This window comes from Streptomyces sp. Y2F8-2, assembly GCF_014905555.1.
GTDB classification, from domain to species: Bacteria; Actinomycetota; Actinomycetes; order Streptomycetales; family Streptomycetaceae; genus Streptomyces; species Streptomyces cynarae.
In genome coordinates, this window is record NZ_BNGS01000009.1 from 341,051 (window position 1) to 393,891 (window position 52,841).

A 52,841-nucleotide genomic window follows, 5' to 3' on the forward strand; every position below is an offset into this window, starting at 1 on the left:
CGGCAGGTGTTCGCCGACGCGCCGCCCGCGGAGTACGAGGAGGCGTACGCGGAGCATCTGCGCGCCCTGGTGGAACGGCACGCGGACGAGCTGGCCGCGGTGATCGTGGAGCCGGTGGTGCAGGGAGCGGGCGGGATGCGGTTCCACTCCCCCGCGTATCTGCGGGTGCTGCGGGAGGCGTGCGACGCGCACGACGTGCTGCTGGTGTTCGACGAGATCGCCACCGGGTTCGGGCGCACGGGCGCGCTGTTCGCGGCGGAGCACGCGGCGGTGACGCCGGACGTGATGTGCGTGGGCAAGGCGCTGACCGGCGGTTACCTGACGATGGCGGCGACGCTGTGCACGCCTCGGGTGGCCGACGGGATCTCGCGGGGCGAGGTGCCGGTGCTCGCGCACGGGCCGACGTTCATGGGCAATCCGCTGGCGGCCGCTGTGGCGTGCGCCTCGGTGGACCTGCTGCTCGGCCAGGACTGGCGGTCGGAGGTCAAGCGGGTCGAGACGGGCCTCAGGGAGGGACTCGCCGAGGCGGCGGACCTGCCGGGGGTGCGGGATGTGCGGGTGCTCGGCGCCATCGGGGTCGTGCAGCTCGACCACGAGGTGGACATGGCGGCGGCGACCCGGGCCGCGGTGCGCGAGGGCGTGTGGCTGCGGCCGTTCCGGGACCTCGTCTACACGATGCCGCCGTATGTGACCGGGGACGCGGACGTGGCACGGATCGCGCGCGCGGTGTGCGCGGCGGCACGGGAAGGGTGACATGACGGTACTGGTGATCACGGGGACCGGCACGGAGATCGGCAAGACGGTCACGACGGCCGCCGTCGCCGCGGTGGCCGTCGCCGCCGGGCGGTCCGTGGCGGTGCTCAAGCCCGCGCAGACGGGGGTGCGGCCGGACGAGCGCGGGGACGCCGACGAGGTGGCCCGGCTCGCGGGGGCCGTGACGAGGCGTGAACTCGCCCGCTACCCCGAACCGTTGGCGCCCGCGACGGCCGCCCGGCGGGCCGGGATGGCGCCCGTGCGGCCGCACGAGGTGGCGGAGGCCGCCGCGAAACTGGCCGCCGAGCACGACCTGGTCCTCGTCGAGGGGGCCGGCGGGCTGCTCGTGCGGTTCGACGACGAGGGCGGCACCCTGGCGGACGCGGCAGGGCTGCTGGCGGCGCCCGTGCTGGTGGTGGCGTCGGCGGGCCTGGGCACGCTGAACGCGACGGAGCTGACGGTACGTGAACTGCGGCGCCGGCAGCTGGAGCCGGCGGGCGTGGTCATCGGCAGCTGGCCGGAGTCCCCGGACCTGGCCTCCCGCTGCAACCTGGCGGACCTTCCGACGGTGACCGAAGCCCCGCTGCTCGGCGCGCTGCCCGCGGGAGCCGGGGCCCGCGCAACCGCCGCCTTCCGGGCCGATGCCGCCGGCTGGCTGGCGCCAGAACTGGGTGGGACGTGGGACGCCGGGAGCTTCGCGTCGAGGTTCGCGCCGTAGAGGCCGGCGGGCCGGCTCGGGTCCGCGACGCGAGGAGACGCTCGCGTCGGCATCGGTCCGTCAGCGGCCGGCATGAAACGCGGGTCCGTGCGGCGCGGATGCGCGGGACGTGCGCGGGGCAGAATGCGGTTGACGCCCGTCCTGTCCGGGAGGTGCCCATGCCGCTGCGGTCCGTCCGCTCCCGCGCGGTGCCGCGGGACTCCGTGCACCATCCGATCTTCGCCCGCTCCTACGCCCGGCTCAGCGTCGCCGCCGAGACGCGCCTCGGTCTGGGGGCCGTACGGGAGCGGTTGCTCGCCGGGCTCTCCGGCCGGGTCATCGAGATCGGCGCCGGCAACGGCCTGAACTTCGCCCACTACCCGGGCACCGTCTCCGAGGTCGTCGCGATCGAACCCGAGCGGCTGCTGCGGCACAAGGCGGTCGAGGCGGCCCTGCGTGCCGACGTCCCGGTGGACGTGGTGCCGGGCGCGGCGGAGGCGCTGCCGGTCAAGAGCGAGGCCTTCGACGCGGCGGTCCTGTCGTTGGTGCTGTGCAGCGTGCGTGACGTGTCACGGGCCCTCGGCGAGGTGCGCAGGGTGTTGCGGCCCGGGGGCACCCTGCGGTTCTACGAGCACGGAGCGGGCGGCGGACCCGTGATGCGGTACGCGCAGCGGGCCCTGGACCGCACGGTGTGGCCACCGCTCAGCGGCGGCTGCCACCTCTCCCGGGACCCGGTGGCGGCCCTGCGGGCCGCCGGTTTCGAACTGGGCCCGTACCGGCGGCTGCTGATGCCGGAGAAGGGGCCGCCCCTGCCCACCTCCTACTGCGTGCTGGGCACCGCCTGGCGGCCCGGCCTTGCGGAGTAGCCGTCACAGGCTCCACTGGCGCAGCTCCTGCGCGATGTCGTGCACGGAGGCGTCCCCGCTCTTGACCAGCCGGGCGAGGTCCCGCACCTGTTCCGGTGAGGTGACGACCTTGACGCCGCTGGCGACGAGATAGGCGTAGGCGACCGCGGACGCGAACAGCGCGTTGGAGCGTTCCAGCGCCGGAACGTGCAGCAGCAGCTGGAGCAGGGCGGCCGCGCGGGCGTACGGGGTGTCGTAGACGGCGACGCCGAATATCTCCGCGTCGTGCCGGCTGACCGCGGCGACGAGCGCGCCCCAGTCCGTGACCTGGGGATCTCCGGGCGTCTTCTGTTCGGCGACCATCAGCAGCCAGGCGAGGTCGATTCTGAGGTTGCTCAACGGTCAGCGACGACCTTCGCCGGGATGCTGGGTCGAGCCCTCGCCGCCGGTGCCGAACTCCTCGGCGAAGACGGACTCGTACTGCTTCATGAAGTCGGCGGCGGCCTCGACGAACGTGTGGCCGGCCTCCCCGGTGTCCTGTCGCACCAGCTCTTCGATGTACCGGTTGACGCTCATACCGCGCTCCAGGGCACGTTCGCGGGCGGCTCGGGCGGTGTCCTCGTCCACCCTCACGTTCAGCTGGGTCTTCGCCATACCTCGACGCTAGCGCCGGGTTGCTAGCACCGGCAAGAGGGCGACCCGGGAGCCCGGCCCGGCCTGGGGGGATACCCGGTGTGCGGTGCATCACATTACGCTCGGCCGGGACGGGGAAGACCAGAACGTCGGGACGTCCACGACGAAGGAGGCCGTCTTGTCCACTGCGGCAGCGGAGCACGCCCCGGGCCACGCGGAGGCGGACGGGACCGCCGCCCGCGCCCGGGGCCTGACGAAGGCGTACGGCTCGGGCGAGACGGCGGTGCTCGCCCTGGACTCGGTCGACGTGGACATCGCGCGCGGCCGCTTCACCGCGGTGATGGGCCCCTCCGGTTCCGGGAAGTCCACGCTGATGCACTGCCTGGCGGGCCTCGACACCGTGTCGGCGGGCCAGGTGTGGCTCGGCGACACCGAGATCACGGGCCTGAAGGACCGCGAGCTGACCCGGCTGCGCCGGGACCGGATCGGTTTTATGTTCCAGTCCTTCAATCTGATCCCGACGCTGAACGCCGCCGAGAACATCACGCTGCCCATGGACATCGCGGGCAGGAAGCCCGACCCGCAGTGGCTCGACCAGGTGATCGACACGCTGGGGCTGCGGGACCGGCTCGGGCACCGGCCCTCCCAGTTGTCCGGCGGGCAGCAGCAGCGCGTCGCCTGCGCCCGGGCGCTCGCCTCCCGCCCGGAGCTGATCTTCGCGGACGAGCCGACGGGCAACCTCGACTCCCGGGCGGGGCTCGAGGTGCTGGGGTTCCTGCGCAGGGCCGTGGACGAACTGGGGCAGACCGTCGTCATGGTCACCCACGACCCGGGCGCGGCGGCGCACTCCGATCTGGTGCTGTTCCTGGCGGACGGGCGGATCGTGGACGAGATGGAGCGGCCGACGGCCGAGGCCGTGCTCGAGCGCATGAAGCGTTTCGACACGGTCCGGGCGGTCTTCGACGGTGCGTCCGGCCGCGAGAACTGAGGACGTCGGACCGGTGCGACCATGCTGAAGGCGACGCTGCGCAGCTTCCTCGCGCACAAGGGACGGCTCGCCCTCTCCGCGCTGGCCGTGCTGCTGTCGGTGGCGTTCGTCGCGGGCAGCCTGATCTTCTCGGACACGGTCTCCCGGACCTTCGACCGGCTCTTCGCCTCCACGGCGGCCGACGTGACCGTGAGCCCCCGCCAGGACCTGCCGTCCCGGATCCCGTCCGGGGCGACGCCGACCCTTCCGGCCTCGCTGGCCGCCCGGGTGGCCCGGGTGGACGGCGTCGCCGCCGCGCATGCCGACGTCGCCGTCCAGGACATCACGGTCGTCGACCGCCGGAACGATCCGGTGGGTCCGACCACCGGCGCCCCCACCATCGCCAGGAACTGGTCCGTCACCAAGCACAGCCCGGTCCGGCTCACGTCCGGGCACGCCCCGCAGGGGCCCGGCGAGGCGCTGCTGGACGCGGACACCGCCCGGCACAAGCACGTGCGGATCGGCGACACGCTGACGGTGGTCGCCCGTCCCGGCTCGTTCAAGGTGCGTGTGGCGGGCATCGCCACCTTCACCACCACCAACCCGGGCGCGGCCCTTGTCTTCCTGGACACCCCGACGGCGCAGACCAGGCTGCTGGGCCACCCGGACGTGGCCACGAGCATCTCCGTCGACGCGGCACCGGGTGTGAGCGACGCACGGCTCAGGCAGCGGATCGCCGACGCGATCGGCCCGACCTCGTACGACCTGAGGACCGCCGCCGAACAGGCCAAGTCCGACACGGACCGGCTCGGCGCCTTCCTCGACGTGATCAAGTACGTGATGGTGGGCTTCGCCGGGATCGCCGTGCTCGTGGGCGTCTTCCTCATCGTCAACACGTTCTCGATGCTGATCGCCCAGCGCACCCGCGAGCTGGGGCTGCTGCGCGCCCTGGGCGCCGAGCGGCGGCAGGTGCGCCGGTCCGTGCTGACCGAGGCGCTGCTGCTGGGCCTGGTCGGCTCGACGCTGGGGCTGGCCGCGGGGATCGGGCTCGCGGCCGGGCTGATCCGGCTGATGAGCGTGTTCGGCATGAACATCAGGTCCACCGAGATGGTGATCGGCTGGGTCACTCCGGTCGCCGCCTACGCGGTCGGGGTCGGCGTCACCTTCGTCGCCGCCTACCTGCCGGCCCGGCGCGCGGCCCGCGTCTCCCCCATGGCGGCTCTCGTGGACGCCGAGGTCGCCGGTGCGGGCCGGCCGTTGACGCTGCGCGCGGTGGTGGGGGCGGTCGTCGGCGCGCTCGGCCTGGCCGCGCTGGCGGGCTGCGCCCGGGCCACCAGGACCGCGCCGGCCACCACGCTGCTCGGCATCGGTGTCGTGCTCACGCTCGTCGCGACCGTGATCGCGGGCCCGCTGCTGGTGCGTCCGCTGGTCGGGGTGCTGGGGGCCGCGTTTCCCGCCCTGTTCGGCTCGATCGGCCGGATGAGCCAGCGCAACGCCCTGCGCAATCCGCGCCGCACCGGGGCCACCGCCTCCGCCCTCATGGTCGGGCTCGCGCTGGTGGCCGGGATGTCGGTGGCGAGCACGTCCATGTCCAGGTCGTTCGACCAGCAGATCGACAAGACGCTGGGCGCGGACTTCGTCGTGCAGAGCAGATCGGGGACCCCTGAGCCCTTCCCCCAGGAGATCACCGACCGGGTCCGTGCCACGGTGGGTGCCGGGCTCGTCGTACGGCAGCGGTACACGCCCGTGGCGGTCGTGCTGCCGGACGGCACCCGGATCGAGACCTCGGCCACGGCCTTCGACTCGCGACTCGACGAGGTGGCCCACCTCACCTACGTCCGGGGCGACTCGGCCACCGCGCTCGCGGACGGCGCCCTCGCCATGGACGCGGCGTTCGCGAAGGACCACGGCGTCCGCCTCGGCGCCACGCTCCCGGTCCGGTTCCCGGACGAGCGCCGCACCGATCTGAGGGTGGGCGCGCTCACCAACCAGGCCGGTTCGAACAACTTCAGTACGCGGGGCGGGCTGTTCTTCGGCATGGGGACGCTCCAGAGGTACGTGCCGCAGGGGCAGGACACGGCGCTCTTCGTGAACGCGGCACCCGGCACCTCCAAGGACCGGTTGCGCGCCCGGCTGGAGAAGGCCCTCGCCCCCTACCCGCAGGTCCAGGCCCGCGACCAGGCCGACTACAAGAAGCTGGTGCACAACCAGATCGCGGTGCTGCTCTACCTGGTCTACGCGCTGCTGGGCCTCGCGATCGTCATCGCGGTGCTCGGGGTCGTCAACACCCTGGCCCTGTCCGTCGTCGAGCGCACCCGGGAGATCGGCCTGCTGCGCGCGATCGGGCTGGCCCGCAGGCAGTTGCGGCGCATGATCCGGCTGGAGTCGGTGGTGATCGCGGTGTTCGGCGCCGTCCTCGGGCTGGCACTGGGGATCGTGTGGGGTCTGTGCACACAGCGGGTACTGGCGCTGCAGGGCATGAAAGCGCTGGCGATCCCGTGGGGCACCATCGTCGCCGTCATGGTGGGTTCGGCGGTCGTGGGGGTGGTGGCGGCGCTGCTGCCGGCGTTGCGTGCATCGCGCATGAATGTGCTGGCGGCGATCGCGCACGAGTGATGGAATCGCGTGGGTACTCAAGTCGCTCCGATACGAGGAGAGTTCATGCCGCGTCCGTTCCGTTTCGGCGTCAACATGCTCGAACCCGCACCGGCCGCGGAGTGGCGCGCCAAGTGCCGGCGGGCGGAGGAAATCGGCTACGACGTCATCCTCGTCCCGGACCACCTCGGCTGGCCGGCTCCGTTCCCGGCGCTGGTCGCGGCGGCGGAGGCGACCGAGCGTCCCCGGGTGGGCACGTTCGTGCTCAACGCCGGCTTCTGGAACCCGGCGCTGCTGGCCCGCGAGGTGGCGACCACGGACGCGCTGACCGGTGGCCGGCTGGAACTGGGGCTCGGCACCGGCTACGTCCGGGCGGAGCACGAGCAGGCGGGACTTCCGTACGGCTCGCCGCGTGAGCGCGTGGACCATCTGCGACGCACGGTGGAGGAGTTGGACCGGCTGCTGGGCTCCGAGGACCACCGGCCGCGGCCCGTACAGCGACCGCGGGTGCCGCTGCTGATCGGTGCCAACGGCGACCGGATGCTGAAGCTCACCGCCGAGCACGCCGACATCGCCGCCTTCACGGGGGCGCGCTCGGTGCCGGGGAGCACGACGGGACAGCTGGAGCCGATCACGGCCGAGCAGCTCGACGAGCGTGTGGGCCTGTACCGCAGGCTCGCGGCGGACCGCGGCGAGCCCGCCGAGCTGAACGTGCTCGTCCAGAGGGTCGTCGTCACCGAGGACCGCGAGGCCGCCGTGCGCCCCCTGCTGGAGCACCTGCCGAACCTGACGTCGGAACAGGCCCTGGAACTGCCCATCTTCCTGATCGGCACACTGGAGCAGATCGTCGAGCAGGTGCGTGCGCAGCGCGAACGGTACGGCTTCACGTACCTGACCGTCCTGGAGCCGTCAATGGAGGCGTTCGCACCGGTCATCGAGGCGCTGCGCGGCGCGTAGCCGTTCGGGGGGCGGCCCGCGCCCTCTGTCCCGTGTCCCCTTCCGTCCGGATGCCGGAATTCCCGGATCTGGTTGTCGGCGGCGTGATCGGATCACCGCATGAGTGATCTTCGAATGCGGGCCGCCGGGCCCGAGGACCTGGACACCGTGCTGGCCTTCTGGAAGGTGGCCGCGGAGGGCACGAGCATCAGCGACGACCGGGACGGGGTGCGGCGGCTCGTCGATCGCGACCCGGAGGCCCTGATCCTCGCGGAGGAGGACGGCCGGCTGGTCGGCACGGTGATCGCGGGCTTCGACGGCTGGCGCTGCCACCTGTACCGACTGGCGGTGCTTCCGGAGCGACGGCGGCAGGGCATCGGTTCGGCGCTGCTGTCCGCGGCGGAGGAGCGGTTCGTGCGGCTCGGGGGGCGCCGCGGGGACGCGATGGTGCTGCAGCGCAACGAGACCGCGCACCCTGCGTGGCGGGCGGCCGGGTACGCGCCCGAGGAGCACTGGCGGAGGTGGGTCAAGCCGCTCACCGACTGAGCCACAGGAGCTACTTTGCCGATCCTTTACCATAGAGGGGCCAAGCTGTCCCCCTGTCGGGGTGAACCCGTCCCACCATGAAAGGTGTGAGCGTCCGTCCATGGGCGAGCCTCCCAGTAGTACCCGAGATCGCGCGGTCGCCGCGCCCCTGGCCGATCCTGGGACGGAGGTGACCCGATGACCGAAGTGCTGCTCCTGCTGGTGGCGGTGCTGCTCTCGGTGGCCTGCGGTGTCTTCGTCGCGGCGGAGTTCTCCCTCACCACGGTCGAGCGCAGCGAGCTGGAGCATGCCGCACAGCGCGGTGAGCGCGGTGCGGCAGGCGCCCTCAAGGCCGTACGGAGCCTGACGTTCCAGCTCTCCGGCGCGCAGCTCGGGATCACGGTCACCAACCTGGTGGTCGGCATGCTCTCCGAACCGTCGATCGCCAAGCTGATCGCGGGCCCCCTCGAGGCACTGGGCGTGCCCCGCTCGGCGGCCCCGTCCGTGGCCCTGGTCATCGGCACCGCCCTGTCGACGGTGTTCCTGATGGTGGTCGGCGAGCTGGTGCCGAAGAACTGGGCGATCTCCTCGCCGCTGGCCGTGGCCAAGCGCGTGGGCGGGCCGCAGCGCTGGTTCAGCCGCGCGTTCCGCCCCTTCATCACGCATCTGAACGAAACGGCCAACCGTGTGGTGCGCCGCTTCGGCCTCGAGCCGGCCGAGGAGCTGGCCTCCGCGCGCGGGCCCCAGGAACTGGTGGCGCTCGCCCGGCACTCCGCGAGAGAGGGCGCTCTGGAGGCGGACACCGCGGAGCTGTTCGTCCGTACCCTGAACCTCGCCGACCTGACCGCGGAGAACGTGATGACCCCGCGCGTCCAGGTCGTCGCCCTGGACGCGCAGGCGACCTGCGAGGACGTGGCGAACGCGACGCGCGCGACGGGCCTGTCACGGTTCCCCGTCTACCGCGGCAGCCTGGACTCGGTCATCGGCACCGCCCACATCAAGGACGTCCTCACCGTGCCCGCCGAGGAGCGGCCGCTGCGGTCCGTCGCACAGTTGATACGCGAACCGCTGTTCGTTCCCGAATCCCTCACCGTCGACCGGCTGCTGGACCGGCTCTCCGGCAAGAACACCATCGCCGTGGTCATCGACGAGTACGGCGGCACCGCCGGGGTCGCCACGCTGGAGGACATCGTCGAGGAGGTCGTCGGCGAGGTGCGCGACGAGCACGACCCGCACGAGACGCCCGACCTGGCGTCGGCCGGGCTCGACGCCGTCGGCCGGGCCCTGTACTCGGCCGACGGCTCGGCCCGCGTCGACCAGCTCGCGCGCGTGGGGCTCCGGGTTCCGGAGGGGCCGTACGAGACGCTGGCCGGACTCATCGCCACGGAACTGGGCCGCATACCGGTCAAGGGCGACCGAATCGAGGTGGCCGGCTGGCGGCTGGACGTGGTGGACGCATCGGGCCACAGGGCCGCGCGGGTCCTCATGCACGCGCCGCGCACCCTTGAGGAGGGGGAACGGTGACCGTCGTCCAGTTGCTGATCGGTCTGTTGACGCTGGTCGCGAACGCGTTCTTCGTGGGCGCCGAGTTCGCGTTGATCTCCGTGCGGCGCAGCCAGGTGGAGCCGCGCGCCGAGGCGGGCGAACGACGGGCGCGCAGCGTGCTGTGGGGGCTGGAGCACGTGTCGGCGCTGCTCGCCGCGGCACAGCTGGGCATCACCCTGTGCACCCTGGTCCTCGGTGTGGTCGCCGAGCCGGCGATCGAGCATCTGCTGGAGCCGGTGTTCCACGCGGCGGGTGTGCCCGAGAGCGCGGGGCGTGCCGTGTCGTTCGTGATCGCGCTGGCGCTGGCCACGTATCTGCACATGCTGCTCGGCGAGATGGTGCCGAAGAACATCGCGCTGGCGGAGCCGGTGCGGCTGGCGCTGCTGCTCGGCCCCCCGCTGGTGGGCATGTCCCGGGCGCTGCGCCCGGTCATCTTCGCCGTGAACGCGTTCGCGAACGCGCTGCTGCGGCTGCTGCGGGTGCAGACGCGGGACGAGGTCGCGGCCACGTTCTCGGACGACGAACTGGTGCGGCTCGTCAAGGACTCCAGCGCGGCGGGGCTCATCGACGACCGTGCGCAGGAGAGGCTGCACGACGCGCTGGTCCTCGGCCGACGGCCCGTACGGGACGTGGTGGTGCCACTGGAGCACGTGGTGTACGCGCGCGTGGGCGTCACTCCGGAACAACTGGAGCAGTTGTCGGCCCAGTCCGGCTTCTCGCGCTTTCCGGTGGTGGACGAGGGCCGACGGATCGTCGGCTATCTCCACGTCAAGGACGCCCTGGACGCCTCACCACGGGACGTGCCGTTCCGGCTGCGGGACATGCGGCCGATCGCCCGGGTGCGCGAGACCACCCCGCTGGACGACGTCCTCACGGCCATGCGCCGCAGCCGCACCCACCTGGCCGCGGTCCTGGGCACGGACGGCCGCCTCGCGGGCCTGATGACGATGGAGGACGTGCTGCGCCAGCTGTTCGGCCAGCCGGCCTGACGCCCGGGCACCCCGTCGACCGACCGGCCTGACGCCGCGGCGTCCGTCGCGAGCGGCACGGGAACCCCCCGGGCACCGCAAGGGCTTCGCCGCCGCCCTGCGCCGAGGCGGCGGGCGAGCCTGCGACGAGCGGTCCTGCGCAGGCTGACCGACCGGTGGGTATGGAATGGGGACGGCCGGGATAGCATCTACGGCGCCATGCAGACGAACCCCACCTACTCCAGCCTGGTCGCCGTCGGCGACTCCTTCACCGAGGGCATGTCGGACCTGTTGCCCGACGGCTCCTACCGCGGCTGGGCCGATGTCCTCGCGGGCCGGATGGCCGCACGGACCCCCGGATTCCGGTATGCCAACCTCGCTGTGCGCGGCAAGCTGATCGCTCAGATCGTCGACGAGCAGGTGGACCTCGCCGCGGCGATGGGGGCCGACGTGGTCACGCTGGTCGGCGGGCTGAACGACACACTGCGGCCCAAGTGCGACATGGGGCGCGTACGGGCGCTGCTGACGGAAGCCGTGGAGCGGCTCGCCCCGTCGTGCAAACAGCTCGTCCTGATGCGCAGCCCCGGCCGGCAGGGCCCCGTCCTCGAGCGCTTCCGGCCCCGTATGGAGGAGCTGTTCGCCTGCGTCGACGACCTGGCCGCGCGGCACGGCGCGCTCGTCGTCGACCTGTACGGCGCACCGTCGCTCGCCGACCCGCGCCTGTGGGACGTGGACCGGCTGCACCTGACGGCCGAGGGGCACCGCCGGGTGGCGGAAGCCGTGTGGCAGACGCTCGGGTACGAGGCGGAGGATACGGAGTGGCGCACACCGCTGCCGCCGACCGCGCCGCCGACCTGGCTCGCCCGCCGGACCGCGGACGTCCGGTTCACCCGGCAGCATCTGCTGCCGTGGATAGGGCGGCGGCTGACCGGCCGCTCATCGGGCGACGGCCGCCCGGCCAAGCGTCCGGACCTGCTGCCGTACGAGGGCCCGGCCGTGTAGGAGTACGGACCGCACCGGAGGGAGTGGCGCGTGACCACCAAGGTGATCAACCTCAAGGGCCGCCTTCAGGAGTACGGTCCCCGGCTGGAACACGCGCCCAGGAACGTCGTCTACGTCGGCCGCCGCCTCACCCGGGGCGGCTGGGACCTCCCCCAGCACCCGCTGTACAACCCCTTCCAGATCGACACGCCCAAGAAGAAGCACGACGGGACGCGGGAGGAGGTGATGGCCAAGTACCGGGACCACCTCATGGGCCGTCCGGACCTGCTGGCCCTGGTCCCCGAACTGCGTGGCAAGACCCTCGCGTGCTGGTGCGCACCCGAGCTGTGCCACGGGGACATCCTGGCCGAGGTCGCGGACAAGAAGGTCGCGGACAAGAAGAGGTAGCCCTTCCGTGACGGCCGTCTCGTAGGTTCCGCCGAACCGGCCCGTGGATCTGGCCTGCAGGAATCGCCAGTAGAATCCGTACACGTGACTGCTGCGCCCGCAAAGCCCCGTATCCCGAACGTCCTCGCCGGACGCTACGCCTCCGTCGAGCTGGCCACGCTCTGGTCCCCCGAGCAGAAGGTGAGGCTGGAGCGGCAGCTCTGGCTCGCCGTGCTGCGGGCCCAGAAGGACCTCGGGATCGAGGTGCCGGACGAGGCGATCGCCGACTACGAGCGCGTCCTCGACCAGGTCGACCTCGCCTCGATCGCGGAGCGCGAGAAGGTCACCCGGCACGACGTGAAGGCGCGGATCGAGGAGTTCAACGCGCTGGCCGGGCACGAGCAGGTCCACAAGGGCATGACCTCCCGCGACCTGACCGAGAACGTCGAGCAGCTGCAGATCCGGCTCTCCCTGGAGCTGATGCGCGACCGCACGGTGGCCGTCCTGGCGCGCCTCGCCAAGCTGGCGGGCGAGTACGGCGAGCTGGTCATGGCCGGCCGCTCGCACAACGTGGCCGCGCAGGCCACCACCCTCGGCAAGCGTTTCGCCACGGCCGCCGACGAGCTGCTCGTCGCCTACGGCCGCGTCGAGGAGCTGCTCGGCCGCTACCCGCTGCGCGGCATCAAGGGCCCCGTCGGTACGGCGCAGGACATGCTGGACCTGCTGGGCGGCGACGCGGGCAAGCTCGCCGAGCTGGAGCACCGGATCGCCGGGCACCTCGGCTTCTCCCAGGCCTTCACCTCCGTCGGCCAGGTCTACCCGCGCTCCCTCGACTACGAGGTCGTCACCGCGCTGGTGCAGCTCGCGGCCGCGCCGTCGTCGCTGGCGAAGACGATCCGGCTGATGGCCGGGCACGAGCTGGTGACCGAGGGCTTCAAGCCGGGGCAGGTCGGCTCCTCGGCGATGCCGCACAAGATGAACACCCGCTCCTGCGAGCGCGTCAACGGCCTGATGGTGATCCTGCGCGGCTACGCCTCGATGACCGGCGAGCTGGCGGGCGACCAGTGGAACGAGGGCGACGTGTCCTGCTCGGTGGTGCGCCGGGTCGCGCTGCCGGACGCGTTCTTCGCGCTGGACGGGCTGCTGGAGACGTTCCTCACGGTGCTCGACGAGTTCGGCGCCTTCCCGGCGGTGGTCGCGCGCGAGCTGGACCGCTACCTGCCGTTCCTCGCCACCACCAAGGTGCTGATGGCCTCGGTGCGCGCAGGCGTGGGCCGCGAGGTCGCGCACGAGGCGATCAAGGAGAACGCCGTCGCCTGCGCCCTCGCGATGCGCGAGCAGGGCGCCGAGCGCAACGAGCTGCTCGACCGCCTGGCCGCCGACGAGCGCATCCCGCTGGACCGCGCCGAGCTCGACGCTCTGATGGCGGACAAGCTGTCCTTCACGGGCGCCGCCTCCGACCAGGTCACCTCGGTCGTCGGCCGCATCGAGGAGATCGTGAAGCAGCGCCCGGAGGCCGCCGGGTACACCCCGGGGGCGATCCTCTGACCCGGTTCACCCCGGCGGACCTGGAGGCCGCCCGCGACCGTCTGGTGCCGGACGTGGTCGCGGACGGCCTCGACGTCCTCTTCTGCGGTATCAACCCGGGGCTGATGACGGCGGCGACGGGCCATCACTTCGCCCGCCCCGGCAACCGCTTCTGGCCCGTGCTGCATCTGTCGGGATTCACCCCGCGACTGCTGAAGCCGTCCGAGCAGGCCGAGTTGCTGTCGTACGGGCTCGGGATCACGAACGTGGTGGCGCGGGCGACCGCGCGGGCCGACGAGCTGACCGCAGAGGAGTACCGCGAGGGCGGACGGATTCTCCGCGCCAAGGTGGAGCGGCTGCGGCCGAAGTTCCTGGCCGTGGTCGGGGTGACCGCGTACCGGGCGGCCTTCGACGACCGCACGGCCCGTGTCGGCCCGCAGGAGCGGACGCTCGGCTCCAGCCGCGTCTGGGTGCTGCCCAATCCGAGTGGGCTCAACGCGCACTGGACGGCGGCGACGATGGCGGAGGAGTTCGCACGGCTGAGGCACGCCGCGCGGGACCGGGGTCCGTCTGCAAAGATCACCTCGTGATGGATCATGGTGGGTGTGATACGCCGCCATGAACTCACCGACCGCGAGTGGGAGTTACTCGCTCCTTTGATACCGCGTGCCCGCATCGGCCGGCGAGTCGTGCGCCGCCGCGCGAAGAGCATGGACTCCGCCGTCGTCGCGGCGGCCCTCGAGAAAGCCCGGTTCGATGTGCGCCAGGAGTTCCCGGCACCAGCACTTGGCCGACGGCACGCGGGGCCGGGTGGAGCTCGGTGATCACATGCTCGCCGCGTGGCAGCCTGCGCCAGCTCACCGGAGCTGCTGTGTTGCCCGGCCCGGGCCCCGAGAGTCGGCACCGGACCGGCACCGGATTCCGACGGTGCCGGCTGAGCGTCCAGGAGCTGGTCGGCCGCGAACTCCCTCATCGGGCCCTGAGATCTTCTGATGGGGATCCGATGAGACGGGCCCGAGGAGCCAGGTCAGCGGGCGGGGTCGAGAAGGATCTTGCGAACGCCGTCGGCGCGGTCGGCGAACAGCTCATAAGCCGTGGGGCCCTCGGAGAGGGCGAAACGGTGCGAGACCACGGCCTCTGGCTTTATCCGGCCGGCCCGGGCGAGAGCGATCAGGGGAGGCAGTTCATAGTGGACCGAACAGAGACCGATGGCGAACTCCAACTCCTTGACCTGGGCCAGTCCCATGTGGAAGGGAAACGCGTTGCTCTGGCTGACCCCGATGACGCTGACCCGGCCGGCCTGGCGGACGGCCTTGAGGGCGAGCTCGATCGTCGCGTCCGAACCCACGGCCTCCACCACGGCGTCCGGTCCACGCCCGCCTGTCATCTCGCGTATGGCCATGCGTGCGTCCTCGCCCTCGACCGGCTCGACACCCCAGGTGGCCGCGAAGGCACGACGTTCCGAGACCAGGTCCGCACCGAGGACACGGGCAGCGCCCATGGCGAAGGCGGACTGGGCGGCCATGAGGCCGACCGGGCCGAGGCCCACGACCAGGACGGTCTCGCCGGGCTGGATTCGGGCGCGGCGGCAGCCGTACCAGGCCGTGGGGGCGTTGTCCGTCAGGACGACGGCGGCCTCGTCGGAGATCCCCTCGGGCAGGTGCACCAGGTTGACGTCGGCATAGGGCACTGCCAGGGCTTCGGCCTGGCTGCCCGGCAGTTGGGGGCTCACCCCGTAGCAGAGTTCGGTGCTGGACTTGGCGCGCTCGCAGCGGGCGGTGAACCCGGCCGCGCAGGACCGGCACAGGGCGCAGCCGACCGAGGCGGGCACCAGGACCCGGTCGCCGGGCTTGAATCGGGTGACCTGGCCGCCGGTCTCGACGACCACACCGACGCATTCGTGCCCAGGTGTGTAGCCCGTTTCCGGGCTGAACGGGTTGCCGTGGTAGATGTGCAGGTCGCTGCCGCAGATACCGGCGGTGGTGACCTTGACGACCGCGTCGGTGGGGCTGGTAACGGCCGGGTAGGGAACATCCTCGTAGCGGATGTCGTGGCGGCCGTGGTAGGTCAGTGCCTTCACTGCTTTCCTCCTCCCCTGTGCCCTACGCGTCCGCGACCTTGAGCACGAGCTTGCCGTTGTTCTCACCGCGGAACAGTCGCATCAGGGTCTCGGGGAACGCCGCCACTCCACCGGGCACCACGTCCTCCAGCGACTTCAGCCGACCCTCCGCCCGCCACGTGGCCAGTTGCGCGATTCCCTCGGAGTACCGGTCGGCGTAGTCGAACACCACCATGCCCGTCATGGTGGCGCGGTTGACCAGCAGCGACATGTAGTTGCCGGGGCCTTGTGGCTTGGTGCTGTTGTACTGGGAGACGGCTCCGCAGATGACAACGCGGGCACCGCGCGCCAGGCGCAGCAGCACGGCGTCCAGGACGTCGCCGCCGACGTTGTCGAAGTACACGTCGACGCCGTCCGGGGCGTGCTCGCGCAGCGCCTTGCGGATGTCCTCGGTCCGGTAGTCGATCGCGGCGTCGAACCCGAACTCGTCCACCACGAGTCGGCACTTGCGCTCGCCACCGGCGATGCCGATGACCCGGCAGCCCAGGATCTTGGCGATCTGGCCGACGACGCTGCCGACGGCCCCGGCCGCTCCGGAGACCACGACGGTCTGGCCGGGCTCGGGACGCCCGATGTCGATGAGGCCGAAGTAGGCCGTCAGCCCCGACATGCCGAGTGTGCCGAGGTACGTCGGCAGGGGGGCCGCCGCGGGGTCGACCTTGGTGACGCCGAGCCCGTCCGACAGGCAGTACTCCTGCACGCCGAATGTCCCCAACACATGGTCACCGACCGCGAAGCCGGAGTGCCGGGAGGCGATCACCTGGCCGACCGCGCCGGCGCGCATCACTTCACCGATCTCCACCGGGCGGATGTAGGACCTGCCCGCGTTCATCCAGCCACGCATCGCCGGGTCGATCGACAGATAGAGCACCCGCACCAGGAACTCCCCGTCGCCCGGCTCACCGATCGCCTCATCGGTGTGCGCCCAGTCGGTGGGCTGTGGCTCCCCCACGGGACGTGCGGCCAGGCGCACCTGGTGGTTGACTCTGCGCATCTCGGGCTGCTCCCTCGGTGGATTGGGCCGACGGCCACGTCGGCATGCTCATCGCGACGTACCCATACCCTCACGGGCATACCGACTGGCCGGTATGCCCGTGAGGGTATGGTGCCGTTCCCTCCGGGGCAAGCGGATCACCGCGCAACGTACGAGGCTCAGCCCGCCGAAGCAGCAGGCCCGCAGCCGACGGGCTCGGGCCGGCCCGGACCCGGAAGGGGCCCGTGCCAGACAGCGGGAGGTGAACCGCGCAGGTCAGCCCATCAGCTCCACGCTGCGGGCCGGTTCGCGCCGGTCCTGTCCGTTGATGCGATGACGTCCGATGGACGAGCGCCGGTACACCTCCTGCCGCAGAGCTCGGCGAACAGGTCCTCGATGATCACGTAGTCGTAGGCGGTGTTCGCGAAGAAGACCTCGTTGTTGATGAAGTTGAGGTCGAAGGTGGCGCTGTCGCGTTCGTCGTCCATGCCCAGCAGCGGGCGGATACGGCCGGAGCCGCGTAAAGCTTCGCTCCGGAGCAGCTGTGAGGGCTGCGCCTGGGGCGGGCACTGTGACCGACTCATATCGACCGTCTTCACTTTTGGTGACGGGCATGCGTTGACGCTCACCGTGGCGGTGCCCAAGCTGGTGGCAGGGGCCGGTGGAAGGGATCGTGATCGTGAGTGGTGGGCGGAGTGAACTTCCCCGGCTGCTGACGGCAGCGGAGAGGGCAGCGCCGGTGGAGGCCGTCGATGTGGTCGCGGAGGACCTGCGGCGGCGTTTCAGGGCCCGAAAGGTCTCTTTTCTCATCGTGGACCTGACGGGGAAAGCGGTGGCGCGGCTGTCCACCGCCGGTGCCGCGGAAGGGGGGCAAGCGGAGCGGATCCCGCTCTTCGGCAGCGTCTACGAAAAGGTGATCCGAACCCAGCGGCCGTACCAGGAGGCGGCCGACCGGGGACAGCGGGTGATCGTGCCGGTCACGAATCGGGGGGACGCGATCGGGCTGCTGGAACTGCTCCTGCCGGTTGACCCCGGCGAGGACGTCCTTGATGCGATCGGGGAAGCCGCTCACGTCCTGGCCTACGTCGTGATCGCCAACGGGCGCTTCACCGACCTCTACACCTGGGGGAAACACTCCAGGCCCCCCACCCTGGCGGCCGAGATCCAGTACCAGCTGCTGCCTGCGTCACTGTCGTGCGAGGCTGCACAGTTCACGCTGTGCGGGAGCCTGGAGCCCTCCGAAAACCTCAGCGGCGACACCTTCGACTACACCCTGGACCGCGACACCCTTCACCTGTCGGTGACCGATCCCATGGGCCACGACATCGACGCCGCCCTGGCCGCCACGGTTTTGGTGAGCGCTCTGCGTGGCGCCCGCCGGGCAGGAGCCGGCCTGGCCGAACAGGCTCACCTGGCCGACCAGGCTCTCGCCGGCCACAGCCACGGTCACGCCACCGGTCAGTTGCTGCGTATCAACCTCCACACCGGGCGGGCCCAGCTCGTCAACGCCGGCCACCCTTGGCCACTGCGCATGCGCGAGGGGATTGCGGAGACGATCACCTGTGAGGTGGACCATCCCTTCGGGCTGTCCGAGCACGTGCCCCACCCCTACCGCGTTCAGGACATCGATGTGCGCCCCGGTGACCGTCTGCTCATGCTGACCGACGGCATGCTCGAACGTCATGGGGAGAAGGTCGACCTGCCTGCCCTGCTGGAGCGGACCCGGGATCTGCACCCACGGGAGACGGCGCTGATGCTGACGTCCGCGGTCCTGGACGCGGCCGGCGGCCAGCTCGAAGACGACGCCACCGTGATGTGCCTGGACTGGCACGGCCCCCAGGAGACCCAGCGACATGTCAGCTCCGGCGCGGACACTCGGCAAGCCTCAGCCGCCCGTACGAAGCAGCAGCGGTGACCAACGCGCTCTCCAGGACGCTGCCAGACGGCCGACGGGTAACCTCGCGCGGTCTGCCCCTCTCGGTAGTGCGGCCGCATACTGCCCCGGGGCAGCACCGATGCCGGCGCACGCTTTGCCCCGCGCCATGCCGTCGCGGTCTCACGCCACCCCCGGACCTTGCGTGCCGCCGATCGTCGTAGCTGCCGCCAACCTGAGCCGTACGCCCGAAAGTGCCTGGTGACGAAACGGTTGGGGGCCCTCGTGCAGGAGTAGAGTCAAAGGACCGGGAGCATTTCGAGTACCAGCTTCCACGCAGGTGCCGTTCCCGGCGATCAACAACCACCGGGCTGCCGACGGGCAGCCCGGGGGCAGGTCCGCGCCATGACCACCATCCTCGACCGCACCACGCCGCGCGACGTTGCCCCAGGGCGTCCGGTGCGTTTGTCGCTCACGCTGAAGACCACACTCGCAGGCCGGCTCGACGGCGCATGGTGGCCCTACACCCGCGACCTGACCGCCGAGCTTCCGCCGCTGGCGGCCGCCCTCGACGAACCCTGGGGCCGCATCACCCGCGTCACCGTGAACCCCAGCCGCTGGCCCGTCATCCCCCACAAGGTGCCTGTGGACGGCCGCAACGTGCACGTCGGATGGTTCACCGAACAGGACGCGGACAAGCTGATCCTGCTCTCCTTCACCGTCGGCCGCTGGGACCTCTTGGTCATCCCGCCGGAGACCGAGCCCGCTGCCGCAGCCCGGCTGATGGCCGCGGCCGCGATCCCCGGCAGCGTCCTCAAGGCGGGTGTCCTGTTGGCCAACGAGGCCGTCATCGGGCGCGGCATGCGGGACAGCCGGAACCAGGAAGGCAGGGGCACCGCTCGATGACACAGACCGTCACCCGCTGGCTCCCCGCCTCCAGCCGAAAGGACCACACCCTCTTGAGAACGATCAAGACCGACACCGAGGCCCTGCCGTCGAACGGACGGGCAGAAGTCCGCATTGTCGCGGCGTCCCCCGAGACCGCCCGTGCGGTCGCCGAGGTCCTGCGCCACTGCTTCGCCAGCACCGAGCAGCGCAGCTACCCGGCCCCGGGCGGCGGCACCCGACTCCATCTCACGGTCGACACCGAAACCGCCGCCGGCCCCGCTCGTTCCTGGCTGACCAGCAGCAGGCCGCCCGTCGGCAGCCGCACCGAAACCCATGCCGACGAGATCTGACGGCCACGGCCTCACCCCTTATGAGAGGAGCGCGCCAGCTCTGACTGGGTGTGCCCCGCTCCGGTCCGGGCCGACCACACTGCAGGCCTGATCACGGGCGCGGAAGAAGCCATCGAACAACTCCGCCGTGAAGGCTGCCAAGTCCTCCCGGACCGCAGCCATCTCCGCAGGTGTCACACCACCCCAACGACGCCCACCGGCAGGCAGACTCGCCACTCACGGATGAACCTGACCAAGCCCTACTAGTGCCGCGCCACTGTCGGTCAGGGCGGGTCTATGGCCGTGACGACCGCGAGGAGTCGTATCTCGTCGGTCTCGTCGCGCTCGGCCACTCCCAGGGCGACCCACCGCCCGGTGCCGTCCGCCTGCCACAGATGCACCTCGTGCACGAGGTCGCCCAGCAGCGCCCAGGGCTGCGGTATCTCCTCGCCGCGCGCCCTGCGCACGCCGAGGGTCAGCATCCCCCAGCGCTGTCCCTGCCCCCACCGGTCGTTCAGCCGCTGGGCGATCGCTTCCCGCCAGGCGTCGAAGTCCTCCGCTGTGCGCTCCCGTGCCGCGCCGTCGCCCGTGCCGAGTCCGACGCTCACCGTTAAGTCGGCGATGTGGAACCCGGGCCCCCCGAACCCCACGTCCGACCGGCCGGGTCGCGCGGGGAACTCGCGCAGACACAGCCGGTCGATCGTGGCCAGGTGGTCGTCGACGTTCATGCGTCCAGTAGACCAGTCACCACTGACAATTGGTGCGGTGTCAGAGCCCCGGAGCACCAGGGGCCCCTGCGCCCGCGCGCCGTCCGCCCGCTGGCAGCACCACCGCCGCCCGCCCCGCCGGCACCCGCGAGCCCCCTCCACGGACCTGCACGGCCGGCGCCCGGCCCTCGCGGGTGGGCGCGGTCCCGAGTACGATCCGGCCAACACGCGCACGACCTGGGAGGACGACGGTGGGGCTGACCGGCGGGGACCCCTCTCTGCTGCGACGGATCAACTCCGCCGTGGTACTGCACGCGCTGCGCGCGACGGACTGCGCGACGCTCACCGAGATCACCCGGGTGACCGGACTGTCCCGGCCCACGGTCGAGGGCGTCGTCGAGGGGCTGATCGAGGCCGGGCTCGTGGTGGAGGCGGCGGCCGAGGAGGGCGCGGCCCGGCGGCAGGGGCGGCCCGCGCGCAGGTTCCGGTTCCGGGCGGAGGCGGGCCATCTGCTGGGGCTGGACGTCGGCGCGCACCGGGTGACCGCGCTCCTCGCCGATCTCGACGGCCGTGAGCTCGGCAGCCTCTCCAAAGAGGTCGACGAGTCCGCGTCGGCCGACGAGCGCCTGGAGCGGCTGCGGAGCACGGTCGCCGAGCTGCTGCGCCGGTCGGGCGTGTCCCGTGGTTCGCTGCGCGCGGTGGGTGTGGCCACCCCCGGGATCGTGGAGGCGGACGGCACCGTGCGCCTGGGCACGGCCCTTCCCGAATGGACCGGTCTGCGGCTGGGCGAACGGCTCAGCCGCTCCTTCAAGTGCCCGGTCCTCGTGGAGAACGACGCCAACGCGGCGGCCGTCGCGGAGCATTGGAAGGGCGCCGCCACCGAGTCCGACGACGTGGTGTTCGTGCTGGCCGGGCTGAGCCCGGGCGCCGGTGCGCTGATCGGCGGACGGCTGCACCGCGGCTACGGCGGGGCGGCCGGGGAGATCGGCGCGCTGCATCTGCTGGGCCGCGAGGCGAAGCCCGAGACGTTGTTGTCGACCACGGACGAGCCGCTGCAGCCGCTGGACGAGCAGCAGGTGGCCGATGTGTTCGCGCTGGCCCGTGAGGGAGACCAGCGGGCCCGCGCCGCCGTGGACCGTTTCCTGCAACGGCTGGTGCACGACGTCGCGGCCCTCGTCCTGGCACTCGACCCCGAACTGGTCGTGATCGGCGGCTGGGCGGTGGGCCTGGACGGCGTCCTGGACCCGCTGCGCCACGAGCTGGCCCGCTACTGCCTGCGTCCCCCGAGGGTGGCCCTGTCGCGGCTGGGCGAGGCGGCGGTGGCGACGGGCGCGCTGCGGCTCGCGCTGGACCACGTGGAGGAGCAGCTGTTCGCCGTGGAGGGGACGGTCACGGCGCGGCGCTGAATTCCCGCCCACAACCCGTAGGTGTCCGAACGGCGTCGCGCCCCGGGTGACCGGGGCGCGACGGGTGCGCACTTCGATGGTGGCTGCCGGGCGCGACGGGCGCACACTTCGACGGTGGCTGCCGGGCGCGACGGGCGCGGCTTTCGGTGCCGGTTGCCGGGTGCGGCGGCGCGGTCAGGAGGCGCGGCGCTCCGGTCCGTGGTGGATCTCGATGTCGCCGCCGAAGGTCAGGCGGCAGGTGTCGGCGCGGTAGGTCGCGACGGAGACGGCCGCGGTGCGTCCACCGGAGTGGAAGCGGGTGGTGACGACGAGGACGGGCGCACCGGGCAGCCGGTCCAGTTCCTTGGCGTCCTCGGCGCTGACCGAGCCCAGCTCGACCGCCTGGTCCCGGCCCTCCAGCACCAGGTGCTGCAGCTCGCGCAGCACGGCACGCGCGCGTGCCGCACCGGAGGGGGCGTCGATCGCCGAGAGGTCGGGCACCGAGGAGTGCGGGATGTGGAGCAGCTCGGCGGCCACGGGCCGGCCCTGCGACACGCGGGAGCGGCGTACCGTGTGCACCTGCTCGCCCTGGTCGGTCTCCAGGAGGTCGGCCACCGCGGCGGGCGGGACCACGTCCGTGCAGTCGGTGGGCTGCCAGTCGTCGCCGGCCGCCCCCGGCCAGGTGTGCCCCTCGGCGCCCACGGCCACCCCGACGCGCGGCGGAGCGACGGTGGTGCCGACCCCGCGGCGGCGCTGCAGACGGCCCTCCAGCTCGAGCTGCTCCAGCGCCTGGCGGAGCGTGGCGCGGGCGACGCCGAACCTGGCGGCGAGGTCGCGTTCGTTGGGCAGGATCTCGCCCACGGAGAACTCGGAGTCGAGTGCTTCGGTGAGCACGGTCTTGAGATGCCAGTACTTGGGCTCCGGCACCGATTCCAGCTGCGTGGTCCCCACCCTGTCCTCCGCGATCGCCGTGGCCCGGCGGCTTTAAGCGCCCTTGTTTTTTAAAGGTTGTTGCACTTCTCTGCGACCATAGGGCGGCCCCCACCCTTGGTCAAGACCAATCCTCGACCGACTGCGCGGTTCCTGTGCGATCTGTCATGAAGCGTTCACAGCGCGTTCGCGGTGGGCGACGCGTACGACATGTCGATGAAGCCTCCGTTCACGGGCGTGGTGGTACGGAGACTTCGCGGACGTGGCGCCACGAGGACTTCGCGGACGTCGTCGTACGGAGGTCCCCGATCACTCTTCCGGCAGCCGGTCCACCGGCAGGGAGCCCAACTTGTCCGGGTTGCGGATGGCGTAGACGCACTGGACGCGCCCGTCCACCACGTCCACCTGGAACACGGTGTCGGGCTTGCCGCCGGACAGGACGAGCAGGGCGGGACCGCCGTTGAGCTCCAGGAATCGCAGCGACATGTCCGCCGGAGGCTGCCCGGCCACGGCGGCGAGGAACCGGCCGACCTTGTCCGCGCTCCGCAGGACGCGCAGCGGTGCCTTGGCGCGGCCGCCGCTGTCGCCGATCAGCCGTGCGTCCGGGGCGAGCAGTTCCATCAGCCCCTTGAGGTCGCCCTCGACGGCGGCGGCGAGGAAACGCTCGGTCAGGTCGCGGCGTTCGGCGGGGTCGACGTCGTAGCGCGGCCGACGTTCGTCGACGTGCTTGCGGGCGCGTGCGGCGAGTTGGCGCACCGCGGCCTCACTGCGGTCGAGGGTGGCGGCGATCTCCCCGAACGGGAATCCGAAGGCCTCCCTGAGCACGAACACCGCGCGCTCCAGGGGCGACAGGGACTCCAGGACGACGAGGACGGCGAGCGAGACGGAGTCGGCGAGCACGGCCCGGTCCGCCGCGTCCGGCGCCGTGTCGCCGAAGTCGGTGACGTAGGGCTCGGGCAGCCAGGGCCCGACGTAGGCCTCCTTGCGGGCCTGCGCCTGACGCAGCCGGTCGACGGCCAGCCGGGTGGTGACGCGGACGAGGTAGGCGCGCGGTTCGCGCACCGCGTCGCGGTCGGCGCGGGACCAGCGCAGCCAGGCCTCCTGGACGACGTCCTCGGCGTCGGCCACCCGGCCGAGCATGCGGTAGGCCACTCCCATCAGGACGGGGCGGTGCTGTTCGAAGGCCTCGGTCGTGGTGTCGGTCGTCACCGCCCCATCCCATCCGACACGCTCCCACCATGTCCAGGAGACAAGGCGGTTGACGCAGCACAATGGCCGGCGGACCGCCTGCGGCCGAACGGCCTCGACCCAGGGGCTACCCGCGGGTAGTAATTGCTGACAAGCTGTCTACCACATCGTCCGTGCCCCCAGACGAGGAGCAGCACCATGCCGGCCACGGTCTCCTTCAGCGTCCCCTCCCCGCACGGCCCACGGACCGTGACCGTCTCCTACGCGCGCGTGGGCGCGGGCGAACCGCTCCTGCTGCTGCACGGCATCGGCCACCACCGGCAGGCCTGGGACCCGGTCGTGGACATCCTGGCGACCGAGCGGGACGTGATCGCTGTCGACCTCCCCGGCTTCGGCGCGTCCCCGGCCCTGCCGGAGGGGCTGGCCTACGACCTGTCGACCGTGGTGCCGGCGCTCGGCTCGCTGTGCGAGGCGCTGGGGATCGAGCGTCCGCACGTGGCGGGCAACTCCCTCGGCGGACTCCTTGCCCTGGAGCTGGGCCGCGAGAAGCTCGTACGGTCCGTCACCGCCCTCGCGCCCGCCGGTTTCTGGACCCCCGTCGAGCGCCGGTACGCGTTCACGGTCCTTTCCGCGATGCGACAGGCCGCGCGGAACACGCCGCTGCCGGTGGTGGAACGGCTGTCCCGCACGGCGGCCGGACGGACGGTCCTGACGAGCACCATCTACGCCCGTCCCGGGCGCCGTTCACCCGAGGCCGTCGTCGCCGAGACCCTGGCGCTGGCCCGCGCAGAGGGGTTCGCCGAGACCCTCCGGGCGGGCACGTCCGTCCAGTTCACCGAGGACGTGCCCGGGCTGCCGGTCACCGTGGCATGGGGCACCAGGGACCGGCTGCTGCTGTACCGTCAGGGCGTTCGCGCCAAGCGGATCATCCCCGGGGCCCGGCTGGTGCGGCTGCCCGGCTGCGGGCACGTCCCGATGAACGACGACCCCGCGCTGGTCGCCCGGGTCATCCTGGACGGCAGCCGCTGACCCGGCCGGGCGGTCCTTGGCGCGGGCGGCCGAAGCCGGTTCGGCGCTGCGTCCGTCGTCCGCGTACGGGACGGCGGCCGGCGACGGCGTACGACTGGCGCTGGTTGCGCGCACACGCCCCGGTACATGCCTCCATGTCCGGGAGGGCGTACGGCGATGGGGGACGCCACGCGCGCGGGACGCGTGTCCTTCACCGTGCGGCCGGAGTCCGTTGTTCACTTGCGGTTTCCGTGCGCGCCGCGGCGGACCAGTAGGTGTTGCGGTGCCCATCGGCCGGAATACGTCCCTGGAGGCGCATCCCATGTCACACCGTCCCTTCCCCGGCCGCCGCAGCGTGCTGCGCGGCTCCCTGGCCGCTTCGGCGGCCCTGACCCTGCCCACCGCGCTCGGCGCGGCGCCGGCGTTCTCACTGTCGGGACGCCCGAAGGCGGGATGGGGCGTCCAGGCCGGCGACGTGACCGCCCACTCCGGTCTGGTCTGGGTGCGCTCGGACCGCCCGGCCCGGATGATCGTCGAGACCGCCGCGACCGAGTCGTTCCGCGACCCGCGCAGATGGCAGGGGCCGCTGCTGGGCCCGGACACCGACTTCACCGGCACCACGCGGCTGCACGGGCTGCCCGCCGGCGAGCAGATCCACTACCGGGTGCTGCTGGCCGACCCGGACGACCCGCGCCGCACCGGCGAGCCGGTGACCGGCACCTTCCGTACGACGCCTCTCCAGCGGCGCCGCGGGGTGCGATTCCTGTGGTCGGGCGACCTGGCCGGGCAGGGCTGGGGCATCAACCCGGACCTCGGCGGTTACCGGATCTACGACGCGATGGCGAAGCTGGACCCGGACTTCTTCCTGTGCAGCGGTGACAACATCTACGCCGACGGTCCCATCTCGGCCACCCAGACCCTGCCCGACGGCAGCACCTGGCGGAACATCACCACCGAGGAGAAGTCCAAGGTCGCCGAGACCCTGGCCGAGTACCGCGGCAACTTCCGCTACAACCTGCTCGACGAGAACCTCAAGCGGTTCAACGCCCAGGTGCCGTCGATCATCCAGTGGGACGACCACGAGGTGCGCAACAACTGGTACCCGGGCGAGGTGATCGCCTCCTCCGACACCCGCTACACCGAGAAGAGCGTCGACGTGCTCGCCGCCCGCGCCCGGCGCGCGTTCAGCGAGTACTTCCCGATCTCCACGCTGCAGCCGGGCGACAAGAACGGCCGGGTGTACCGGGTCATGCGGCACGGTCCCCTGCTGGACGTGTTCGTGCTGGACATGCGCACCTACCGCAACGCCAACTCGCCCGACAACCAGACGGTCGACCCGCAGGGCATCCTCGGTGCCGAGCAGTTGGAGTGGCTCAAGCGCGAGTTGGCCGCATCCCGCGCGGTCTGGAAGGTGATCGCCGCCGACATGCCGCTCGGCCTGGTCGTCCCGGACCCCATGGAGAACAAGCCCGACTTCGAGGCCGTGGCGCAGGGCGACCCGGGCGCCCCGCTCGGGCGGGAGCTGCAGATCGCGGAGCTGCTGCGGTTCATCAAGCACCGGAGGATCACGGGCACGCTGTGGCTGACGGCCGATGTGCACCACACCTCGGCCCAGCACTACCACCCCTCGCGGGCGGCCTTCACCGACTTCGAGCCGTTCTGGGAGTTCGTCTCGGGCCCGCTCAACGCCGGCGCGTTCCCGGCGAGCGCGCTCGACGGCACGTTCGGCCCGGAGCGGGTGTTCGTGAAGGCGCCGACCGCCTCGAACGTCTCCCCCGCCGGCGGTTACCAGTTCTTCGGTGAGGTGGACATCGACGGCGACAGCGGTGAGTTGACGGTCCGTCTGCGGGAGCAGGACGGTACTGTTCTGTTCACCCAGGTGCTGCAGCCGGGTCGCGTGGGCCAGTAACGGGCCCGCCGCTTCGGCTACCCTCACTCACCGCGCCGCGCACCGGCGTCATCCCCCGGTGCGCGGCATCGTGGTCGCCGCCGCCTACGCATCTCGTACAAGAAGCAATAAAAGGGACAGATCTATACTTAACCGATCAGTCACAAAGCGTTCGTGATCACGCAACACCCTTCCTGCACAGTACTTGCATGACTCCAGACATGTCTGATGTGAGGCGCGCGAAGAACGGCCGCCCGGTGCACCACTGGCGACGCGACCTCGTGGAACTCGCTGCCCTGTTCACGGCGGTCGCGGTGGCGGACGTGACGGCCAACCTGGTCGGGCACGGGCCCGACGGCCCCGCCCTCCTCGTGATCTCGGCGGTGGCGCTGGTGGCGACGGCCGCGTTCCACGCATGGTGGTCACGCCGCCACGGCCATGCGCCGCCCTCGGTCGATACCGGCGCCCGGCCGTTCCCCGAGGCGGAGCAGGCCGGGCCGTCCGGGACCGACGCGGCCGACGGGGCCAGCACGCTGTGGCGGATGCGGACGACGGTGAAGGACGAGCCGGGCTCGCTGGCCGCGCTGTGCACGGCGCTGGCGAGGCTGCGCATCGACATCCTCAGCCTGCAGACACACCCGCTGGCGCACGGCACGGTCGACGAGTTCCTGCTGCGGGCGCCCGCCGTCGTGGAGGCCGGCGAGGTCACCCGGGCCGTGTCGCAGGCCGGCGGCGACGAGACCTGGATCGAGCGGGCCGACGCACACGACCTGGTGGACGTCCCGACCCGGGTACTCGGACTCGCCGCGCGCACCGCGCTGGACGCGGCCGAACTTCCCCTGGCCTTGCGGCAGTTGCTCGGCCGGTGCACCATCCGCTCCCTGCCCGCCGTCTCCCCCGGCTCCGGCCGGGCCCAGGAGGAGGCTCCCGTCGAGGGCACCCTGGAGGACACGGTGATGCGGCTGCGGGCGCCGGAAGGCGGGGTGGTCACGGTGGAGCGGCCGTATCTGCCGTTCACGCCGACGGAGTTCGCGCGGGCACGCGCGCTGGTGGATCTGGACACACGGCTCGGTCCGCGCATCCCGCGCAGCCAGGACGTGCTGACGCTGCCGGAAGGCAACGCGATCACCGTGCGGCGAGCGGACACCTCCGACCTGAAGGCGGCGAAGGAGATGCACGCCCGGTGCTCGGCGCGCACTCTGAGCATGCGCTACCACGGGCCGGTCCACGACGCGGGTCGCTATCTGGGCCACCTGCTCAGCCCGCGCTTCGGCCGCACCCTGGCCGTGCAGACCGGATCGGGCCGCATCGTCGGCCTCGGGCACCTGCTGTGGGACGGCGACGAGACGGAGGTCGCGCTGCTCGTCGAGGACGAGTGGCAGCGGCGCGGCATCGGCAGCGAACTCCTCCGCCGTCTGGTGTCGATGGCGGTCGAGGCGGGCTGCGAGAACGTCTACGCGGTCACGCAGGCGTCCAACACGGGCATGGTCGCCGCGATGCGCGGCCTCGGGCTGCCCCTCGACTACCAGATCGAGGAGGGCACCCTCGTCATCACGGCCCGCCTGGACGCGACGCCGGTTGCGTCCCGTCTGCCGTACGGCGACGCGTACGAGCGGCCCGGCTCGAGGGGCACGCGCGACTGACGGCGCGCCCGCGCACGACGGACGGGGAACGGCCCGGCGCACTCCGCCGGGCCGTTCCCCATGCCGGGACCGGGCCCGCTACCGGCCGGCCATCTCCTCGCGGCGCCGGTCGCCTCCGACGTGTTCCGCTCCCAGGGACCGCTCCAGGTCGGCCCACAGGTCCTCGACGTCCTCAAGGCCCACCGACAGCCGCAGCAACCGGTCACTGACCCCGGCGCCCCGGCGGTCCTCGGCGTCGACGATGCGGTGGCTGATGGACGCCGGATGCTGGATGAGGGTGTCGACGCTGCCGAGGCTCACCGCGGGCGTGATCAGACGCACCCCGGCGATCACCGCGTGCGGATCCCCGTGCACCTCGAAGGCGACCATCGCGCCCCCGATGCGGGGGTAGTGGACGCGCGCGATCCGCGGGTCGGCCGCGAGGCGGCGGGCCAGTTCGGCGGCGGTGGCGGACGCCGCCCGTACCCGTACCGGCAGCGTCGCGAGGCCGCGGAGCAGCAGATAGCCGGCGAGCGGATGCAGCACCCCACCGGTCGCGAAGCGCACCTGCCGCAGCCGGCGTGCCAGTTCCTCGTCGCAGGCCACCACCCCGCCCATCACGTCGCCGTGCCCGCCGAGGTACTTGGTGGCACTGTGCAGCACCAGGCGCGCCCCCTGCTCGACGGGCCGCTGCAGCACGGGCGTGGCGAAGGTGTTGTCCACCAGCAGGGGAATCGAGCCGCACGCGTGCGCGACCGCCCGCAGGTCGACCTCCGCGAGCGTCGGATTGGCCGGGGACTCGACCATGACCAGGCCGGTGTCCGGGCGCAGCGCCTCCTCGATGCCGGCCGGGTCGGTCCAGGTCACCTCGGAGCCCAGCAGCCCGGCGGTCAGGAGGTGGTCGCTGCAGCCGTACAGCGGTCGTACGGCGACGACATGCCGCAGGCCGAGCGCGCCCCGGGCGAGCAGCACGGCACTCAGGGCGGCCATGCCGCTGGCGAACGCGACCGCGCTCTCGGTGCCCTCGAGCCGGGCGAGCGCGGTCTCGAAACGGGCGACGGTCGGGTTGCCGAGCCGTGCGTAGACGGGCGGCCCCTCCAGCTCGGCGCCGTCGGCCGCGAAGGCGTCGAGGCGGGCGGCCTCGCCCCTGCTGTCCGGGGAGGGGTAGGTGGTGGACAGGTCCAGGGGCGGCGCGTGCAGCCCCAGGGCGACGAGGTCCTCGCGCCCGGCGTGCACGGCCTCGGTGGCGAGCGCCCGGCGCCCGGGCGGACCGACCGCGGGGAATCCGTTCCGCGTGTCATGAGTACGGGAATCCATGGACCGCAGACTGAACACCGGCCGGGCTCACGGCGGCGAAACCCGTGTTACGTTCGGCGCATGGCCGAATCCGTCGTACTGGACCCGGTGGACCTGCATCTGCTGCGGCTTTTGCAGAACGACGCCCGGGCCACCTACCGGGACCTCTCCGCTCAGGTCGGGGTCGCGCCCTCGACCTGCCTGGACCGGGTGACCCGGCTGCGCCGCTCGGGCGTGATCCTCGGCCATCAGCTGCGGCTGGACCCGGCGAAGCTGGGGCGCGGCCTGGAAGCGCTGCTGTCGGTGCAGGTCAGACCGCACCGGCGGGAGCTGGTCGGTCCGTTCGTGGAGCGCATCCGGGCGCTGCCCGAGTCCCGTACCGTCTTCCACCTCACCGGCCCGGACGACTACCTCGTGCATGTCGCGGTCGCGGACATGGCGGATCTTCAGCGACTGGTGCTCGACGAGTTCACGGCACGGCGGGAAGTGGCGCGGGTGGAGACCCGGTTGATCTTCCAGCAGTGGGACTGCGGTCCGCTGCTGCCCCCGGGTCAGACCCCTGCGTGAATCGTGCCGAAACCCGCGGCCAGAGGTAAGCCGAGCGCGGAATCCACGTGACGCGCGCCACGCGGCCGTATGAGGATTGTCCGCATGTCTGACACGACCACAAGCCCTCTGCCCCGGGAGGTCGCCGACGCCTACGTCGACGACCTCGTCGCCCTCGACCCGGTCACCGGCACGTACCTCGGCGTGAAGGAGAGTTCGAGCAAGCTGCCCGACACCTCTCCCGCGGGCCAGGAGGCGCTCGCCGAGCTGGCGCGGGAGACCCTCGCCCGGCTCGACGAGGCGGAGCGCCGGCCGGGCGCGGACAGTGACATCGAGCGCCGGTGCGCGCGCCTGCTGCGCGAGCGGCTCACCGCCGAGCTCGCCGTGCACGACGCGGACGAGGGCCTGAGGGCGGTGAGCAACCTCTCGTCCCCGGTGCACTCCGTGCGCAACGTCTTCACCATCACCCCCGTGGCGACGGAGGAGGACTGGGCGGCGGTCGCCGAGCGGCTGCGCGCCGTGCCGGCCGCCCTGCGGGGTTACCGCGAGTCCCTGGCCCTCGGCCTGGAGCGCAAGCTCCATGCCGGTCCGCGCCCGACCGCGACCTTCATCGAGCAGCTCACCGACTGGTCGGACACGGACGGCCAGGGCCGCGGCTGGTTCGAGGTCTTCGCCTCGCAGGGCCCCGACGCGCTGCGTGCGGAGCTGGACGAGGCCGCCCGCGCGGCGACCGCTGCCGTCACGGAGCTGCGGGACTGGATGCGCGACGTGTACGCGCCGACGATCGAGGGTGCGCCGGACACGGTCGGCCGTGAGCGTTACGCCCGTTTCGCCCGCTACTTCAACGGGACGGACCTGGACCTCGACGAGGCGTACGCGTACGGCTGGTCGGAGTACCACCGCCTCCTCGGCGAGATGAAGAAGGAGGCCGAGAAGGTCCTGCCCGGCGCCGCGACCCCATGGGTGGCGCTCGCTCATCTGGACGAGCACGGCACTCACATCGAGGGCGTCGAGGAGGTCCGGGCCTGGTTGCAGGGGCTGATGGACGAGGCGATCGACGCATTGGACGGCACGCACTTCGAACTCGCCGAGCGGGTGCGGAAGGTCGAGTCGTGCATCGCGCCGCCCGGCAGCGCCGCGGCGCCCTACTACACGGCTCCCTCCGCGGACTTCTCCCGCCCGGGCCGCACCTGGCTGCCGACGATGGGGCAGAACCGCTTCCCGGTCTACGACCTCGTCTCGACCTGGTACCACGAGGGCGTCCCCGGCCACCACCTCCAGCTCGCACAGTGGGCGCACGTGGCCGACGACCTCTCCCGCTACCAGGCGACGGTGGGCATCGTCAGCGCCAACGCGGAGGGCTGGGCGCTGTACGCCGAGCGCCTGATGGACGAACTCGGCTTCCTCACCGACCCGGAGCGGCGCCTCGGGTACCTGGACGCCCAGATGATGCGGGCGCTGCGGGTCATCGTCGACATCGGCATGCACCTGGAGCTTCGGATCCCGTCGGACTCGCCGTTCCACCCGGGCGAGCGCTGGACGCCGGAGCTGGCGCACGAGTTCTTCGGCTCCCACAGCAGCCGTCCCGCGGACTTCGTGGAGAGCGAGCTGATCCGCTACCTGTCGATGCCGGGCCAGGCGATCGGCTACAAGCTGGGCGAGCGGGCCTGGCTGCTGGGCCGCGAGAAGGCCCGGGAGCGCCACGGCGACGCGTTCGACGCGAAGGCCTGGCACATGGCGGCGCTCTCGCAGGGCTCACTGGGCCTGGACGACCTGGTGGACGAACTGTCCCGCCTCTGATCGCGCCTGGACGGCCGGATCTCCGCCGGGTCCGGCCGTCAGCGGCGGAAGCCACCCTCCGACCCGATGACCTGACCGGTGATCCAGGCCGCCTCGTCCGTGGCGAGCCAGGCGATGAGCCGGGCCGGATCGTCGGGCATGCCCCAGCGCCCGGCAGGGAACCGCACGGCGACGGCCTCGTAGGCGTCACCGGTCAGGTAATCGGTGTCGACGGGGCCGGGGTTGACCGTGTTGACGGTGACGGCGTGCTCGGCGAGGGCCGTGGACAGCGAGCGCGTGATCGAGGCGAGGGCGCCCTTCTGGAGCGCGTACGCGACCTCGCCCGGCATGCCGTCCCCGAGGTCCTGCCCCGAGGTCATCATCACCACCCGTCCGCCCGGGGTACCCGACGGCAGCCCGGAGCGCAGCCGGGCGTACGCCTGCACCAGGAGGAGCACCGAGCGGGTGTCCACGGCCCAGTGCGCGTCCAGCATGGCGGCGTCGATGGTGTCGAGGGTGCCGTCGCTGCCGCTGAGCGCGTGGTTGGCGACGAGGATGTCGATGCGTCCGCCCAGCGCCTCGGCGGCCCGCGTGATCAGCTCGGCGGGAGCCGCCGGGTCGGACAGGTCCGCGGGGCCGTCCGCCACGGGCGCGCCCGGGTCGCCGAGGGCCGCGCGTACTCCGGCGACCACCTCCTCGACCCGGTCGGCGCCCCAGGGCATGTCCGCGTCGTGCGGCACATGGTGGTGCAGATAGACGCCGGCGCCGTACGCGGCCAGCCGCCGGGCCACCGCGTACCCGATGCCGGCGCGCCGGCTCGCGCCGGTGACGAGGGCGGTGCGGCCGCGCAGGGGCAGCGGATCGCGTCGGAGCTCTTCGGGCGTGGGCTGCGGGAGTCGGGGCACGGTCGCCATGATGCGGACGGCGGGCGCCGCACGCACCCGGTTTTCCCACGCCCCGGAGTGCGGCGGGCGGTCGGTCAGCAGCCGCAGTCCGCGTCCTGGACAGGTGCCGTCAGAGGGTCGGCGGCGCGCTGCCCGGGGCCCTGCCAGGTCTCGTACGCGAAGCCCTCACGCACCCAGTACTCGAAGCCGCCCAGCATCTCCTTGACCCGGAAGCCCAGTTCGGCGAGGGCGAGGGCCGCACGCCGCAGGTTATGAACAGCTGGCATGTCTCAGCGCCTCTCCTGTCTCACCAACGTCCTGGTGAGGCACCAGCTTGATCGGCTACGGACTGAGCGGGCAAGTGTCTCAGTGGTAGCCGGGGACCGTTGCTCGTTCGTGACCTGTGTGCCCGGTCCGCTGACGCATCTCTCGGGGGCGGGATGGGTCGGACAAGGCAGAGCCCCGGACCACTGTTCTCGTCGACCGCCGCAGACGGCAGGTCCTTGGGACGCCTTCGTGATCGTCGTTGGCATGCTCAGGGGCAGCACCGGCAAGACCACCTCGGCCTGGTTCGATCTTCTACGAGGCCGTTACCGAGGCGAAACGGCTGATCGTGCCGGTCGCTCCCACCTCTGACGCGAGTACGCGGTGGCAGAGGTTCACGGGGAGGATGCCGGCTCGCATTCCGCCGGCACCGTCCCTCAGGTACTTCGCCCCCCTTGGTCCGCCCCAGCAGCACACCGAGGCGGGTGAGTGGGGTGTGCGACCCGTGACGCGGAGGGGGTCAGTCCACGTTCACCGCCTGCCACAGCTGGCTGTCGGCGTTCGTGTCCGTCGTCTGAACGAGCTGAGCGCCTGCTGCGGTCGAGGAGCCGGACACCGAGAGCAGCTTGCCGCTGTTCACATTCTTGATCTTGTAGTAGCCGTTCCCACTGGCGATCAGTGTCCAGTGCTGGCTCGCACCGTTGTTGTCGGGCTGCTGGACGATGGCCGCGCCGTCCGTGGTGGACCCGCTGGTGACGTCCAGCAGCTGACCGCTGTTCTGGTTGACGATCTCGTAGCTGCCGTCACCGACAGCGACCCACCGCCAGCGCTGGTTCTGCGCTCCGGTGTCGTTCCACTGGAGGACGTTCGCCCCGGCGGAGGCCGATCCACCCGAGACGTCGGTCGCCTTGCCGCTGTTCTTGTTGAGGATCTTGTAGTACGCGTTCTTGGCGGGGAAGGGGACGGAGGCGAACGCGTCCAGCGCGCAGACGGTGTTGGACGAGGCCGTGTTCTTCGTTCCGGCGCACACGACCTTGATTGTGTGGGGGCCCGCGGCGAGATCCGTCTTCTCGAACAGCGGCACCTGCTTCGTCACCGTCGAGGCATAGGCGTCGATGCCCGCCTGAGCCAGGGCGCCGTCGATGTAGACGTCGACCTTCCCCATGTTCGGCTGCTTCATGCCGAGATACCGAACGCCCGAGCCGGTGAACGCGTACTGGACGTAGTCGCCCGCCCTGTTCGTGAACTTCTCGGACCCGTTGAAGTCGCGGGAGTCGTTCCAGTTCGACCAGCCGGAGGAGTAGGTGAGAGTGGAGTCCTTGTCGTCGAGGTAGGCCCATCGCTGCCGTACGAGCGACTTCGACGCGGGGGATGCGTTCCCCTGGGCGTCCACGACGTAGAGGCGGTAGTCGCCGACTGTCTGCGGGACGTTGATGGTCGTCGCGGTTCCGGCTGCCTTCGTCATGGTGGGGCCGACGGCGAACGTCGTCGTACCGGAGGGAGCCAACCAGAGCGTCCTGGTCGCGTCACCGATGGTGCGGACGGGGATGGACGACACGCCCTTGCCGGTGAACGTGCTCGCGGGCAGGGCGTAGTCCTGCAGGCCCAGGTTGCTCTCGGGGACGAGGTCCTTGTAGGCGGCCTCCAGACCGGACTTCACGGCGATGTCGTAAGCCTGTGACGGCCACACGTTGTCCGCGTACGCGCGCACGTCCTGGATGGTGCTGTTCGGGACGCTCTTGCTGAAGATCTTGTTGACGGTGCCGTAGGTGTTGGTGATGCTCAGGTCGTGCTGCCGGCCCCAGGTGCCGGAGTTGATGGTGTAGGCCACGTTCGGGTCGACCTCAAGCACGTTGTCGTGGTAGTTGATGTAGGCGGAGCCTTCGTCGGGGTGCATCCCGTACTTGTGGCCGGCCGGAACGCCCTGGATGTAGTTGTTGCTGATCTCGGTTCCAGGCTGGCTGCCCAGCGTGTAGATGGGAGCTGAGTCGCCGAGCACCTGCATCGTGTCGACGAGCTCGTTGTACTTGACGGTGTTGTTCTTCGCCGTGGTGGTCGGGTTCCCGGGATTGATGGAGCCCGACGAACCGTCGAAGTTCCACCATCCCCAGCCGAGCGTGATGCCCGCCCAGGGGGACTTCTCGATCCGGTTGTGCTCCAGGTCCAGGGTGTCGGCGAAGTACGCCGACACGGGACTGGACCCCTGGAACAGGACCGCGCTGTCGTAGAGGTAGTTGTCCGTGACGGTGATGTTCTTGCAGACGCCCTCGACGTTCACGGGGTACTTCTCGTGGTTGGTCGAGGTGTAGTCCCCTATGTACACGTGCTGGGGGTGTCCCACGGTGAGGGCGGAACCGGCGATGTCATTCGTGAAATTGCCGGTCAGCTGCGAGTCCGTCACGTCGTTGGCCAGGGTGATCCCGTCGGCGCCGGTGTGCTGCACCGTGTTGCGCTGCAGGGTGATCCCGTCGGCGTTCTCGATCTGGATGATCCCCGGCGGCAGGTCGACGTTGCGGTAGCTGTAGGCGTGGAAGTTCTGCCTCGCGTACACGGTCGAGCCGGCGTTGCCCTGCTGGCCTTGCCGGAAGACGGATCCCGCGACATTGACCAGGTTCCAGTCGGAGTGCTCGACCGTGAGCCCGGAGAACGTGATGTTCCGGGCGTGGTCGGTCGTGGACGTGCCCGCGATCCTGATGAGGGTGGACACGTTGTTCGGCGCGAAGACCTTCGCCGTGGTCATGTCCTCGGAGCCGGACTTGTAGTAGTACAGCGTGTGCTTCGTCTTGTCGAAGTAGAACTCGCCCGGCTGGTCAAGGAACTCGTAGGCGTTCATGAACGTATGACTGCCGCCGGCTTTGAACGGGCCGTACGGCGGTGCCTGGGCGATGGCCGCACCCGGCTGCTGGAACAGGGCGACGCGGTTGGCGCCGTCCGAGCTGGTGGTGATCTGGCGGACGCCCACGATGGCCGTGGTCCAGGTCGTCGCCGACTCGATCTCGACGTCGTCCTGGTTGGACGCGATGGCCGGCAGGTCGGAGAGGCTGTACTTGGCCCCGTCGCACTGCGAACCCGACTCCCAGGCCCAGGGAGCCTGGCCGGCCGCGACGGTGTAGGTCCCGTAGCAGCCGGCCGAGTTGATCGTCTTCGAGGCCATCTCGGCGCGCTTACCGTTGACGTAGAGCGCGCGGAGCTTGTCGTCGCGGTTCAGCGGGGCCTTCCAGATGTTCCCGCTCTGCTGTCTCCAGCCGGTCACCTGAACGCCCCCGTCCAGGACCGGCTTCTCGCCCGGGTAGGCGGCGTACACGACACGGTGGCCGTTCGTTCCGGAGTCGGCCGACGTGAAGTCGATGGTGCTGCTCACCGGGTAGGTGCCGCCGCGGAGATAGACGTTGATGTCCCCGGTCATGTTGCTGTTGACCGTGCGCACGACGTCCCGTGCGTGCTGCAGGGTCTTGAACGGTGCGGTAATCGTCCCGGCGTTGGCGTCGTCGCCGTTGGGGGCGACGTAGTACGTCGCCTGGGTCGCGGCCGAGGCCGGGGTCGGCGTCGTGAGGGATGTCAGCAGCGCTGCGGAGCAAGCCATCGCAAGCACTGCTGACACCTGGCGGATGATGGAGGTGGCGGGTTCGTAACGGACTGCGAGTGTCATCGCGAGGTCAGGGTCCCTTCGGTGCGGACGCCGATCGTCAGCAGCAGGTTGACGTGGGTGCAGGGTGTCGCGGGTGTTCGCCGCGGGTGTGTCCGAGGGGTAGCCCGAGGTCATGACGCCTTCATAGAAGGTGCCCTGGGCCCACTTGCTGTTGTCACCTCCGATGCCGAGGATGATCGCGCCTTCCTTGTGCATCGGGTTGCAGCCGGAGACGGGGCCGCCGCTCACGTGCCCAGGGCCGTCACAGCCCCACTGGCTGCCATTCCTGGTTGGAGCCGCCGTTGGCGGGCCACTGGATGACCTTGGCGCCGTCGGCGGTGGATCCACTCTGCACGTCCGCGCACAGCCCGCTCTTGATGTTGACGAGGCGGTAGTAGCCGCTGGTGGCCGCCGGAACGAGCTTCCACCACTGGTTGGTGCCGTTGGCGTCCGACCACTGGTCCAGGGCTGTGCCGCTGCTGGTGGAGCTGCCCGGGACGTCGAGCACCTTGCCGCTGTTGACGTTGGACAGGCGGTAGGACCCGTCGTAGTCGGGGAGCAGCTTCCACTGTTGGTTGGCGCTGCCGGACCACGTGTACTGGATGACGGGCCCGCCGTCGGAGGTGGAGGAGCCGGAGACGTCCATGACCTTGCCGCTCTTGCGGTTGACCAGCTTGAAGGGGCCGGTCAGCAGGCCGATCGTGATCGTGGTGCTCGTTCCTGCGGTCAGCGACACGATGCGGGCGTGGTTGCCCAGCGACGACGTGGTGACCGTCGCGCCGGTGCTGATGGATGTGATGCCGCGCCGGCAGATGAAGGTGATGTTCTGGTCGATGTCGGAGGTGAGCGTGACGGTGGCCGTGCGGGCCGCCGTGTCCCAGGACAGCGACTGGATGGTGACGCGGTTGCGGCCGCGGACGCCGTTGATGGTGCCCTTCGTGAGCTGGTCGGGGAGGGCGGGGAGGATCTCAAGGACACCGGGGCGGGTGTAGACGAGTGCTTCGCCGAGGACGGCGGGGATGGTGTTGGCGGCGTCGCAGTTGTAGATGTCCAGGTTGGGGTTGTGGGAGGTCATCAGACTTCGCCACACCATGTTCTGGCCGTAGATCTTCAGCAGGTTGCCGTAGACGCCGGGGCCGTCCTTCAGGCGGGCGCGGGCCAGCGCCCGGTGGAGGCTGCCGTGGGCGGAATAATTCTGGTCGCCTCGCTTGTCCAGGGCCGTGCGGGCGTACTTGACCAGGTCGGGCTTGTCCTCGGGGTTGATCTCGTGCAGCGGCCAGGCGCCGTACAGGTGCTGGACGTGCCGGTGGTTGTAGCGGTCGGTCAGGCCCGGCCAGGACCACTCGGCGAGCGCCCCGTCGCTGTTGACGGTGTAGTCGGGCAGCTTGGCGAGAAGAGCGGTCCAGCGCTGCACGCCCTGGCCGCTGCCCTGCTCCAGGCCAAGGGTGTTGGCCGCGTCGATCGCCGCCTGGAGGGCGTGCCGGCCGGCCATGATGTCGCCGGTGGCGTTGATGGAGAACGCCTGGCCGGTGCTGGTCGGGGTGTTCTCCATGGAGTAGGAGGGGACGAAGACGGCCTTGCCGCTGGAGTCGGTGCGGGTGAGGAAGTCCTCGTAGAACAGGGCCAGTTCCATCAGGGCCGGGCCGAGCTTGTTCTTCAGGAAGGCACTGTCGCCGGTGACCTGGTAGTACTCCAGAAGCGGGTAGAGCAGCCAGTCGGCGCCGCCGGTCCAGGCCTCGCCGGGGAAGCTGCCGCTGTTGAAGTGCAGCATGTGCCCGTACTCGCCGTCGGTGCGGGACGGGGCGAGGAAGCCGCGAGCGCCGTAGAGGTTGGTGGCGTTGTCGCGCCAGTGCTGCAGCTGCCCGAGGATCAGGTCGAAGTAGCCCTGCATGGCGTCGGTGAGGTCGAGGATGTTGCCCCCGGCGACCTGCAGGTTGATGTTGGCGTCGGTGGTGAAGTCGTCGGCCCAGGAGCCGTTCCAGGTGCCGGTCCAGATGCCGGTCAGGCGTGGTGGCAGGACGCCACTGGAACTGATGAAGAGATAGCGGCCGGAGTCGTACATCCTCTCCAGCAGTGCGACGTCGATGGCGGACGCGTTGCTGTTCTGGCGGGCTATGAGCTCGCTGGTGGCCAGCCGGCGGTCGGCGGCGGAGACGTTCAGGTCGATGCTGGAGCGGTCGTACATGGCCTGGTGCTTCGGGGCATGGCGGCCCAGGAGGGTGGCGTAGTCGGCCGTCAGCGCGGCGAGGGCGGTCTGCAGGGGCTGGCTGTTCCAGCCGGTGGAGGTCTCGTACCGGCCGAGCTTGGTCAGCAGCAGCACCTTGGTGGCCTTGGCGACCACCAGGGTCTGCCCGCTGGCGGTGACGGAGGAGCCGCTGCCGGAGACCACGACGCGGGTGACGCCCTCGTAGCCGTAGGCACCGCCGGAGGGGTAGGTGCCGCGCAGGTTCAGGTAACCGTCGCCGCTGGTGACGGTGGCGGTGGTGGAGAAGGACACGCTGGTCGGCACGCCCGCAAGAGCGGTGTTGACGCTGATGGTGGTGTCCACGGTGCGGCCGGTGGCGGGCAGCAGCTCGTGGACGATGACCTGGTCGGCGCGGGAGACGAAGACGTGGCGCTTCCAGGTGCCGTACTGGTCGGTCCAGGTGTGGGTGACCTCTCCGGTGCGGAAGTCGGTGATGCGGGCGAAGTCGTTGACGGTGGTCATGCCCGGGGTGCTCAGCTGCAGTTCGTAGCCGGGGTGGAAGCTCTGCGTCCACCGCAGGCTCCAGCCGCCTGCGAAGGTCGTGGAGGCCCCGGCGTAGTCACCGGCCAGCGCCTTGTCCCGGGCCGCCTCCAGCTTGCCGGAGATCACCGGCGGCATGACGCTCCGGCTGCCGTTGGGCAGCACGAACCGGTGATGATTGAAGATCACCTTCTCGAGCGTCGGCTCCCCGTAGTAGACGGCCCCGTACTCGCCGTTTCCGCTCAGGAACCCGTCGGTCCAGGCGGAGGCGGTGGCGTTGTCCCAGATGCCGCGGTCGGGCAGGGTGACCTGGGGCGGTACGGCCGCGGCGGCCTGGGAGGCGAAGACGAAGCCGGGCAGGGCCGTGGCGCCGGCGGCGAGGGCGGCCGTGGTGAGGAAACGCCGACGGTTGAGGGGAAGGTCGGGCAGCGGCATGGGGCGACTCCGTTGTCGGACGGTGAGGACAACTGGGCACAGGGGTGCCACCGGTGCGGGTGCGGTGGTGGACAACAGCGCTTTGTCAGACATGCGGTGGCTGGATCAGCCGTCGACGGCAGAACCGGACGGCTGAGGCCGGCCCGCCCCGCGGGGACGGACCGGCCTCGAGTGTCTACGGGGTCAGGGTCACCCCGGGCGCCATCTCGGCGGTCCCATTGGTGAGCTTTCCGGAGCCGGTGGCGCCTTCGGAGCTGACGAAGCGCAGCTCGTGGTTGGTGCCCCCCGCGTTGCAGACGGCGAGCAGGAGCGTGGACTGGTTGGCCGCATAGGCGTTCTGGACGAAGGAGGTGATGTCGACGGTGATGTCGCGGCCGTCGATGGCGTTGCCCTGGTGGGTCCCGCCGCCCTCGGGGATGAGGGTCGAACCGAGGGTGAAGGTGGCCGACTTCGCGACGGAGGAGGTCGTGGCGGTGAAGCTCGGCCGGTTCTGCCAGGTCATCGTGTTGATCGGGCAGGACGTGCCGCCGCCGGTGCAGGTGGTGTCGCTGACGGGTTGCACGAGCAACTGGTCGGTGTCAGTCGACGGGACCGTCGAATAGCGGTGGCCGACGTAGGTGAGGTGGAGCGTCGCCTGGCTGGGTGCCCTGGTGAGGCTGCTGAGGGGGAACTGGATGTAGGAGAGCTTTCCGTCCCCGGATCCTGTGGTGTACTGCTCGCCCATCAGGCCGGTCCCGGTGTTGCGGGTGATGAGGGTCAGGTCCGTGGAGTTGTTCTTGGTCTGGTCGCCGGTCCACGCACCCACCCAGGTGTCACCGTTGGTGAGGGCGCCGGCCTTGACGTTCTGGGTCTGGCCGTTCGCGTCCGTGTAGGTGGTGGTCAGCGTGCCGATCCCGCTCGTCGTCAGCGGGAGCTGGCTGGTGTATTCGACGAGCTGGCCGGCGACGCGGATGTTGTTCAGCGTCGCGTTCGTGGTGCCGTTCAGCGTGCTGCTCGTGTTCTGCTGCGAGAACCACACGTTGTCGAGCTTGAAGGTGCCGATCGGGGCCCGGGTGTACGTGTACGCGGTGCCCGACCCGTCGGGGTTGGGGGCGAACCCGTAGGTCGCCTGCTGGTCGGCGGTGATGGTCTGGGTGGATCCGTTGCCGCCGTTGAGCCCGATCGGTCCCTTGGTGAACCGGGAGGTGTCGATCGAGCTGTTCTTCACCACGATGCTCTGGATGCGCGGGTACGGGTTGGGGCTGTTGTGCGTGAAGATGCCGCCGGCCAACGGCGACACGGAGTTGAAGTTGTCGAACGTGTAGTTGGTGAGCCGGTATCCGTACGAACTCCATCCGAGCCGGATCGCGTTGCCGGCGGCGACGGACCAGTTCAGCGTGTTGCTGACCGAGATGTTCTTCGAGTCCTCGTTGTCCCAGTGGTAGTTGTTGAACCCGAGATCGTCGGCGACGGTGTCGTGGGCGGCTACCGCGTTGACATAGCCCTGGACGTCGGCCGTGGAGGTGCCGAGCTGGAAGTTGTTCCACACGCCGGAGGCCAGCGGGGTGAATCCGTCGCTGGGGTTGTAGTGGCCGGAGGCGAACGCGTCGTCGTTGCCGAGGGTGAAGACGCCGTTGGCGGTGATGTCCTGGCCGCTCGCGAAGTCCGTCCCGTCTATCCAGGGCTGGCGGTACGGGGTGAGGGCCTTGATGTTGTTGAACGTCACGCGGTTGGCGCTGTGGGTCTCGTAGTTCCACTGCTTCGCGTTGCGCTCGTAGGTGTCGTTGAACGTGATGTCCGACGAGTGCATGACCATGACGCCGCCCTGGTGCTGGCTGCGGTAGGCGTCGTGCAGATCACCGCTGCTGGAGGCGTTGTAGTTCGCCACGCCGTTGCCGTCGAAGACGCCGCGGCCGTCGATTTCGATGTTGCTCGAGTTGATGATCCCGATCGCCGGCTCGAACGCCTCCATGTACGCCTGGATGCGGTTCTTCAGCAGGGCCCCTTCGTCGGTGTAGATCTTCAGCCTGCCGCCCTTGAGCTTGCTGCCGTCCACACCGTTGACCAGGAGACCGGACCACACGTACGTGCCGTTCGGGAAGTAGAGCGTGTTGAGCGCCGTGGGGTTGGCTTTGATGGTGTCGATGGCGGCCTGCAGGGCGTACGTGACGTCGCCTGCGGCCATCACCCGCACCTTCGGGTACCGCACATTGACGCTGCTCGCGCTCACCAGGCTCCCGGCCGAGGTTTGCTGACCGGCGGGGATGGCCGTGCCGTTGACGGTCTTGCCGGCCATGGAGCTCGTCGTCGCGGCGGGAGCCTTCTGAGCCGCGCTGTTCGGGTGCGCCGCGAGGTACTTCGCGGCGAACTCCTGGAAGTTGAGGACACCGGTCTGCAGGTTGACGCCGGAACCGTCCGAGGCGCTCGTGGTGTTCGGACGCTGCGCCGGATCCTCCAGAGGGTCGTTGACGACCGCCAGGTAGGGCTGTCCCGTGGCGTTGGTCGAGTCGCCGTTGACCATCACGATCGCCTGGTTCAACCCGGCGGCCGCTGACATCTGGAACGTCAGGGTGTGCTTGTCCGCGCTCACCGAGACGCTGCTGGAGGGGTAGTAGCGCGCCGGGTAGATGTTCACCGTGTCGATCGTGGTGCTGGGCAGCGTGACCGTGATCGTCGGTGTCCGGGAGTCCGACGCGAAGCGCGCGATGTCGAAGTTGTGGCCGTTCTCGGTGTACTGGACAGCCTGGACGGGCGTACCGGCGACCTGCACCTGGTACTTGGTGGACGCCACGTCCGGGGACGTCGTCGTACCGCCTCCCACTCCCGTCGGTGCGTACGTGTGGACGGTGGTGGCGGCGTGTGCGGGGACGACGCCGGTGAGCATGAGGCTCGCCGCCGTGATGGTGGCACCGGCAGCGGCCGCGATGAAGCGCTTCACGCGCGAACTGCGTCGCGCCGGGGCCGGGTTCGGGTCGGCGTCGCCGCCGGCCGGTCTGATCATGTCTGCCTCTCCTCAGGACGAGACCTCTCCAGGTCTGTTCAGGCGCTCGCCGCCTGCTGGAGACGGCGCGGAGCATTCGCGATGCTGCGGCCGGACCGCGGCCGGACCGCGGCCGTTGGGGGCCGTCGCGGCCGAGAGGACCACCCCGACGCACCGAGCGCGGGAGCGCGAGGTGACATCGAGTGTTGTTGCGCGCGGTGGACCAGGGGTGACACCGCCACGTTGACCCCGCCACGTTGACCGATCCATAGGATCAGCGTGGCGGGGACGTTACTGTCGCACTTCCGGAACCGTCAATGCTCCGCGCACTTAAAGTCGCTGAAACAGCCATGACTTGCTCATGACGCCCTCACCGCGCTGCGTAACGGCTGAATCACGGCCACGGTACGAAGCCTTGCCCTCCTGCGACAGTCGCCCTACGCTGACGCCACTTTCGTGGATCGATAAAAGTTTCGGGAGCCTACGTGGTGACAATGGCGGATGTGGCCGCGAGGGCGGGAGTCACGAAGCAGACCGTCTCCAACGTGGTGTCCGGCAAGAAGGTGCGGCCGGAGACCCTGGCGAAGGTGAACAAGGCGATCGCGGAACTCGGCTACAAGCCGAACCTGGTGGCGCGCTCACTCCGCACCGGCAGCACGTCGACAGTGGGGCTGTTCGTGCCATCGGTGGCCAACGCGTTCTATTCGGAGGTGGTCGAGGAGGTGGAGAACCTCCTGGTCGGCCACGGATACAACCTGCTGCTCGCAACGACGCGCGACGATCCCGACTACACCCGGGCCCACCTGGAGAACCTCACCGCGCGCTCGGTGGACGCACTGCTGGTCGCCGGGGACAACGGCGTCGAACAGCAGCTGCCGATGCTCGCCGCGGCCAACTTCCCGGTCGCGCTGTTCGCCTGGGAGGGCGACCCGCCGACCACACTCCCGGTGGTGTCCATCGACTACCAGCACGCCGGGTTCCTGGCCGGGTCTCACCTGCGGGATCTCGGCCACCGGAACGTCGCTGTGGTCGCCGACCTCCCCGCGCACACGCCGCGCGTCGTGGGGTTGCGCCGGGCGTTCGCCCCCGACGAGCTGGACGACCGCAAGGTGTTCGCCTGCACCAGCGACGACGCCGCCGGCGGCTTCGCCGCGGCCTGCGCGGCGCTGGAGGCGGATCCGGAGCTGACGGCGATCTTCGCCACCCACGACGTCCTGGCCGTCGGTGCCATAGAAGCGGTGGTCCGGTCCGGGCGGCGGATCCCCGACGACGTCAGCGTCGTCGGCTTCGACGACATCGCCCAAGTCGGGCGGATCCGACCGGCACTGACCACGGTCACCTTCCCCAAACGCGAGATGGCCCAGCAGGCCGTCGAACTGCTGCTGCGGGCCGTCGACTCGGGCCGGCCGCCGACCAATGTCGTATCGCTGCTGCGCCCGACCCTGACCGTCCGGGACAGCAGCGGTCCCGCCCGGCGCGACCGCTTGGCACCTGGCACCGCCTGACCTGCCACGGCACACCCTCATGAGCCGCCGGCGCAGTCCTTCCATGCCGTTGCCCGCTATGACGGGGCATTTTGAAAGGAAACACCTTTACTGATGAGCGGCCTCGACCCCAACGCCTACGTCGAAGACCGGTCGCCGGGCACCGGACGGCTTCGGCCGCGCGCCGCGTTCGCTTCCGACCTGCCCACGATCGCGCTCGACGGCGACTGGAGATTCCGACTGGCGTCGGGGCTGGACGACCTCATCGGGGACTTCGCCGCGCCGGACTTCGACGACACCGCCTGGGACCTGCTCGCCGTGCCGTCCTGCTGGCAGATGACCGGCCTGCCCGGCGAGCCGCGCTACGGTGCCCCGGCCTACACCAACATCCTGTACCCGTTCCCGGTCGACCCGCCGCGGGTGCCCCGGCAGAACCCGACCGGCGAGTACCGCCGCGAGTTCGACGTTCCGGACGGGTTCCCGGCATCGGCTGCGGTGCTCCGGTTCGAGGGTGTCGACTCCGCGTTCGCCGTGTGGCTCAACGGGATCCGGCTCGGCGACGGCAAGGGCAGCCGGCTGACCACCGAGTTCGACGTCTCCGCCGGTCTGCGGCCCGGCCGGAACGTACTCGCGGTCCGCGTGCACCAGTGGTCGTCCGGCAGCTACCTGGAAGACCAGGACATGTGGTGGCTGTCCGGGATCTTCCGGTCGGTGTCCGTGGCCGCCCGCGGTGTCGAGGACTTCTTCGTCCACGCCGCCTACGACCACACGACGGGGCAGGGCACCCTGACCGTCGACGTCACCGCCCCCACCCGGGTGTCCCTGTCCGTGCCCGAGCTCGGCATATCCGCCGCCGATCCGGCCGGCCCGCACGTGATCGACGGCATCGAGCCCTGGTCGGACGAGCAGCCGCGTCTGTACACGGGGGAACTGGTCTCCGAAGCCGGCGAGCGGATACCGCTGCGCATCGGCTTCCGCTCCGTGGCCGTCGTGGACGGCGTCCTGACCGTGAACGGCAGGCCGATCTCCCTGCGGGGCGTCAACCGCCACGAATGGCATCCGCTGACGGGGCGGACCCTGACCGAGGACACCATGGTGACCGACGTGCTGCTCATGAAGCAGCACAACATCAACGCGGTGCGCACCAGCCACTACCCGCCCGACCACCGTTTCCTGGACCTGTGCGACGAGCACGGCCTGTGGGTGTTCTGCGAGGGCGACCTCGAGACGCACGGCTTTGAACCCGGCGGCTGGCGGCGCAACCCCAGCGACGACCCCGCGTGGCGCGAGGCCTACCTGGACCGGGCCGAGCGGCTGGTGGAGCGCGACAAGAACCACCCCTCGGTCATCGTCTGGTCGCTGGGCAACGAGTCCGGCACCGGAGCCAACCTGGCCGCCGCAGCCGCGTGGATCCGGCAGCGCGACGACAGCCGCCTGATCCATTACGAGGGCGACTTCGCGAGCTGCGCATACGTCGACCTGTACTCCCGCATGTACATCGGTGTGGACGAGCTGGCCGCCGTGGGACGCGGCCAGGAGGCACCGACGGCTGATCCGGCCGACGACGCACACCGCCGCGCCCTGCCGGCCGTGCTGTGCGAGTACGGACACGCCATGGGCACCGGCCCCGGCGGGCTGTCCGAGTACCAGCAGGTCATCGAGGCACATCCGCGCCTGGCCGGTGGATTCATCTGGGAGTGGATCGACCACGGGATCGCCCGGCTCACCGGGCAGGAGGACCCCCACACGTTCTACGCCTACGGCGGCGACTTCGGCGAGGAGGTCCACGACGGCAATTTCGTCGCCGACGGGCTGCTCTTCCCCGACCGCACGCCGTCGCCGGGTCTGGTCGAGTACAAGAAGGTCATCGAACCGGTCCGGATCCACATCGACCCGGCGACCCGGCAGATCAGCGTGCACAACCTGCACCACGTCCGCGACAGCGGCTACCTGGACTTCCGCTGGACCGTCGAGGACGGCGGCGAGCCGGTGGGCTCCGGCGGCCTGACCGTGCCCGCGACCGCTCCGGGCGCGACGACGACCGTCGAATGGCCCGCCGAGGTCACCGCCGCGCTCGATGCGGCGCGCAAGAACGACTCCGGCCACGAGGTGTGGCTGACCGTGACCGCGGTGCTCGCCGCCGACGAGACCTGGGCCGGGGCCGGTCACGAGATCGCCTGGGCCCAGGGGCTGGTCGTGGCTCCGGCCGCCTCACCCGTCCCCTTCACTCCGGCGCCGGCGATCGCCCGTGACGGGTACATCGCACTGGGGCCCGCGCGGTTCGACGCCCGCACGGGGGTGCTGATACGGCTCGGCGACCTGGAGCTCGACGGTCCGAGGCTGGACGTCTGGCGGGCCCCGATCGACAACGACCTGCTCAGCGCCTTCGGCGAGCCGCAGATCGGCGCTTGGCTCGCCGCCGGACTGCACCGGATGCGCCACGATGTCCTGGGTGTCGAGCCCGACGCGTCGGGTCTCACGGTCACCGCCCGGCTGGCCGCCGCCGGGTCCTCCTCCGGGCTCGGTGTGGTCTACCGCTGGACGGCCTGCGACACACCGGATGCGGGCCAGGCCCGGCTCCGGCTGGAAGCCGTCGTCACCCCCGACGGCCCATGGTCGGTGCCGCTGCCCCGACTGGGGGTCGCGATGTCGCTGCCCGGCACCGACGCCGAAGTCGAGTGGTTCGGTCCCGGTCCCGGTGAGGCGTACCGCGACTCCCGCGCCGCGGCTCGCGTCGGCCGCCACCTGTCGACCGTCTCGGCGATGCAGATCCCTCAGGTCCGCCCGCAGGAGAACGGCAACCGCCACCAAGTCCGCCGAGCCAGGATCACCACCCCGGACGGCACCCTGCTCATCACCGGCGACCCGGTCATCGACCTGACAGTTCGTCCATGGAGCACCGAAGCCCTGGCCGCCGCGGCCCACCAGCACGACCTGGTCCGCGACGGCAGACTCCATCTGCACCTCGACCACGCCCACCACGGCCTCGGCAGCACGGCCTGCGGCCCGGGCCCGTCGGCACCGCACGTCCTGGCCGCGGTCACCACCGCGTTCGGCGTGGAGTTCAGCAGCAGCCGGTAGACGGGCCTTGCCCGCCCGCCCACCGGCCATCCATCAAGTCAGCCCCTGTCACAGAAGGTTCCCTCACATGGACAGCACCACCATACGCACCCGCAGACTTCTGACGATCACCACCGCGGCGCTCCTCGTGGCCGGCCTCGGCGCGTGCAGCAGCACCAAGAGCACCTCCGACAACGCGGACAAGAGCCAGGCCGGGCCGGTGAAGATGGAGTTCTGGGGCTGGGCCGGCTACGAGAAGATCGTCGACCAGTGGAACGCCTCCCACCCGAACATCAAGATCACCTTCAAGAAGATCCCGTCGGGCCCCAAGGGCGGCTACACCCAGATCAGCAACGCACTCACCGCCGGCAAGGGCCCGTGTCTGGCCCAGATCGAGTACCAGACCATCCCGTCGATGCTCGTGAAGAACTCGGTCATGGACATCACGCAGTACGCGAGCGACGGCATGGACAAGTACGTCCCGTCGGCCGTCTCCTCCTCCAGCGTCGGCGGCAAGATCTACGGGGTTCCGGTGGACGTCGGCCCGATGGTCCTCTTCTACCGCAAGGACCTGTTCGCCAAGTACGGCATCACCAAGCCGCCGGCCACCTGGGCCGAGTACAAGGCCGACGCCGAGAAGGTCACCGCCGCCGACCCCGGTGTGAAGTTCGGCCCCATGCTCGGCGACGCCGGCGGTTTGGCGGCCTTCACCCTGCAGACCGGCCAGTCCTGGTACTCGGCCAAGGGAGACAGCTGGACCGTCAGCATCGACAACCCCGGCACCCGCAAGGTCGCCTCCTACTGGCAGGACCTGAAGGACAAGGGGCTGGTGTCGAAGACCGGCAGCGCCTGGGACCCGCAGTTCAACAAGGCCTCGGAAGCCGGCAAGGTGCTGACGTTCGTCGGCCCGGCCTGGGCCGCCGGCGGTCTGAAGTCGGACCTGAAGGGCGAGGCCGGCAAGTGGAGGGTCGCCCCGATGCCGACCTGGGAGGCCGGCGACGGCAAGAGCGCCAGCGGCGGCGGCTCGGCCACCTCGGTGATGACCGGGTGCAAGACGCCCCGCGAAGCAGTGCAGTTCGCCGATTTCCTGTCCAGTGACCCGCAGGCCGTGAAGACGGGCATCGAAGGCGGGCTGTACCCGGCGTCGAAGGCCGGTCAGGAAGACCCGTCACTCACGGGGGGTGACCCGTACTTCGGCGGCCAGAAGGTCGGTGACGTGTACAAGGCCTCCGCCGCGCAGGTGCCCAGCACCTGGACCAACGGCCCGACCTTCCAGCAGGTCGAGTCGGACTTCACCGGTGCCATCGGTCAGGGCACCCTGCCGGACGCGGTCACCAAGGTCCAGGCCTCGACGGTCGCCGCGATCAAGAAGCTCGGACTGTCGGTGACCAACGGCTGAGGCAGCGGGACTTCAGCCCCCGATGGATTCCCGCGGCCGCCAGTGTCCGGCGCCGCGGGAACCCGCTCCCTGACGACGAACCGCCCAGCGAGGTTTCCATGAGCAGTCCCAGCAGCACCCGGACCGCGTCACCGCCGCGACCGGCGCCCGCGGCCACCCGCCGCGTCTCCCCCTCCGGTCGGCCGCGGCGCACCGGCCGCCGCAACGCGCTGACCGCGTCGGGTTTCCTGGCGCCGTTCGCGGTGCTCTTCCTGTCCATGATGGTCGCGCCGATCTGTTACGCGATCTACCAGAGCTTCTTCACCGTCCACCGCGCCGGGCTGTTCGGCGGTGCGCAGACCACGGAGTTCGCGGGACTGTCCAACTACGCCGACGCCTTCAGCGACCACGACTTCATCGCGTCGATCGTCCGGGTCGTGCTGCTGGGCTGCGTCCAGGTCCCGGTCATGCTCGGCCTGGCTCTCCTGCTCGCACTCCTGCTGGACTCCCGCTCGGCCCGGCTGCGGAAAACCTACCGGCTCACGTTCTTCCTGCCGTACGCGCTGCCGGGTGCGATCGCCGCGGTGATGTGGTCCTTCCTGCTGCTGAAAGACCTCTCGCCGTTCACCGGACCGCTGTCCCACATCGGGATGCACGTCGACTTCCTGTCGCCGTCGTGGGTTCCGGCCTCGATCGGGAACATGCTCACGTGGGGCTGGACCGGCTACAACATGCTGATCATCTACTCCGCGCTGCAGACGATCCCCGCCGAGGTGACGGAGGCCGCCGCGCTCGACGGCTGCACCGGCTGGCGCCTGGCGTGGGCGGTGAAGATCCCGCTGGTGCGCCCCGCGCTGGTGCTGACCACGGTCTTCTCCATCATCGGGACAGCGCAGCTGTACACCGAGCCGGCAGTGCTGGTCAGCGCGCGCATCCCGGGCGTCGACCCGAAGTTCTCCCCGATCATGAACACGACCCTGGGCATGGACGTGGGCGGCCAGAACCTGGCCGCCGCCGAGTCCGTCGTGCTCGCGCTGATCACCCTCGTGCTCTCGTTCGGATTCCTCAAGTACAACCAGCGCAAGGGAGCGATGGCATGAGCGTGATTCCGGCCGGCCGACCGACCCGACCGCCCCGGCGCGGCAGCGACATCGCGAGCAAGGTCGTCGTCAACGGCGTGCTGGGCCTGATGGCCCTGTACACGCTGATCCCGCTGTGGTGGCTGTTCGTCTCCTCGACCAAGGAATCGGGCTACCTCTACACCGGTACGCCGCTGTGGTTCTCCCACTTCGACCTGGTCACCAACATCAGGAACGTGTTCAGCTTCGAGGACGGCATCTTCCCCACCTGGCTCGCCAACAGCGCGCTGTACAGCCTCGTCGGCGCCGCCGTCGGCACCCTGCTGTCCGCGATGGCCGGCTACGCGCTGTCGAAGTTCACCTTCCGCGGCCGCGAAAGCGTGTTCAACGTCATCCTCGCCTCGGTGCTCATTCCGGCGCCGATGTTCGCCCTGCCGTTGTTCCTGCTCATGGCCAAGCTCGACATCACCAACTCCTACTGGTCGGTGCTGCTGCCCAGCTGTGTCAGCCCGTTCGGCGTCTACCTGTGCCGGATCTTCGCCGCGTCGTCCGTCCCGGACGAACTCCTTGAGGCCGCACGGCTCGACGGAGCAGGCGAACAGCGCACCTTCTTCCGGATCGCCCTGCCGCTGATGTCCCCGGCACTGGTGACCGTCTTCCTGTTCCAGTTCGTCGGCATCTGGAACAACTACCTGCTGCCCTCGCTCATGCTCAACACCCCCTCACTGCAGCCCGTCACGGTGGGCCTGGTGCAGTGGCGCTCGGAGTTCGCCAGCGGAGTGCCGCTGCTGCTGCCGATCACCGGTGCGTTCCTGTCGCTGATCCCTCTGCTCGTCGCCTTCGTCAGTCTCCAGCGGTTCTGGCGCAAGGGCCTGACCGCAGGCTCCGTCAAGTAGCGCGTTCGCTGCCCCACGCCCATCCTGACCCGCAAAGGACCACTGCATTGCCCCGCGCCCACGTCATTCTCGACAAGCAGGCCGTCATCGCTCCTGTCCGACGCCGCACCTTCGGCTCGTTCGTCGAACACCTCGGCCGCTGCGTGTACACCGGGCTCTACGAGCCGGAACACCCGAGCGCCAACGACGACGGGTTCCGTATGGACGTCGTCGAACTGGTCAGGGAGCTGGGCACCAGGACCGTCCGCTACCCGGGCGGCAACTTCGTCTCCGGCTTCCGCTGGGAGGACTCGGTCGGCCCACGCGACAAGCGCCCGGTCCGCCGCGACCTCGCCTGGCATTCGCTGGAGTCGAACCAGGTCGGCCTGGACGAGTTCGCCCGCTGGCTCAAGCTCACCGACTCCGAGATGATGCTCGCGGTCAACCTCGGCACGCGCGGCATCCTGCCCGCCCTTGACCTGCTCGAGTACGCCAACCACCCCTCCGGTACGGCGCTGTCGGACCTGCGTGTCGCCAACGGCACACCGGAGCCGCACAACATCCGCATGTGGTGCCTCGGCAACGAGATGGACGGACCCTGGCAGACCGGTTTCCTGAACGCCGACGACTACGGCAAGCTCGCCGCCCGTACCGCCGGCGCGATGAAGATGGCCGACAAGGACCTCGAACTCGTGGTCTGCGGCTCCTCCGGCTCCTGGATGCCGACCTTCGGCGACTGGGAGCGCACGGTGCTCGAGCACACCTACGACCACGTCGACTACGTCTCCTGCCACGCCTACTACCAGGAGCTCGACGGCGACCTCGGCTCCTTCCTCGCCTCGGCGACCGACATGGACTACTTCATCGACACCGTCGTCGCGACCGCCGACCACGTGGGCTACAAGAAACGCTCCAAGAAGAAGATCAACATCTCGTTCGACGAGTGGAACGTCTGGTACCAGAAGGAGTTCCATGAGTCCGACGAGGTCAACGACGAGTGGCGGCACGCCCCCCGGCAGCTGGAGGACGTCTACTCGGTGGCGGACGCCGTCGTCGTCGGCAACCTGCTGATGACGCTGCTCAAGCACAGCGACCGCGTCACCTCGGCCTCGCTCGCGCAACTGGTCAACGTGATCGCACCGATCATGACCGAGCCCGGCGGCCCTGCCTGGCGGCAGACGACCTTCTACCCGTTCTCGATCACCAGCCGGCTCGCCGCCGGTGAGGTGATCCGGCCCGTTGTCGAGGCGCCGACCTACACGACGGCACGCCATGGCGAGGCGTCCGTCGTCGACGCCGTCGCGACCGTCGACGAGGACCGGGCCGCGGTCTTCCTCGTCAACCGTGGGCTTTCGCAGGCCACTCAGGTCACCGTCGATGTGCGCAGCCTCGGCTCCTCGCGGATTCTGGAGGCGGTCACACTCGCCGACCCGGATGCGTATGCGAAGAACACACTCACCGAGCAGAACCGCGTGACCCCGCACGCGAACCCGAGCGCGATCCTGTCCGACGGGCTGCTCAGCATCGAGCTGCCGCCGGTGTCGTGGACCGCAATCGCGCTGGGCTGAGTGACTGTCACCGCCGCCGGCATGCAAGACCGCGACGGCGCTCACCGACTGCTGGCGCTGCTGCGCGAACGGTTCTCCACGATCAGTCTCGTCTGGGCCGATGGCGGCTACGCCGGACGTCTGGTGGCCTGAGCCAAGACCGTTCTGCGACTGACCGTGACAATCGTCAAACGTACCGACAAAACCGCCGGTTTCGTTGTCCTGCCCCGCAGGTGGGTCGTCGAGACGTGTCAAGCGCAGTGCACGTCGGCGAGTTTGTGCTGGTCAACGTGGGCGATGAGCCGGTGCGGCCAGCAGCTCTCGCGGCGTGTGGCGATCCAGCCGCGCGGTGCGGCCGCGCAGGGGCAGCGGATCGCGTCGGAGCTCTTCGGGCGTGGGCTGCGGGAGTCGGGGCACGGTCGCCATGATGCGGACGGCGGGCGCCGCACGCACCCGGTTTTCCCACGCCCCGAGGTACGGCGGGCGGTCGGTCAGCAGCCGCAGTCCGCGTCCTGGACAGGTGCCGTCAGAGGGTCGGCGGCGCGCTGCCCGGGGCCCTGCCAGGTCTCGTACGCGAAGCCCTCACGCACCCAGTACTCGAAGCCGCCCAGCATCTCCTTGACCCGGAAGCCC

General features: G+C 70.6%; 41 protein-coding genes and 3 pseudogenes (1 of these 44 cut by a window edge). 28 read left to right on the forward strand and 16 right to left on the reverse strand.

The genetic code is table 11. The features are described from left to right. The 3 genes from SY2F82_RS28995 to SY2F82_RS29005 form a co-directional block, all read left to right on the forward strand. On the forward strand, positions 1-753 hold the 3' portion of the coding sequence (locus SY2F82_RS28995; protein ID WP_200422105.1) for an adenosylmethionine--8-amino-7-oxononanoate transaminase. It extends 528 nt beyond the left edge of the window; 753 of the gene's 1,281 nt are visible here — the last part of the coding sequence; the start codon falls outside the window, past its left edge; its stop codon occupies positions 751-753. 1 nt (position 754) lies between these two features. Continuing rightward, positions 755-1,471 carry a dethiobiotin synthase gene (gene bioD, locus SY2F82_RS29000; RefSeq protein ID WP_200422106.1) on the forward strand — a complete coding sequence of 239 codons (717 nt, stop codon included), beginning with the start codon at positions 755-757 and terminating at the stop codon, positions 1,469-1,471. A 158-nt stretch (positions 1,472-1,629) separates the two neighbouring features. Beyond that, positions 1,630-2,316 carry a class I SAM-dependent methyltransferase gene (locus tag SY2F82_RS29005; RefSeq protein WP_200422107.1) on the forward strand — a complete coding sequence of 229 codons (687 nt, stop codon included), beginning with the start codon at positions 1,630-1,632 and terminating at the stop codon, positions 2,314-2,316. Positions 2,317-2,319: 3 nt separating this feature from the next. On the opposite strand, the gene SY2F82_RS29010 is transcribed toward SY2F82_RS29005, so the two are convergent. Then, positions 2,320-2,694 (reverse strand): fic family toxin-antitoxin system, toxin component, encoded by a 375-nt coding sequence (locus SY2F82_RS29010; protein WP_200422108.1) that lies wholly within the window; start codon positions 2,692-2,694, stop codon positions 2,320-2,322. 3 nt (positions 2,695-2,697) lie between these two features. Beyond that, positions 2,698-2,949, reverse strand: coding sequence for a toxin-antitoxin system HicB family antitoxin (locus SY2F82_RS29015; protein WP_200422109.1), 252 nt, complete (start codon positions 2,947-2,949; stop codon positions 2,698-2,700). Positions 2,950-3,106: 157 nt separating this feature from the next. Here SY2F82_RS29015 and SY2F82_RS29020 point away from each other — a divergent pair, with 157 nt between their 5' ends. The 10 genes from SY2F82_RS29020 (at position 3,107) to mug (ending at position 13,949) form a co-directional block, all read left to right on the forward strand. Next, complete coding sequence (locus SY2F82_RS29020; protein WP_200422110.1) at positions 3,107-3,916, forward strand: ABC transporter ATP-binding protein; 810 nt, start codon at positions 3,107-3,109, stop codon at positions 3,914-3,916. Positions 3,917-3,937: 21 nt separating this feature from the next. Next, positions 3,938-6,511, forward strand: a complete 2,574-nt coding sequence (locus SY2F82_RS29025) for an ABC transporter permease (protein ID WP_200422111.1) — start codon at positions 3,938-3,940, stop codon at positions 6,509-6,511. Between the two features lie 45 nt (positions 6,512-6,556). Further along, positions 6,557-7,447 carry an LLM class F420-dependent oxidoreductase gene (locus SY2F82_RS29030; protein ID WP_200422112.1) on the forward strand — a complete coding sequence of 297 codons (891 nt, stop codon included), beginning with the start codon at positions 6,557-6,559 and terminating at the stop codon, positions 7,445-7,447. Positions 7,448-7,546: 99 nt separating this feature from the next. Further along, complete coding sequence (locus SY2F82_RS29035) at positions 7,547-7,972, forward strand: GNAT family N-acetyltransferase (RefSeq protein ID WP_200422113.1); 426 nt, start codon at positions 7,547-7,549, stop codon at positions 7,970-7,972. Between the two features lie 177 nt (positions 7,973-8,149). Continuing rightward, on the forward strand, positions 8,150-9,475 hold the full coding sequence (locus SY2F82_RS29040) for a hemolysin family protein (protein WP_200422114.1): 1,326 nt from the start codon (positions 8,150-8,152) through the stop codon (positions 9,473-9,475). Next, entirely contained in the window at positions 9,472-10,485 is a 1,014-nt protein-coding gene (locus SY2F82_RS29045; protein WP_200422115.1) for a hemolysin family protein, read from the forward strand. Before SY2F82_RS29040 ends, SY2F82_RS29045 begins: the two co-directional genes overlap by 4 nt. 198 nt (positions 10,486-10,683) lie before the next feature. Continuing rightward, positions 10,684-11,466 (forward strand): SGNH/GDSL hydrolase family protein, encoded by a 783-nt coding sequence (locus SY2F82_RS29050; RefSeq protein WP_200422116.1) that lies wholly within the window; start codon positions 10,684-10,686, stop codon positions 11,464-11,466. A gap of 30 nt (positions 11,467-11,496) precedes the next feature. Beyond that, positions 11,497-11,853, forward strand: a complete 357-nt coding sequence (locus SY2F82_RS29055; protein ID WP_200422117.1) for a DUF4326 domain-containing protein — start codon at positions 11,497-11,499, stop codon at positions 11,851-11,853. Positions 11,854-11,937: 84 nt separating this feature from the next. Beyond that, positions 11,938-13,380, forward strand: coding sequence for an adenylosuccinate lyase (gene purB, locus SY2F82_RS29060; RefSeq protein ID WP_200422118.1), 1,443 nt, complete (start codon positions 11,938-11,940; stop codon positions 13,378-13,380). Continuing rightward, complete coding sequence (mug, locus tag SY2F82_RS29065; protein ID WP_200422166.1) at positions 13,377-13,949, forward strand: G/U mismatch-specific DNA glycosylase; 573 nt, start codon at positions 13,377-13,379, stop codon at positions 13,947-13,949. The genes purB and mug overlap by 4 nt, the downstream gene beginning before the upstream one ends. A gap of 437 nt (positions 13,950-14,386) precedes the next feature. Here mug and SY2F82_RS29070 read toward each other — a convergent pair whose 3' ends face one another. From SY2F82_RS29070 to SY2F82_RS39190, 3 genes are all read right to left on the reverse strand, one after another. Continuing rightward, on the reverse strand, positions 14,387-15,439 hold the full coding sequence (locus SY2F82_RS29070) for an alcohol dehydrogenase catalytic domain-containing protein (protein ID WP_200422119.1): 1,053 nt from the start codon (positions 15,437-15,439) through the stop codon (positions 14,387-14,389). A gap of 22 nt (positions 15,440-15,461) precedes the next feature. Beyond that, positions 15,462-16,472 carry an NADP-dependent oxidoreductase gene (locus SY2F82_RS29075; protein ID WP_200422120.1) on the reverse strand — a complete coding sequence of 337 codons (1,011 nt, stop codon included), beginning with the start codon at positions 16,470-16,472 and terminating at the stop codon, positions 15,462-15,464. A gap of 263 nt (positions 16,473-16,735) precedes the next feature. Next, positions 16,736-16,939, reverse strand: a complete 204-nt coding sequence (locus SY2F82_RS39190; protein ID WP_236041849.1) for a hypothetical protein — start codon at positions 16,937-16,939, stop codon at positions 16,736-16,738. Between the two features lie 191 nt (positions 16,940-17,130). Between SY2F82_RS39190 and SY2F82_RS29085 the strand changes: the two genes are divergently transcribed. From SY2F82_RS29085 to SY2F82_RS29095, 3 genes are all read left to right on the forward strand, one after another. Beyond that, a complete protein-coding gene (locus SY2F82_RS29085; RefSeq protein ID WP_236041850.1) occupies positions 17,131-18,366 on the forward strand; it encodes a PP2C family protein-serine/threonine phosphatase in 1,236 nt (411 codons plus the stop codon). Positions 18,367-18,729: 363 nt separating this feature from the next. After that, positions 18,730-19,230, forward strand: a complete 501-nt coding sequence (locus SY2F82_RS29090) for a DUF5994 family protein (RefSeq protein WP_200422121.1) — start codon at positions 18,730-18,732, stop codon at positions 19,228-19,230. Between the two features lie 62 nt (positions 19,231-19,292). Beyond that, a complete protein-coding gene (locus SY2F82_RS29095; protein ID WP_200422168.1) occupies positions 19,293-19,562 on the forward strand; it encodes a hypothetical protein in 270 nt (89 codons plus the stop codon). 263 nt (positions 19,563-19,825) lie between these two features. On the opposite strand, the gene SY2F82_RS29100 is transcribed toward SY2F82_RS29095, so the two are convergent. Beyond that, on the reverse strand, positions 19,826-20,269 hold the full coding sequence (locus SY2F82_RS29100) for a hypothetical protein (protein ID WP_200422122.1): 444 nt from the start codon (positions 20,267-20,269) through the stop codon (positions 19,826-19,828). 230 nt (positions 20,270-20,499) lie between these two features. Here SY2F82_RS29100 and SY2F82_RS29105 point away from each other — a divergent pair, with 230 nt between their 5' ends. Next, the gene (locus SY2F82_RS29105) at positions 20,500-21,654 is read left to right on the forward strand and encodes an ROK family transcriptional regulator (protein WP_200422123.1); all 1,155 of its coding nucleotides are present in this window, start codon (positions 20,500-20,502) and stop codon (positions 21,652-21,654) included. A gap of 174 nt (positions 21,655-21,828) precedes the next feature. Here SY2F82_RS29105 and SY2F82_RS29110 read toward each other — a convergent pair whose 3' ends face one another. Further along, entirely contained in the window at positions 21,829-22,584 is a 756-nt protein-coding gene (locus SY2F82_RS29110; RefSeq protein ID WP_200422124.1) for a GntR family transcriptional regulator, read from the reverse strand. Between the two features lie 288 nt (positions 22,585-22,872). After that, complete coding sequence (locus tag SY2F82_RS29115) at positions 22,873-23,772, reverse strand: RNA polymerase sigma-70 factor (RefSeq protein WP_200422125.1); 900 nt, start codon at positions 23,770-23,772, stop codon at positions 22,873-22,875. A gap of 177 nt (positions 23,773-23,949) precedes the next feature. Here SY2F82_RS29115 and SY2F82_RS29120 point away from each other — a divergent pair, with 177 nt between their 5' ends. The 3 genes from SY2F82_RS29120 to SY2F82_RS29130 all read left to right on the forward strand — a co-directional run bounded on the left by SY2F82_RS29120 (position 23,950) and on the right by SY2F82_RS29130 (position 28,290). Next, the gene (locus SY2F82_RS29120; RefSeq protein WP_200422126.1) at positions 23,950-24,780 is read left to right on the forward strand and encodes an alpha/beta fold hydrolase; all 831 of its coding nucleotides are present in this window, start codon (positions 23,950-23,952) and stop codon (positions 24,778-24,780) included. Positions 24,781-25,081: 301 nt separating this feature from the next. Next, entirely contained in the window at positions 25,082-26,668 is a 1,587-nt protein-coding gene (locus SY2F82_RS29125) for an alkaline phosphatase (RefSeq protein WP_200422127.1), read from the forward strand. Positions 26,669-26,868: 200 nt separating this feature from the next. Beyond that, positions 26,869-28,290, forward strand: a complete 1,422-nt coding sequence (locus tag SY2F82_RS29130) for a GNAT family N-acetyltransferase (RefSeq protein WP_236041851.1) — start codon at positions 26,869-26,871, stop codon at positions 28,288-28,290. Positions 28,291-28,368: 78 nt separating this feature from the next. Here SY2F82_RS29130 and SY2F82_RS29135 read toward each other — a convergent pair whose 3' ends face one another. Beyond that, positions 28,369-29,586 carry a PLP-dependent aspartate aminotransferase family protein gene (locus SY2F82_RS29135; RefSeq protein WP_200422129.1) on the reverse strand — a complete coding sequence of 406 codons (1,218 nt, stop codon included), beginning with the start codon at positions 29,584-29,586 and terminating at the stop codon, positions 28,369-28,371. Positions 29,587-29,646: 60 nt separating this feature from the next. Here SY2F82_RS29135 and SY2F82_RS29140 point away from each other — a divergent pair, with 60 nt between their 5' ends. Together SY2F82_RS29140 and SY2F82_RS29145 are read left to right on the forward strand one after the other, a co-directional pair. After that, positions 29,647-30,132, forward strand: coding sequence for an Lrp/AsnC family transcriptional regulator (locus SY2F82_RS29140; protein WP_200422130.1), 486 nt, complete (start codon positions 29,647-29,649; stop codon positions 30,130-30,132). A gap of 84 nt (positions 30,133-30,216) precedes the next feature. Then, on the forward strand, positions 30,217-31,911 hold the full coding sequence (locus tag SY2F82_RS29145) for a DUF885 domain-containing protein (RefSeq protein WP_200422131.1): 1,695 nt from the start codon (positions 30,217-30,219) through the stop codon (positions 31,909-31,911). A gap of 38 nt (positions 31,912-31,949) precedes the next feature. Here the strand turns inward: SY2F82_RS29145 and SY2F82_RS29150 are convergent, their stop codons facing one another. The 6 genes and pseudogenes from SY2F82_RS29150 to SY2F82_RS29170 form a co-directional block, all read right to left on the reverse strand. Further along, positions 31,950-32,795 (reverse strand): SDR family oxidoreductase, encoded by an 846-nt coding sequence (locus SY2F82_RS29150; RefSeq protein ID WP_200422132.1) that lies wholly within the window; start codon positions 32,793-32,795, stop codon positions 31,950-31,952. Between the two features lie 74 nt (positions 32,796-32,869). Next, positions 32,870-33,040: pseudogene (locus SY2F82_RS29155) on the reverse strand (rhodanese-like domain-containing protein); the annotation flags it as partial. Positions 33,041-33,558: 518 nt separating this feature from the next. Further along, entirely contained in the window at positions 33,559-36,639 is a 3,081-nt protein-coding gene (locus SY2F82_RS29160; protein ID WP_236041852.1) for an RICIN domain-containing protein, read from the reverse strand. A gap of 147 nt (positions 36,640-36,786) precedes the next feature. Then, positions 36,787-37,014 (reverse strand): annotated as a pseudogene (locus SY2F82_RS39965) (arabinofuranosidase catalytic domain-containing protein); the annotation flags it as partial. Then, positions 36,929-39,826, reverse strand: coding sequence for an RICIN domain-containing protein (locus SY2F82_RS39570; protein ID WP_200422134.1), 2,898 nt, complete (start codon positions 39,824-39,826; stop codon positions 36,929-36,931). The pseudogene SY2F82_RS39965 and the gene SY2F82_RS39570, both read right to left, overlap by 86 nt. Before the next feature lie 175 nt (positions 39,827-40,001). Further along, positions 40,002-42,806: a DNRLRE domain-containing protein gene (locus tag SY2F82_RS29170; protein ID WP_200422135.1), complete on the reverse strand. Its 2,805-nt coding sequence runs from the start codon at positions 42,804-42,806 to the stop codon at positions 40,002-40,004. A gap of 473 nt (positions 42,807-43,279) precedes the next feature. On the opposite strand from SY2F82_RS29170, the gene SY2F82_RS29175 reads away from it, so the two are divergent. From SY2F82_RS29175 to SY2F82_RS29200, 6 genes are all read left to right on the forward strand, one after another. Further along, entirely contained in the window at positions 43,280-44,290 is a 1,011-nt protein-coding gene (locus tag SY2F82_RS29175) for a LacI family DNA-binding transcriptional regulator (RefSeq protein ID WP_308437796.1), read from the forward strand. 93 nt (positions 44,291-44,383) lie between these two features. Next, positions 44,384-47,350, forward strand: a complete 2,967-nt coding sequence (locus tag SY2F82_RS29180) for a glycoside hydrolase family 2 TIM barrel-domain containing protein (RefSeq protein WP_200422137.1) — start codon at positions 44,384-44,386, stop codon at positions 47,348-47,350. A 67-nt stretch (positions 47,351-47,417) separates the two neighbouring features. Next, complete coding sequence (locus SY2F82_RS29185) at positions 47,418-48,728, forward strand: ABC transporter substrate-binding protein (RefSeq protein ID WP_200422138.1); 1,311 nt, start codon at positions 47,418-47,420, stop codon at positions 48,726-48,728. 98 nt (positions 48,729-48,826) lie between these two features. After that, complete coding sequence (locus tag SY2F82_RS29190) at positions 48,827-49,807, forward strand: carbohydrate ABC transporter permease (protein WP_200422139.1); 981 nt, start codon at positions 48,827-48,829, stop codon at positions 49,805-49,807. After that, entirely contained in the window at positions 49,804-50,682 is an 879-nt protein-coding gene (locus SY2F82_RS29195; RefSeq protein WP_200422140.1) for a carbohydrate ABC transporter permease, read from the forward strand. The genes SY2F82_RS29190 and SY2F82_RS29195 overlap by 4 nt, the downstream gene beginning before the upstream one ends. A gap of 47 nt (positions 50,683-50,729) precedes the next feature. Next, a complete protein-coding gene (locus SY2F82_RS29200; protein ID WP_200422141.1) occupies positions 50,730-52,229 on the forward strand; it encodes an alpha-N-arabinofuranosidase in 1,500 nt (499 codons plus the stop codon). Between the two features lie 470 nt (positions 52,230-52,699). On the opposite strand, the pseudogene SY2F82_RS39205 reads toward SY2F82_RS29200, so the two are convergent. Continuing rightward, positions 52,700-52,841, reverse strand: a pseudogene (locus SY2F82_RS39205) (rhodanese-like domain-containing protein); the annotation flags it as partial.

What these genes read in the sequence shown, in the direction of transcription:
- bioD (WP_200422106.1), top strand. Translation starts at nt 755, where the DNA reads ATGACGGTACTGGTGATCACGGGGACCGGCACGGAGATCGGCAAGACG.
- SY2F82_RS29005 (WP_200422107.1), top strand. Translation starts at nt 1,630, where the DNA reads ATGCCGCTGCGGTCCGTCCGCTCCCGCGCGGTGCCGCGGGACTCCGTG.
- SY2F82_RS29015 (WP_200422109.1), bottom strand. Translation starts at nt 2,949, where the DNA reads ATGGCGAAGACCCAGCTGAACGTGAGGGTGGACGAGGACACCGCCCGA.
- SY2F82_RS29025 (WP_200422111.1), top strand. Translation starts at nt 3,938, where the DNA reads ATGCTGAAGGCGACGCTGCGCAGCTTCCTCGCGCACAAGGGACGGCTC.
- SY2F82_RS29030 (WP_200422112.1), top strand. Translation starts at nt 6,557, where the DNA reads ATGCCGCGTCCGTTCCGTTTCGGCGTCAACATGCTCGAACCCGCACCG.
- SY2F82_RS29035 (WP_200422113.1), top strand. Translation starts at nt 7,547, where the DNA reads ATGAGTGATCTTCGAATGCGGGCCGCCGGGCCCGAGGACCTGGACACC.
- SY2F82_RS29040 (WP_200422114.1), top strand. Translation starts at nt 8,150, where the DNA reads ATGACCGAAGTGCTGCTCCTGCTGGTGGCGGTGCTGCTCTCGGTGGCC.
- SY2F82_RS29050 (WP_200422116.1), top strand. Translation starts at nt 10,684, where the DNA reads ATGCAGACGAACCCCACCTACTCCAGCCTGGTCGCCGTCGGCGACTCC.
- SY2F82_RS29075 (WP_200422120.1), bottom strand. Translation starts at nt 16,472, where the DNA reads ATGCGCAGAGTCAACCACCAGGTGCGCCTGGCCGCACGTCCCGTGGGG.
- SY2F82_RS39190 (WP_236041849.1), bottom strand. Translation starts at nt 16,939, where the DNA reads ATGGACGACGAACGCGACAGCGCCACCTTCGACCTCAACTTCATCAAC.
- SY2F82_RS29090 (WP_200422121.1), top strand. Translation starts at nt 18,730, where the DNA reads ATGACCACCATCCTCGACCGCACCACGCCGCGCGACGTTGCCCCAGGG.
- SY2F82_RS29100 (WP_200422122.1), bottom strand. Translation starts at nt 20,269, where the DNA reads ATGAACGTCGACGACCACCTGGCCACGATCGACCGGCTGTGTCTGCGC.
- SY2F82_RS29120 (WP_200422126.1), top strand. Translation starts at nt 23,950, where the DNA reads ATGCCGGCCACGGTCTCCTTCAGCGTCCCCTCCCCGCACGGCCCACGG.
- SY2F82_RS29125 (WP_200422127.1), top strand. Translation starts at nt 25,082, where the DNA reads ATGTCACACCGTCCCTTCCCCGGCCGCCGCAGCGTGCTGCGCGGCTCC.
- SY2F82_RS29130 (WP_236041851.1), top strand. Translation starts at nt 26,869, where the DNA reads ATGTCTGATGTGAGGCGCGCGAAGAACGGCCGCCCGGTGCACCACTGG.
- SY2F82_RS29135 (WP_200422129.1), bottom strand. Translation starts at nt 29,586, where the DNA reads ATGGATTCCCGTACTCATGACACGCGGAACGGATTCCCCGCGGTCGGT.
- SY2F82_RS29140 (WP_200422130.1), top strand. Translation starts at nt 29,647, where the DNA reads ATGGCCGAATCCGTCGTACTGGACCCGGTGGACCTGCATCTGCTGCGG.
- SY2F82_RS29145 (WP_200422131.1), top strand. Translation starts at nt 30,217, where the DNA reads ATGTCTGACACGACCACAAGCCCTCTGCCCCGGGAGGTCGCCGACGCC.
- SY2F82_RS39570 (WP_200422134.1), bottom strand. Translation starts at nt 39,826, where the DNA reads ATGCCGCTGCCCGACCTTCCCCTCAACCGTCGGCGTTTCCTCACCACG.
- SY2F82_RS29170 (WP_200422135.1), bottom strand. Translation starts at nt 42,806, where the DNA reads ATGATCAGACCGGCCGGCGGCGACGCCGACCCGAACCCGGCCCCGGCG.
- SY2F82_RS29175 (WP_308437796.1), top strand. Translation starts at nt 43,280, where the DNA reads ATGGCGGATGTGGCCGCGAGGGCGGGAGTCACGAAGCAGACCGTCTCC.
- SY2F82_RS29180 (WP_200422137.1), top strand. Translation starts at nt 44,384, where the DNA reads ATGAGCGGCCTCGACCCCAACGCCTACGTCGAAGACCGGTCGCCGGGC.
- SY2F82_RS29185 (WP_200422138.1), top strand. Translation starts at nt 47,418, where the DNA reads ATGGACAGCACCACCATACGCACCCGCAGACTTCTGACGATCACCACC.
- SY2F82_RS29190 (WP_200422139.1), top strand. Translation starts at nt 48,827, where the DNA reads ATGAGCAGTCCCAGCAGCACCCGGACCGCGTCACCGCCGCGACCGGCG.
- SY2F82_RS29195 (WP_200422140.1), top strand. Translation starts at nt 49,804, where the DNA reads ATGAGCGTGATTCCGGCCGGCCGACCGACCCGACCGCCCCGGCGCGGC.